Origin of the sequence: Thermaurantimonas aggregans, assembly GCF_003851885.1 — a bacterium.
In the GTDB taxonomy this organism is placed as follows: domain Bacteria; phylum Bacteroidota; class Bacteroidia; order Flavobacteriales; family Schleiferiaceae; genus Thermaurantimonas; species Thermaurantimonas aggregans.
Genome location: NZ_BHZE01000015.1, coordinates 1 through 57,671, shown reverse-complemented (window position 1 = coordinate 57,671; position 57,671 = coordinate 1). Strand labels below are relative to the sequence as shown.

Here is a 57,671-nt window from a genome sequence, read left to right as displayed (position 1 = left end):
GATACCGTTCTGGATGTGAAGAAACACTTTTAGCCACTTATTAACATTCAGCTAATATAGCAACTAATTCAAATAAATGGAATGATATGTATTTTTTTCTTGGATTTCAATGAGTTTCAGGTATTTTATGAAACTCCTCAAATAAGAAACGCGAGACTCAAAGGTTGAGCACTTTACATATTCAATTTTTTCAGCTTCGCTCATTGGAAGTTTTAGAGCCAACTGGTGCAAAGTGATGGTATCGACAAAGAAATATTGCTCATCGCGAATTTCTTTGTATTGCTCAAATTCAAAGAGAAGAGCCTTCGGACACAAGTAATCGTCAAAGAGCAGTTCCTCTACCAGCCCTCCTGGATACAGGCTGTCTGCATCGTACGAAGAAATAAACTTCTTTAAGTAAAACAGCTCTTTGCACTTCACGATGATGTCAGCTTCACCTCCAGGGTAGCGCTTGGTAACGTCGATAATTTCGACCAGACTTCCTAAGTTTCTGGTATTGAGCGGACTTGCTAGTACGATGCCAAATTGCCGATCTCCCTTTAATATGTCTTTTAGCAATTGTTTATAGCGCTCCTCATAAATGTGTAAATCAGCTGACTCTCCTGGCAGCAAAAACAACCGCAGTGGAAAAAGCCTTATCTTTTGAAAATTAGACATGTACTCTCGTAGTTATTCAAATACTTAAACCGCGTAAACGTCTGACTGTTCGGCATCAAGTTTCTATTTTTTTCTTTCTTAATGCATAAGCCAAGGTATACAATACCAAAAAACCCGACAGAAACCAGGATACCCGCGAAATCACATCGCCAGTAGCCGTAAAGAAGGTCTGCTCCGTGAGCAAAGGAATGTCAGCTGCCAGCGCACCAGCAGATTTATAAGGAAGCGCTTGCACAATATCTCCTCTCGAATTGATCACGGCTGAAATTCCCGTATTAGCGCTGCGGGCTATCCATCGGCGATTTTCTACTGCTCTAAGACGAGCATACTGCAAGTGCTGCCTATGGCCCGCCGTGTTTCCCCACCAATCGTCGTTAGTAATAATGGAAATAAAATTCGCGCCATTTCTTACAAAAAGGCTAACAAACTCTGGAAAAACAGATTCAAAACAAATGACCGAAGATGTGCCTGAACCATTGACCGAATGCAGAAATACCGTGCGCTCCTTTTGAATGCCATGTGTACCTGTGGTGCCACCAAACGATCCCACGGCTTGCTCAAGCAAAGGCTTGAGCAGCGTAGAAAAGGGAAAGTGCTCAACCCCTACCACAAGTTTCGACTTGTGGTAAAATTTCGGTTGATATACCTCGCCAAAAAAAGCAGCCGCATTGAACACATCATACCACGCTTCGGCATTGGCATATTTGCGAGCAGTTGGGGTAACCTTAGCCGGATCTGTGTAACTCGTATAGGTAGAAGCACCTAACAACAGATTTACTCTAGGATATTGGTCCTTAAAAGCATTGAGCAACTGGTAATCGGGATGATACCTTGCAGCACTCTCTTCGATAGGCTCAGGCAGCATGGTCTCAGGGCCGATGACCCATTCGGTCGTGCTGTCCATTTTAGACTGCGCTAATTCAATAAATCGTTGAATTTGAAATGTTTGTGGCAAATCAAATTTCTCTGTGTAGGCATCAAAATTTGGCTGAACGATCACTACTCGCGTGCTACCGACCGGGTTGTCAACATAAGTATTGTATTTGTAAAGGCTATAAACAACCGGAAGACCTATCCAGAGCACAATGCTAATGTAACTAAAGGCCAAACGCCGGAAAGGTGTTGATTTTTTTAAATACTGTTTAAACACATGATAAATCAAGATATTTACAATCCAAATCCAAAGAGTACCTCCAGAAACACTTGTAATGTCGTACCACTGAACCCACTCCGGATAATGGGCAAAGGCATTTCCTAACGTAAGCCATGGCCAGCTCATCTCCCAGTCTTGGTGAAAATTTTCAAAGGCCAGCCAAAACGCCACCAAAGCAATCCAGCCCCTTTTTGGCCCAAGCACATGTCTTACTTTGTGCGCTGCCAAAAACACTAGCGCCATTAGTGCGGCATTGAAGGTGCATACTGCCACTACCCCACTCCAGTGGGCATTCCATATCCAGCTGGTGACGAATAAATTAAATAAAGCGAAAGCGACATACATCGTAAACCAAACCCTGAAGGCCCGATAGCGCTTGGGTTCTGAATTAGAAACAACTTCATACAACCAAAGCAAAGGCACAAAGGCAATAAAAATGAACAGTGGAAAGCCCCTATCGGGCCAAGATGCCCATAAAAGCAAAGGCGTAGCAAGCACCGGCCAGTATTTTCTAATGAAATTCATTATCAACCGTCTATCGGGCTCAAAAGTAAGTCGATGCTTCTTTATTGGTTTGTTAAGGATTGTCAATAGCTGTATGGAAGTAATACTGCATTTGCAGTATCGAATTAAATGGTATGCAATGGGAAGTTTGTAAAAAATGAACTAAAAAATGTATCGGGCATTACTATTGGTATGGATGCTTGTTGCCGGCAGTATAGCCTCAGGTCAGAAATTATTTGACTTTTACATTGGATATAACATGCCGGTACTAACAAAAATCCCTGAATATTTTAAAAACGTAAACGCCGATTATCAGCAGACTTACCCTGACCAGGGAGAATTTGCCTTATCACCGGTAGGCACAGGTTACTTTTGGGGATTGCGCATGAATTTCGGCGATGATTTTGGCAATGGAATACCCGTATCGTTGGAATATAATTATTATCGTAAGCGCAACTACAGCAACGAAGCCTACTTTCCCGATCGAAATTTGATAGGACAATACCGAATGCGGTACGGTTGCCACTCGGTGGGCTTCGTGTTTGGTGGGGAGGGTTCTTTCCTGCGCTTTGGCATCCATTACAACTTTGGGAATGTACACTTGCAGAAAAAGTTTTACCCCAGAGATGAATTTGAAAATGGTAAATGGGTCGATTACGTTGAAACCATACAACTTTTGTATTGGAAAGGACCCATACACGATGGCTTGAATCTCAGCCTCATTCTGCGCTGGCGGTTTCTTGAGATTCGACCGTACTACATGTTTACGTTCGAAGAGTTTAACTACCCTGACTATACAAACAGGCGCGATTATGCGCTTTCTATGAGCAACTATGGTTTCACGGCCAGCATCGTCTTTACGAGGTTTAAAAAGTCCTGATTCGAACACTTTCTGATGACCTTGTAACAGCAATTTCTTTGAAATCTCGGCCATCCATTTATTGTAAATGCAAATCTCTGCACTAAGCCCTTGCTGATCGAAAGTTTACAAATTAACACAATACAACCGGACGTCAACTTTCTTCCATCTATAAGTGCTCCATGCGTAAAAAATTAAAAGTTTTGCGATTGTCTTTTAAAGTTCTAAAACCCGATTTGAAATATTTATTTTTATCTCACCCCCTATTTTCGTAGGGGTATGTCTGATTTTAAATGTATTTTTTTGGCTTTTTAATGAATTTTTTAAGGGGGTACTTGCATATTTAATGCATTATTCTCCAGATTCCATTAATATTGCTTTCGCAATCAAAACCCCTTGACCATGTCAGAAAAAAGAAAACTATTAGTTGTACGTAGCATCGTGTTTCTCCTTTTTGCCATTGCTGCATTAGCTGCCATACTCCCAACCCCGCATCCAGAGGGCGAATATTCAGCAACTACCGGCGATGTAGCATGGATGATCACTTCAGCTGGATTAGTCTTACTGATGACGCCTGGACTATCCTTTTTTTACGGTGGAATGGTGCGGCCAAAAAACATTATTTCCACCTTACTTCAAAGTTTTGTGGCGCTTGGCATCATCACCTTTTTGTGGTATGCAGTGGGCTTTAGTTTGGCATTTGGCGATTCCTTAGGCGGATTCATCGGAAATCCTTTGACCTATGCCTTTTTTAAAGACGTCGGCACAGCCCAGCATCCGGTATTGGGCAGCGGATTGCCATTTGTGCTTTTTGCAGCCTTTCAGATGAAGTTTGCCATTATTACGCCAGCGCTCATCACAGGCAGCTTTGCAGAGCGAATTCGGTTCTGGGCATATTTGGTGTTTATGATGTTGTTTTCCCTGCTGGTGTATTGCCCTCTGGCGCACTGGACCTGGCATCCTGATGGTTTCTTGGCTAAATGGGGTGTGCTCGATTTTGCTGGAGGCACGGTGGTACATATATCAGCGGGCGTAGCTGCATTAGCAGGTGCCATTCACATGGGCCCAAGACGCGACACTACACCGGCACCCATCAACATTCCATATGTAATTCTCGGCACGGGCTTGCTTTGGTTCGGCTGGTTTGGCTTTAATTCAGGATCAGCCCTGGGAGCAAACGCTCTGGCAGTCGATGCATTTATCAATACACATCTAGCAAGTGCATCGGCACTGATAGGCTGGGTGCTCACCGATGTGTACCGTGGCAGAAAAATCAGCGCTCTGGGCGCTTGCATTGGAGCGGTGGTTGGACTGGTAGCCATTACACCGGCAGCAGGTTTTGTGGGCTATGGAGCTTCACTTTTTATTGGTTTTACCTCTGCCATCATTAGCAACTATGCCGTTCGGAGGCGAGAGCGCTCATCGCTCGACGATACGCTCGATGTGTTTCCTTGTCATGGTGTTGGCGGCATTTCGGGAATGATATTTACCGCTGTTTTTGCTCGTGTAGGTGGACTGATTACCGGTTCTACTGAGCTGTTTCTTGCTCATTTAGCCGCTCTGGTCGTCGTAGTTGCTTTTGTCTTTGGAGTTTCGTGGCTTCTGTATAAACTCACCGAACGCATTATTCCCATGCGTGTGTCAGAAGCACAAGAAATTGACGGACTCGACCTTACCCAACACAGAGAATCTGTACTAGTTTAGTAAGCGCACAGTATTATACTCTTTAATGCGCTGAAAGCTTGGAGTTTTCAGCGCATTTTTTATGAAAAATCGAGCAGAAAGTATAAGATTTTTTCTCCTTACAGATAGTGATCTATTCTTACGAAGCTCTTAGTATTCTGTGTTAACTACCTTTTATCAGGGTATTTTCATAGTGTAAAGACTACCTTTGCAAAAAACTGAAGCCAAACAAAATCATGGATTTTAGCCCCGAACTGGTCGAACGCATCGAAAAGCTCTCAGCCAAATACAAGGCCAGCGGACAAGACCTCATCGCTTTTCTCGACGGTCTGCTCTATGCCGACTATCTCACTTACTGGAATTACATCCACCTCGATACGCTGCTGAGCCTCCAAAATCCCAGGACTCCATTACACGATGAGCCCATCTTCATCATGTATCACCAGATCACGGAACTCTATTTCAAGCTTACTCTTCACGAAATCAATAAGTTAGCTGATACTCCAGACGCTTCCTTAGAAGAAGTGAAAATGCGCCTACAGCGTATGAATCGCTATTTCGATGCGCTTACGCACTCCTTTGAAATCATGAACGAAGGGATGGAGCGCGAGCAATTTTTAAAATTCCGCCTTTCACTGATTCCGGCCAGCGGCTTCCAGAGCGCTCAGTATCGTATGATTGAAATCGGGGCTACGCACTTCATTCGACTTGTGGATAAAGAATACCGCGAGCAACTGGCTTCAAAAAACGCCTCCATCGAAGAGATGTACGAATATATTTACTGGAAAAAAGGTGCTATCGTAGAAGCTACAGGCGAGAAAACCCTCACCCTGCGCCAATTTGAAGAAAAGTACAGCCAAGAGCTCATCCATATGGCCAAGACTTTTGTGGGGCGCACTCTTTGGGATCATTACCTCCGCCTCGAAAATCTCGGTCGCGCCGACGAGGAGCTGAAAATGCTCTACCGCGCATTTGATCTGAATGTGAATGTGAATTGGCCCTTGCAGCACTACAAGTCTGCCGTGACCTATCTGGCCCGAAGACCCAACGACATAGCTGCAACTGGTGGCACCAACTGGCAGAAGTACTTACCACCTCGCTTTCAAAAACGCATCTTTTATCCCGATCTTTGGTCGCAAACCGAGATTGAAGAATGGGGCAAGTCGTGGGTAAAAAAACATCTAGCCCAGCATCAAATTGATTAATCACCAAAAAAAAACAACCACCGTTGAATAAAAAAGTCCTGAAACGAACCGCTCTTTTACTACTTTTCTTATTCGCACTGATCTCTTTTAAACTCATCATTACAAAAATCTCCAATTCCGAGGATACCGAACTAGAAGAAGAAATCGCTGAAGAAGCAGAAATCTTTTTCCACGGCCTCTCACTTTCCGATTACGATACTGCCACTGTCACTGTACGTACAGGCGACATATTGCCAAAAGCTCTGGCCCGAGCTAACATCGCTGCAGCCACAGCGCAGCGTGTATCCTTGCTCGCCATGGACTACCTCCGACCGGTTGAGATCGTTCCGGGTCAAGCGATTCGCATTTTCGTCAGTAGGGCTGATAGCCTGCCTACTTATGCGGTATATGAAGTGAATCCGGCCAAAAAGGTAGTGATGCGACTTACCGACAGCCTCTACGCCTACCAAGAGCTAAAACAAGTTGTAACCTCACAACGCACCATAGGCGCCATTATTCAAAGCTCTTTGTATCAAGACCTTGTCGATCAAGGCGTGCCTGCTACAGTGGTTGTGCGTCTCGCTGACCTCTATTCCTGGTCCATCGACTTCTTCAAAATACAACCCAACGACTCCATTAAGCTCATTTACGAGCAGCAGATGGTGGACGACAGCATCCCCATGGGTACCGGCAAAATTTTAGCTGCTGTGCTTTTTCACAAAAACAAGCCTCACTACGGCTTTTACTACCGCTCTGCCGACGGAGCCATCGACGGCTACTACAACGAACAAGCCGAAGCCCTCAAGAGCTTTTTCTTAAAGGCACCTCTTAATTTCTTCCGCATCACCTCGCGCTACAATCTTCGCAGATTCCACCCTGTACTAAAAACTACTCGCCCTCACTTAGGTACAGATTATGCGGCTCCACATGGCACACCCATCATGACTACTGCCGACGGCATAATTGAAGCCATGGGATACACTGCAGGCAACGGCAATTACGTAAAAGTAAAGCACAACAAAACCTACTCAACGCAATACCTCCACATGAGTCGCTTCAAGGCTGGCCTGCGCGTAGGCTCGCGCGTCAAGCAAGGCGACATCATCGGCTACGTCGGCAGCACAGGTCTTGCCACCGGCCCGCACGTATGTTATCGATTCTGGAAAAACGGCAAGCAAGTAGATCCCCTATCCATCGACTTGCCCGTAGCCAAGCCTATGGACGACAAGTACAAGGCTGCCTATCTTCAGTCTATCGCCCGTACCCGCCAGCAGCTCGACTCCTACCACATTGCACCACCAGCTGCCCAAGATGAATCTAAACCCCTGGCCAGCAATCGATAAAAACCAAAACTTAAACCCAACTGCACTACGTCTTATCTGTTTAATTGTCATAAAACATTACCCTTTTGAGCCTATATTTTTGCGACCACTCTGCTGATAGCCATAAGAATATGGATCCTAACGCACACAAGAAAGCACGACTGGTAAATCGACTAAGCCGCGAAGAGCTCCTGAAAAAACTCGAAAGCGAAACCTTTCGTCGCATCACGCTCTCCTTTTATCGCTACGTGATTATCGACAATCCCGACCAGATGCGTGACCGACTCTTCGAAATGTGGAGCCGGCTCAACTGCCTCGGACGCATCTACGTAGCCCACGAAGGCATTAACGCACAGATGAATGTACCCGAGCATTACTTCGACCAATTTAAACAAGAACTCTACGCCATACCCGAGTTCGAAAACATCCCCTTTAAAATAGCTGTAGAACACGACAACAAATCCTTTATAAAGCTCACCGTGAAGGTGCGCAAGAAAATCGTAGCCGATGGCCTGAACGACGACGAATACGACGTGACCAACGTAGGCCGCCACCTCACCGCAAGAGAATGGAATGAAATGATGAAGCTGCCCAACGTAAAAATTGTAGACATGCGCAACTTCTACGAAAGCGAAGTGGGCCATTTCGAAGGGGCACTCCTGCCACAGGCTGAAACCTTCCGCGAGGAGCTGCCTGAAGTACTCAACATGCTGCGCGGCTGCGAAGACGACCCCATCCTACTCTACTGCACCGGCGGCATTCGCTGCGAAAAGGCCTCAGCCTACCTGCGCCACCACGGCTTTAAAAACGTAAACCAGCTGCACGGCGGCATCATCGACTACTATCGCCAAGTAAAAGAAGAAGGCCTCGAAAACCGCTTCCGCGGCAAAAACTTCGTCTTCGACAATCGCTTGGGCGAACACATCAGCTCAGAGGTCATCGCCACATGCCACCAGTGCGGCAAGCCTTGCGATACCCATCGCAACTGTGCCAACAAGGCCTGCAACATCCTCTTCCTTCAGTGCGACGATTGTGCCCGCGAGTACGAAGGCACCTGCTCCCCCGCTTGCCAAGAGGTAATACACCTACCCCTCGAAGAGCAGAAAAAACTCCTCCGCCAGGTGAAGCAGCGCAAGACCTTCATGCGCTACCGCCGTTGGAAACCCGAGTGTTCTTAGTTTTTCATTTTTCTTATTTGGGCGTGTCCCTCGCAGGTTGCCCTATCGGGCAGCTGCTCGGGCCGGGCTATCCGCTCATATTCGCCTTGCGGGTGGGGGTGGCACATCCTACTTGCCCAATCAAGAGGCTGTAAATCCACCACACCAGGGCTGCGTTGTCTGCCCTTCGGGCCAGCCAGCCTCGCCCTGGTGCCACTGTGCCCCACCCGCTGCGGCTCATATCCGCTTCTATCCCTCACGCGGTAGCGGCCTCAGGCCGCTTTTAAAAACTTTGTACTTTAACTTTAACTAAAACTGGGGACACAGATTTTTACAGATCCAATTACAGATTTGAGCAGATCCATTTTACTCACCCTAAATCTCTCTCATTGCGTCCGCAGGTCATAGAGAGCCACAGATGCCGACAAAGCTCTTAAGAGCTTTCGTCGGTAGGGGGGATGGGGTGGTGAGTAAAAAAAAAGCATTCATCGATATGGCCAGAGATGTGAGTTTCATTTTTTATCACCCTTCCTCGCGTGAGGCATGCGAAGGGCGCGCGCCAGCGCGGGGCGAAGGCGTAGCAGAGCGGAGCCGTAGCACGGAAGCGAAGCGTACCCCGGAGCACGCCGACCCGAACGACTGAGCGAAGCGAAGGAGGTGAGGGGCACGCCCAAAAAAAAATAAAAAAAACTCATCCCTTTAAAGGGAGCTGTTTAGCAATGGTGACGTGACCAAGTTGTAATTAGGGATGTACGCTCAATTTCTCAAGTAATTTGCTCACAATGGACTCCACATCTCCATTGGCATCAATGGTAATGTGCGCCTTCTGATAATAGGGCATGCGTTCAAAGAGATGCTTCGCAATGTATTCGGAGAGGAAATCGTCTTCTATATCAGCGATTAATGGGCGATTTTGCTTTTCTGGTAAAAGACGTTGACTAAGCGTAGTGGGCGAACACTGAAAGTAGATGCTGGTAGAATGCGCGTTTATGACGTCAATATTGTCGTAATAACAAGGCGTACCGCCACCAGAGGCTAAGATGTAAGAGGGATTTTGCAGAACGACGTTGAGCGCCTTTTGCTCGCATTCGCGGAAAAAGATCTCTCCTTTTTTCTGAATCATGTAAGGTACTGTCATACCAAACATCTGGCCGATTACCTCGTCCAGATCCCAAAAGGGAAGTTTCATCTCGTTAGCAAGGATTCGACCTATGGTTGTCTTACCAGAACCCATGTAACCGAGCAGAACAATTTTTTTCTGCATCCCCCGAAAATTTTTGCAAATTTCTTACATACTAAACTTTTAAACCAAATAGAAGCCATTGATTTAAGCTTCCATTGCTTTTTTTCAAAAAATACGGCATTTGTATGAAGTAAGTCTTCGCTCAGATATAAAAGTTTTGTGAGCAAACTCACTGTAATGACAGCTGTGCCTGAGAAAGTGATTTTTTACGAAGGTGACCTCATCGACCGCTATCAGGTCGATAAGTTTCTGGGTGAAGGCACGTTTGGCATTGTGGTAAAAGCAAAGAACAGAACTACAGACAGCACTGTAGCGCTCAAAATTATGAAGTTTTGGGAGCTGATGCCGGAGGAGAGAAAGACCTTCGGCCAGCGCTTTGAGCGCGAATACACTTGTGGCCAGATCGACAGCCCATTTTTGGTAAGATCTATAGACAAAGGAGAGCATAAAGGCAATCCTTTCATGGTAATGGAGTATTGTGCCGGTGGTTCTCTGGAAAAGCTCGTGATCAACTACAGCTCCTACGACGAAGTGGATCGCCTGGCCGTTCAATGCCTACTGGGCTTAAAAGCGTTACATGAAAATGGCGTGATACACCGCGATCTAAAGCCCGTAAACATTTTAATGGACGCCGAGGGCAATGCAAAGCTCACTGACTTTGGGATCGCTGGTTTTCAGAATGCGCGCATGACGCGCCGAAACTTTCTCGGGCATGCTGAGGCTGTATTTGGCACCTACGCCTACATGCCGCCAGAGCAGCTTAATCAGAAAATTTCCTTCAAAGCCATGAGTCCGGCTACCGACTTGTTTTCGTTTGGAGCTACATTCTACGAAATTCTAACCGGCAAGCTGCCTTTCGGCCCTCTTGAAAGCGAAGAACACATCGGCCCATATGTGCTTCGCGCCAACAAAGGCCAGTGGGATGATGCCCGCATGCACTTACCTGGCATCCCTGATCATTGGACAGGAATTTTTGAAAAATCACTACATCATGACTATAAAAAGCGCGCCCAAAGCGCCAACGAACTACTAGATATGCTCAATGCCTCTGACCACAAGAGCAATCAGCACATACACTTCGACCAGCACATTGTAGGTCTGGAAGTGATGCATGGCGACGAACCGGGACGCATTTACAATCTCTCGCGCCAGGCTGAGCTCACCGGTGATATCATCTACATAGGCTGGTACAATCCGGAGTGGCCACAGGCCAACCACATCGGCATCGTAGAGCACCACACCAGCTACATCAGCCGGTTTCATGCCACGATTATTCGAGATCGAGTGCACAAAAAATGGCTGATCAGCGACGGACAAACACGCATAGATGTGACCAATGGCCAATACAGACCCAGTACCAACGGAACCTTGGTAAATGGTGTAGAAGCCGGACAGCAGGGCATAGAGCTCCACATTGGCGACATCATCACCTTTGGCGACACCACCTTAAAAGTGATAGTAAAACACCGGTGATATGGCCAAAAAGGAACTTCAGGTATTTTCCATCTCCTTCCTCGACCTGCTATCCGGTGCTCTGGCCGCAGTGATCATCCTCTTTGTGATCGTTCCAAAAATGGACATCAAAAGCAAAGATGCTGCCGATGCCTTAAAAGATTTGGGTATAGAGGTGCAAGACTTAAAGCAAAAGATGCAACAGCTGGAGAATTCGGTTGATAAAAAAGTGCTGCAGCAAATCATGCAGCAAATGGAAAAGGTGGAAAAAGAACTCCAACAAGCCGTTCAAAATACGCAACAGCTAAAAGAACAAGTCGAAAAACTTCAAGCTCAAGTAGAAGACTTGAAAAAGTACAAACAATGGATGGACAACTGTGGGCTGACATTACAAAGCAACTGCCCGCCGAAAAAAACACCTACTCGAGGTTTCAGCTTCCGCGGCAAGTCCATCGTCTTTGTGGTAGATGTATCGGGCAGCATGATTAGCAACAACTTCAACGAAGATCGACTCAGCCCCGTAAAAGCCGGTCTGCGCATGCTCATTTCGACGATGGACGAATCCTACAATGTGGATGTCATGCGTTTTCCTTATCAGAGCGACTGTGATAATAAGGCCAATTTTGGCGCGCTACAGCCCATGACCGAAGCAAATAAAGAGTCGCTGAGCCAGTTTATTCGCACTTTCAAGGCCAAAGGCGGTACTCCCATCCGCGAAGCATTGGAATATGTGATGAACACCTACACCGGCCTAACCGACATTGTGCTGATGACCGACGGTGAGCCCGGTTGCCGCCAAGGTGACGACTCCAACAAACTTTCGGAAGAAATCCTCGCCTTCATGCGCCAGCGCAATCCCGGCAATATTCAGGTCAACGCCATCGGAGTTGGTCGCGACTTTTTCGACGATCCCAATGCTATTAAGGTCAAATTTCTCGAACGCCTGACGCAAGAAAATGGCAATGGTTTTCTCATAAAATTCGATTGAGTATGAACAACCGATTTACGCGCATCCTCATCTCAGCCGCAGCAGCGGTAGTACTGATGGTCATATTGGCGCTGTTTTACACCACCACTGAAGAAGGCACCGGAGCACGGCGTATAGCCATTTTGCTAGGTGGCGAATTGCCGGCTGGCATTGTGCAGGGAGTTACCTACTTTATTTTCTTTTTTGGAGTAATGGAACTATGGGCCATTAGCCGGGAAATCACGGAAGAGGAAAAAGCCTACACCTTCCGCCTTCTTCCCGAAAAAGAGCAATACGTGCTCTCTCCGGCTGACGTGGCACAAATAAAACTCGAAGCCATCAGCAGGGAAAAGTACCGCAAGTACTTCCTCACCGATATGATCAAAAAGGCGTGTACAAAGTTTCGCGCCAACAAATCCACTTCCGAAGCCCTCGAAATCGTAACCAGCCAAAGCAAAATCAACATGGCCGATGCCGAATCGCGCCAGAGCTACATCCGCTACGCTGCTTGGGCCATTCCTTCGGTAGGCTTTATTGGCACCATTATCGGCATCGCTCAATCGCTCGGCTTTGCCAACGAAGCCATGACGCCTGAAGGCATCGCCAAAGTGACCTCAGCGCTTAACATAGCCTTTGACACCACATTGGTGGCGCTCTTTCTCAGCCTGATTCTGATGCTGTACATCCACAGCGTGCAGGAACGGCTCGAGCGCTTTCACATACGACTGGAAGAATACGTAATCGAAAACCTCATTAACCGCATTTATAAAGAATAAACAACATGGAACGAGCTACACAAAACATGACCGGCGCAGCCAAATTTCGCCAATCCATCGGAGCAGGCTTTAGCGCTCTGAGCGGTAGTACCAACTACTTTAGCCTCGAATTTTTGACCTCTGACGATTTTCATAAGGCCGGCAGCCGCGAAGATGTGATAGTAAACTACATCGAAATCGGTCGCGACGCCTCCTGCGGCATCCGCATCAGCGACAAGTACCCCACCGTGAGCCGAAAACATGCCGCCATTCAGAAGGAAGGTAGCCAATATGTACTCATTCATCTCTCTAAGAGCAACCCTACCCTACTTAACGGCCGGCCGGTGCAAAACCGCTGGTATCTGCAAAACGGCGACACCATTCAGCTCAGCCTCGAAGGGCCCAAAATGACCTTCCTGATACCGAAAAACAACAAGGCCAACTCCATCAGCCTCACCCGTCGCCTATCGCTCTTTGGCAAGCAAGCCCTGCGACCCTACAAAACAGCTCTGGCTGTGATGTCTGTATTGCTGCTGCTTACATTGAGCGGTGGAGGCTATTACATCTGGCAGGATAGTCTTAAGGACAAGCAATTTCAACAAGAATTGGCCGATGCTGTGAAGCGCGCTACCGAACTGGAACAAAAAAGCAAGCAACAAAGCGATTCTCTAATGGCTGCACTGGGGTATTCACAGCAGGAAATTAAAGATTTGAGAAATAAAGTAGCCAGGATACCTAAAACACCTTCTACAGTTACACCACCTCCTGCTCAACCTTCAAAAACAAACACTGAGGAGGCTCAAGAATTAATAAAAAATGTTATCAACGATGTATTATTTATGAAAACGACAATGTCATTAAAAACCGGCACAAACACAATCGAATTAATGAGTGGCTCCTGTACTTGTTTTTTGACAAATGAAAATAAAATAGTCACAGCAAAACATTGTGTTACTCCCACGTATTTGCTAGTCGATTTCGATGATATTGAGCATATTTTTCTTAATAAAGAAGAAATATTAGCAAATATTTTACTTTATGAAAAAAAGGCACTAGATATCAGGTATGAAATATTCTCTCCCGATGGCAAAAGGTTTACATTCACGTATAACGATGTAAAAGGGACCGGTAACAAACAAGAAAAAATCATCGTAGATATTAGTAAACCATCAGATAGTCGACAGCAACAAATCTATGAATTCCTTGCAAAAATTTTTGGTGCAAACCCTAATGATCCTTCCTTTAAACTTCCACTTTTAGTAGATGATATGAATGATGGAGATTGGGCATATTTCGAAGTAAATCAGTCGGGGAATATTGAAATTGATCGAGAATTGTCAAAGAGTTTAAAATACATGACACCTCTATATGTATTCGGTTATCCAGCTGGATATGGAGCAAATATATCGAAAAGCTCTTTTAAACCCATTTATGGAGAAGCTGTATCTACCATTGATGGCTTAGACGACAATACTGGATACATTTTTGCTGCATCAATGGGTACCACGCAAGGTAACTCTGGAGGGCCAATATTTACGATGAAAGATGGAAAAATAAAGGCGGTTGGTATAGTTTCCGGAAAATTTAGAAATACCATTTCTGTTTACACTCCTGTCTCCCAAATTCCCAAATAAATACCCTAATTGCCATGAAATACCGCATCACGGCGCGCACACATCAAGGGCTGGTTCGCGATCACAACGAAGACAACTTCATCCTAAACCCCGACAAGCGTTTTGACAACTGGTACTTCGATGCCAGCCGCCTTTACGACATAAAAGAAAGCGTTGCCCTGTGGGTAGTGGCTGACGGCATGGGCGGGGCTAATGCCGGTGAAGTAGCTTCTGAACTGGCCGTGATGCATATGAAAAAAGCCTTTTCTGGCTTCGATTCAAAAAAGACTGACCCTTCAGATTTTCTCAAAAATGCTGTCGTAGAAGCCAATAAAAAAATTTATGAAGCCGCTCAATCTGATACAGGAAAAAGCGGAATGGGCACTACGCTTGTAGCTGCCCTCGCCTTGGGCGATCAGCTTCACATTGCCTGGGTGGGCGACAGCCGTGCGTACCTTTTTAGAAACGGAACTCTTCGACCCATTACAAAAGACCACTCCTTTGTACAGCAATTGGTAGATGCCGGCAAGATTACCCCTGAAGAAGCCTTTTACCACCCTCAGGGCAATATCATCCTCCAATCCCTCGGCGGTGAACCTGGCAAAGTAAAACCAGACCTCACCTCTCTACAGATGAAAGCCGGCGACCGCGTGCTCCTCTGCACCGACGGACTCCACGGCATGCTGCAAGATGCAGTGATTCAAGACATACTCACTCACTATTCCGACTTTGAAGACGCAGCCAATCAACTCATCGAGGCCACACTAACCGAAGGTGCTCATGATAATGTCACCCTCATACTGGCCGAAATCGTACAAGTACCGGTAGGCACTTCATTTGACAAGCCTGCTGACATCCGTCGAAACTCCCTTCGCACCATTAAGAGCGAACAGGAAACTGATCATGCCCAGCCAACTGAAACAAAAGAAAACAATCGACTTCCCATCTTAATGCTGTTTGGCATATTAGTCCTGGTATTTGCTGCCGGAATTTTAGTGCCGTGGAAAACGATTTTCTCAACTACTACAGATTCAGATTCTACCAGAACAGATTCCGCGCAGGTCGTTAATCCTACTGATACCACTCATGCAAATTCACCTATAGAACCGATTAAGCCAAAGCCATCTGATCCAAATACTCAAAGTCCCCCCACATCAAATAATCAGAAAAAACCACCACAGTCTTCATCCGAACCGATTCCGGTCGTTCGCCAAACACCCCTGCCGACTACCATCCCGGTGCAGGATACTCCTGTGAATGTAAAACCCATCTCCCCACCAAGCGAAAAAGATACTTTAAGCAAAAAACCTATTGATTTACAAAAAAAACCACCTCAGGAGGACAGTACTGCTACATTTGAAAAGAAAACCAAACTCTGAAAATCGTGGCAATAGAAGAAGGACCTGACAAAAAACCCAAAACTAAAAGATGCCCAAACTGCGGCACGGCTAATGACATAAAAGCCAAGCGTTGCAAACGTTGTAACTATCCATTTGAGGAAGAAGACAGTCCACCACCTACCCCCTCCACCTGATCAAATAATACTCAACGCCCTATGACCGATAAACCTGTACGCTGCCCTAACTGCGGATACGCCAATGAGCCTCGCAATCATCGCTGCAAGCGCTGTAACTATCCGCTTCGTGAGGAAGATTCATCCATGCCCTCACCATCTCCCTCTTCAGCTCCTGTGAATGCCACCGTAGTGGGCAAATCAGCCAATATTGACCCCTGGGATATGGACAATAGTCGTCCCGTGAGTCAGCAGCTTCCGCCACAAGACCCACCGCATAAAGCACCTGCAAATGCAGCAGTGCCGGCTGAATTTTCAGCCCCATCGCCCAAAGCCCGTAAGCTCGAAGTAAATAAAACCATCGACCCGTCGCGCATGGCCCTATTTGAGAAAAACGTGCTTAAACTCGTTCGCATACCAAAGGAGGGTGAAAAAGAAGCTACTCTGGAATTTGAAGGCGAAAAAATCATTTTAACCCGAGATAATACCGACCCGGGCAATATGACCATAACCTCACGCGAGCAGGCTGCATTGGAATATAAAGACGGCAAATGGATGCTCTCTGATCGCAGCGCGTTGCAAACCACCTACATACGCGTTAATCAGCCTACTGAACTCAAAAATGGCGATGTGATCTTACTTGGAAACAGAGCTTTTCGAGTTGAATTTTAACTCTAGCATACTACCATCGATCTGAAGGAAATCACCATAATTAGGTATTAAATACAATGAAGTATTACAAATAAAAAAGCCGGCAATGAAGCCGGCCTTTTTCTTTTAAAGAAATCTTACTCATCCCACCAGTGACGCTTCAGGAAAGCATCGTTTCCGGTAAGATTGATAAAGTTGTCGTTGTACAATCTTTCAGACTCTGGATAGGGCAAACGACGTGGAATGGCTGGAAGGTTAGCGCCTGACACAGGAGTGAGTGTTGGAAGATCCGTTCTTCTCCAGTCAGTCCAAGCCTCAACGTGTGAAAACATCGCTACATACTTTTCATACATAATGTCAGCCAAAGTCGGATTAGCAGGCAGGTTATTTGTGTATGTAGTTATGTCAGCAGCAGCTACACCGAGGTAGGTCATGTTTGCTTCCACGGCATCTACCAAATCCTGGCGAGTAAATGTGCCAGCACGAAACTTGGCCTCAGCAATGATGAATTTGGTTTCGTGGTTGGTGATGAAGGGAAGTGGAGAAGTTTGACTGCCATAGAAGGGCATTGTAGAAGAGTCCGCAGAACGATAGAGCGGAATACGCGGATCGTTCTTTGCCCTCATCATGTCATACATTGTACCTGTTTGAGTAATATATCCAAGGCGCTGAGTATTAAACTGAAACCAAGGATTTGTGTTGGGTGGACCGGCGAATACCATTTGAGCATTTTCAGCATTGGCTGAAATTCCCTGGTTTGCAAAAGAGATGACATTTGTTGGATTAAACCCTGACTTTTTACTCAAGTGAAGGGCATAGCGTGCTTTCAATGAATAGGCAGTCTTAATCCAGCGGTTAAGATTACCTCCGAAAACTAGATCTTCGCTACCAGGCTTCAAGGGACTTACGGGATTTTGAAGCTCAGAAATTGCTTCATCCAATAAATCCTGAATAGTGCTGTAAATCTGCTCTTGAGAATCGTATCTTGGGTTGAGGTTGTCAGCACCCTTAAATGCTTCAGAATAGGGAATGTCGCCCCAAACATCGGTAAATAATCCAAGATACATGGCCATCATTACTTTAGCCACACCGGAGTAGTTAGGCGAAGAGCCTGCCGTTTTTTCAATGATAATAGAAAGGTCTTTCATGCCTCCGGAATATCCGTTTGGACCCCACGGCTGATCGAATTCACTTTCGCCTATCTGAGCATAACGCTGGTGTGCAAGTGATTGACGGTCAGTTCCGGTCATTTGCTGAATAAACAAAGAAGTCAAACGCGGCAGAACATCACCCTGTGCCAAAGCATATGACACCTGAGCACTGGGTAACAGCACACGAACAGATACATCCGAAGGACGAGCCGGATCTTCGGTGTAGTCTTCTAACCACTTCTTAGAACAGCTTACTGTAAGGCCTACTGCAAGGAGTGATGTTAGAAAAAGATTTAATTTTTTCATATCACAAAAATTTTAAATTAGAAATTAGCTTTTATACCCAGGATGTAACCTCTTGTATTGGGCATGTTAAAGTAGTCAGCACCCTGGCTGTTGGTAGCACCTGAAAGGTTGGTTTCTGGATCAATACCAGTGTACTTGGTGAAAAGAAGTAGGTTTCTTCCTGTAAAATTAACGCTAAGACCCTTGATGAATTTAGAACCTTCAAACGCTTTGCTTGGGAAGGTGTAAGCAAGAGTCAATTGACGAAGACGAACCCATGATCCATCTTCAATATAAGGACGGCTGGCACCAGTGAAACCAGACAAGGGTCCGAGTGCATAAGACAGGTGATTGTTTGGAATCGGGGTGGTGTTTGGTTTACCTGATACATCTTCTCCATTGATAATTGTACCAGGAGCATACACCCCACTATTTCCTTTTACAACATCGTTGAAAACAAAGGTTCCGTTTCTGTCGCCTCCTACATCAGCATGGGTACCAAAGTAGTAGAGTGCTCCTCTTGTACCATTCCAGATGTCACCACCCTGGCGGATATCCCATACCATGTTGAGCGACCAGTTTTTGTAATTTAAACCACCAGTGATACCCATGAGCCAATCGGGGTTGGGATCACCTACTTTTACTTCTGTTGGAGAATAAATAGGATAACCGTTTTCATCGATTAATACATTGCCGTTTTCATCTCTTTGCCAGTCATCGCCGAAGAGCGTACCGTAAGCTTCTCCAACCATTAAGCGCTGGTTAGCACCGAAGAAACCCCATGGAAGGTTGATAACGTCAACACCCGGAGCGAGTTCCAGTACTCTGTTGCGATACCATGTGTACACTACTCCAAGGTCAGCTGACCAATCTTTGCTTTCAAACAAGCGATAGTTGGCTGATATCTCCCAACCTCTGTTTCTCATTCTACCGATGTTTTGGAACATCTGATCAAAACCTGAAGTAGAAGCAACAGGAACTGCCACAATCAGATCTGTAGAAAGTTTATCGTACCAGGTGATGTCCAAGTTTAGTCTGTTATCCAACAAGCCAAGGTCAACTCCAACTTCGGTGGTAGTTGTGAATTCTGGTCCAAGAGCAGGATTTCCTAAAGTATTTCCCAAGGTAAATCCAGTAGCTCCACGGAAGGGGAATTGAATTCCATCAATCCAGCCAGAAAGTGAAGATGCGCGGTTGTAATAAGTTCTGTTTGATCCAAAAGATGGCTCCAGACCTACTCTTGCCCATGATGCTCTGAACTTACCTCTGGAGATAAGACCTTCGTTCAATCCGAAAGTCTCGCTAAACAACCATGAGTAACTGGCTGATGGATAGAAGATCACTTTACTTACATCACCAAAGGTAGATGCCTGATCACCACGTGCTGTTAGAGTCACGAAGTGCGCATCGTCCCAAGACAACTGCACCTCTCCGAAGAGACCCGCGAGTCTTCTTCTATCGACGCCTTGAGAAGCAATAACAGTAGAAGCGTTGCTAAGGTTGTAGAAGTTTTCTATTGAGAGGTTATCGCCCTGAACATATACGTTGTCGAGCAGACGCTGATTCACGTTCCAGCCCACGAGGTACTGAGTCTTAAGTCTCTCATAGCTTTTTCTTGCAGTAATGATCAGGTCGCTGTTCCATTCGTGGTATTTGTAATTGTCTTCGATCAAACGTCCGTTTACGGCTGTTCTAGATTGCAGGGCCAAAATCTGCGTGCGTCGATCGTGATAGAAGTCGGTACCTAATCTCCACATTACACTAAGCCACTCAACTGGAACATAATCAATCTGGAAGTTACCCTGCAGACGGTTTACGTTGTCGAAGAAGGGGTTTTTGTTGATAGTCCAGTAGGGGTTGTCGTATCCAGTAAAATATCTGCGCTGGGTTCCATCTGGATTTATATAGGCTCTTTCATCTGTAGGATCAGTTACCCCATTTGAATTGTCAAAAGAAGGGGGTGTTCTTAAAAGACCGAGCATTAGACCAGAAGTATTGGAACCTTGCTGAATTCTACGGCCACCTGAATTTACATAATTAGCTGAAGCAGACACCTTTAAAGTGTTTGTAACACGAGCACCTCCTGAGAGTCGAATGGATGTACGCTGGAAATTATTTAAAGGAATAATACCATTTTCAGTCAGGTTAGCAACTGAAAGTGCGTATGAAGTTCGATCGTTTCCTCCTGACAGACTTACGCTGTTATTAACTCTGCTACCTCTCTGGAAGAAAGTATATGGATCATATGACCGAGCAGTTCCCTTAGAACCTGGAACCATCAAAGAATCAATATCAGTCAGTTGGCCATTAGGCAAAAATCCCAGTTCGCTAATTTTTGGACCCCAAGAAAACTGAGAGAGTGACTGACCAAACAAGCGTAACTGTCCGGCAAAACCTTGAGCATATTCATTTTGAAGTTTAGGAAGTTTGTTTACCTCCATTAGTTCGAATGAACCTGAATACTCAATTTGGAAAGGTCTGTTGAAGGCTCCTTTTTTGGTAGTAATCAGGATTACCCCATTGGCCCCTCGAGTACCGTAAAGTGCAGCTGCAGCACCTCCTTTTAGTACGGTTACTGATTCGATATCATCTGGGTTAATGTCTATTGCTCGGTTTGAAAGTGCAACACCAGCTCTGAGGTCAGAAGTCAAGAGCTGTGAGTTGTTAATGGGAACACCATCCACTACAAAAAGGGGCTGGTTATCGTTTTGGGTGAAGGTAGATTGACCTCTCACACGGATGTAACTCGAAGCACCAGCAGCACCACTCGAGTTAATCACCTGAATACCAGAGGCCTTAGCTGAGAGACCTGTTACCATGTTGGCTTCACCCGAAGCAGCTACTGCATTACCTTTTACCTCTTCTACTGAGTAACCTACAGCCTTGCGTTCACGCTCAATACCGAGGGCTGATACAACTACCTCTTTGAGTTGCTGGGTTTGTGGCTGCAGATCGATCACCATGTTAGGCTGTGCAGCTACTTCCCGAGTTTGCATGCCTAGTGAGCTTACTACTAAGATGGCTCCTTGCTTCACACGGATCTCAAAGCGCCCATCAAAGTTTGTGGCTGTGGCATTTTTGGTGCCTTTTTCTACTACGGTAGCACCTGGCAGCGTCTCACCGGTATTAGCTGCCCGCACTACACCACTTACTCTTATCTCCTGGGCATAAGCAGTCGCCATTCCCAGAAATAAGAGAAGGGTAACGAGTAAACTTCTCTTTTTTCTCATTTGTGTAAATTTTGTGTTATACGCAAGGGCGAAGATGAGGGAATTTCTCAAAAATTACAATGCTTGCATAAATTTTTTTTTAACTGAAATTTAATTTAAATCCATATTTGTTACCAAATCTTTAATAAACTTTATGTAAGCTTTTGTGCAAAAAATGGATTTTTGGGTGTTATTAAGCTTTAGTGTAAAGAGTAATAATTTGAAAATTAACTATTTTTCTTTTTTTCACCCATGTAATAAACATCGGCGCACACAAGCAGCGAAATGAAAGAAAATACTGATACTGCTGACTTATCGATATCTAAAAAATTGTTCAGCAAACCATGTGAAAAGTACGTGATGAGGCCTAAAAATGCTGCGAGCACCAGAACTTTTGTTTCGTGATTTAGTTCAGAATTGTACATTTTATGACCCAAAATGAATATCTGAAGCACAATAGCGAGCACCAGTATCAGCCCCGGTAACCCCATTTCAGCCAACGGACCTAAATATTCGCTATGTGCGTTGCCCAAATCAGCGTTGTTAGTAGAAATGATAGTTTTTTCGTGTGGTTTTTGGAAAGGTGCGTATTGAAACATATAGGTGCCTGGCCCCCACCCGACGACAGGTCGCTCCTTAAACATTCGTATTGCCGATTTCCAGCGATTGATGCGCTCCAGATTCGATACATCTGTGCTAATATTTGTGGCTGATGTTACGTGCTCACCTAAGTCGTCGCTTGATACTTTTTGATTTTTAGAGAGTACCATATATATATCTGTCCAGTTATAGAGTATTACCCCGAGTAAAAGAGCAAATGCCGCAACTACCGTGTACCACTTAATTCTCAGTACTAAAATCAATAAAACACCTGTAGCTGCTAATACACTCAACCATGCTGCGCGGGTAAAAGAAAGAATGAGACCTACCAGCAAGATGCCCAATACTATAAAATAAAGAATGCGAATCCAGAGCTTGTCCTTAATAAAAAAAGCAAATGCAAAACTCACGGGTACATACATGGCCAAAGCTGCACCATAATTAGTATGCTCTCTAAAAAAAGGAGTCATTACCCATGTACTTGCTTGCTTGGTAAGGCCAAACTCAATGTGCCTGACCAAAGTGTAAATGACAACTACCGTAAGTGGAGCCATATAAAACCAAAAGAAGGTTTTTAAATTTTCCTTCTTTCTTAAAAGTAATGAAAAAAGAAAATAAAAAACGACAACAAACCAAAGTCTGGCCAAAAAATATTTGAACGACACAAAGGGCATGCTGCTGGTAAGCGAAGTGAAAAACATCCAAAAGAGATAAATTACCAGCGTGAGCGACATAGGGTGGGCTGAAAACTTTGGTTGAAACTTTCCTTCAACGAAAATTTTAAGAATGAATAGAATCAGTAGTCCGGCCATAAAGGGTTCACCTGGCACGCCGACTGCAGATTTTAGATCTTCAAAATAAATTTCCACTGAAAAAGGTGTGCTGAGGAGCAAAAACCACAGCACCTTGTCCATGGCTAAAAAGGTGAGAGCTGCTAAAGCCAATCCAAAGGGAATGACCATCAATAAAAAATTCTCAGTGGCTGTAAAAATGGCTACACAAATCAGGTACAGAATTCCTGCACCGTAAATTATGGAATTGTTGGACAGATTTTTCAATCCTCCCGCTTTGTTTGGCGAATATTTTCTACCACAGCTAAAACAATCATGGTAAATACCAACGAGCTCAAAAAGCTCAATAAAACAATCAGGCTACGAACGGGATAGGTCTTGCGCTCAGCCGGATAGGCCATATTTACTTTGAAAGTAGCAGGTAAAAATTCGTTAACATCCACTTTGGCCTGGTCGTATTTTGTTTTGAGTTTTACTAACTCCTCCTTCAGCAACGACAATTCGTCGCGCAGCGAAACATAAAGGCCGCCATATTTAGCCAAAGTATCCAGCATATTTTGTATTTCGCGAGCCTTTCTACTGCCAGGGCCCTCCTTCACAATGGCACTTCCGAGCTGCTCAGTAAGTGCGGCTACTTGTCGCTCATAATCGTGCACTCCTTTGAATCTAAGTTCTGTAAGCTGATTTTCCTTGTCTTCGATTTCTTTTTTAAGCGCTAAATATTCATTTTCGACGATTGCAAGTGCTTTTACTGCTCGTTCTTTTTGAATTTTATTTTTCACCTCATCCAGCAATGCAGCAATTCGATTAGCTATCATAGCAGCAGTATCAGGCGACTCATCCAATACCTTGATTTCAACCGACATAAATTCTGTACGTCGAAAGGAAATGTTTTTGTTGTACTTCTTCTGTAGTTTTGTGTACTTATACTTGGCTTTCGGATTAATGCGATAATGTCGCATTAAATCAAATTCTTCAATAATACGGTTTTTAATTTCATCAGAATTTAGTATTTGAAGCAACTGCTCAGCTTGCTGCTCTTCACCAAACTGAAGCACATCCTGATTTACCCCAAATTGCTGTGGAAGCAATGCCTTTGATACAGAATACGTGGTGGAAGGAAAGAGTATTACCGTGCTCTTATACCGAGGGTAAATAAATGGAGGAGATGAAAATATGAAAGATAGAACAGCTGCTGATATTGATATGATAATCAAAGGCTTACGCCATCTCCATGCAAACAAGACGATTCCTGTAGAGTCGAAAATGTTTCGATGCTTTTTTGAATGCTTCATCAGCAATGCAAATTTTTGCCAAACCTACAAACGTCATGAAATACTTTTTGCTTTTTTATTGCCTTAGTTTAAAAAATGGCTTGTCCAAAACTGCTTGTGACAGTTCATTGCGCATCTTGTAAATCCAAACAGCTCCCCCTGTTGCAAAGACGATCGTTAAAACTTTAAAACCTACTTCCAAATAAAAGAAAGACAATGAAACAACTAATCCTGTAACGACTAAAATTTGAATTCTTTTAGTAAATGAATTTTCGAGATTATACACTTCAATGATATAGTATAATTGAGCGAAAAAGATAAATACGTTTGTGAGAATCATACCAACAGATGCACCATTAATATTGTATAACTTTATGAGAAAATAATTTCCAAGTATTTGGAAAAAAGCAGCAATTATTGAAATGCGAATTAAATATGGGATTTGTCGGTAAGCAGTCAGAAAAGATCCCAAAACAAAATTTGAAATTATAAATGGATATGCGATTAAGTGCAATTGGAAAATTTCGGTGATTTTGCTTGTGTCTTCTTTGTATAAAATGTAGATGACTTTATTGGATATGAACATAAAGAAAAAAGTTATTGCATACCCAGTAAAAATCATGATTAAAACAATGGATTGTAGCAATTTTTTTGATTCGTTTTGCTCAGCTTTTAAACTGGAAAAAAGAGGCAGCAATATTACTGACGACAAATATCCATATTGCGATAGAAAATCAATAATTCTAAAGCTGGCAGCGTAAATGCCTGTAAATCTGCCTTCTGTCATGAGTTGAATCAACGTACTGTCTACTCTTGTGTAAATTCCCATCACAAAAATGAGTAGCGTATAGGGAAGTGCCTCTCTAAACCAGTAAGTGTTTAAAGAAAAATTCCGAAAGGTAAAATTCAAATGTTTTTTCAATAGTGTAATCAAAAGTATGGCACTAAAAAGTAGTGATAGTATTTGCACATATAAAAACGTTTCAATTGAAATGGTATTTGAGTGGAAAAAATACAAAATAAAACCTAGTATTATTGTCGAAATAATTTTATCCAATATAGAATAAAAAGAATCGTTTTTAAACTGCATGTGAGATGATAAATATGTACGCAAAAAGAGAATGAAATTCGTAAGTGAATGAAAAATCGAAGAAATGAAAACTATAAAGATAATTTTTTGATCATTGAAAACAATTGCTGAAGAAATTACTGCTATCAAAACATACAAGAGAGAAAAAAGTAGCTTTAATGGCAAAACAGAAGCATATGAAAACTCTTTTTGAAGCGAATTATCAGCCAAATGAATATTGTTAAAATGGTTTAAACCCATATCTGAAATTATAGAAAAGATAAAAGCGAAGTTGAAGGCTGTGAAATACATGCCATACATGTCATGTCCTACAGCATTTTGCACGGGTATGTCGATAAAAAATACCCAGATCGGCTTTATCAATACATTGAGCAACAGTAGAAATGCAAAATTTTTTAAGAAGTATAGAATCATTAAGGTAGTCTTTGGGAATCTGTTGTACGAGCCCCGGGGTCAAAAGTACGCTCCCTTAAGAACGTAGAAACACAAAGAAATACGTTTGATGTTATTCAGATGAGGCAATCCATCGCCTGCAATTCAATATTTTTGCTCCGTATGCACAGCAAGGACGTTAAAAAAGAACAATTCGAAACGGTAAAAAAAGTCTTTACCGAATATCTGGAGAAGAAAGGGCAGCGCAAGACTCCAGAGCGCTATGCGATTTTAGAAGAAATCTATGTCAATACCGAACACTTTGACATAGAAACACTCTACGTGCGCATGAAAAACAAAAACTATCGAGTAAGCCGTGCCACACTCTATAACACCATCGAACTGCTGCTCGAATGCAATTTGGTACGCAAGCATCAATTCGGTCAAAATCAAAGTTTTTACGAAAAATCGTATTTCAACAAACAACACGACCATATCATCATTCAAGATACTGGTGAAATCATCGAATTTTGCGACCCGCGTATCCAATTGATTCGCAACACGGTAGAAGAAATTTTTGGCGTGAAGGTGATGAGCCACACACTTTACTTCTACGCTCAAAGAACATCACCCGAAAAACCTGAACAATAATCCATCAACACATCATCAATCAGACCAAACATGGCAATAGACGTATTACTCGGCCTTCAGTGGGGCGATGAAGGCAAAGGAAAAATCGTGGATGTACTGACCAAAGGGTACGACATCATCGCGCGCTTTCAGGGAGGTCCGAATGCAGGCCATACCCTTGAATTCGAAGGCGTTAAACACGTACTACACACCATCCCATCGGGCGTCTTTCACACCAATGCCATCAATCTCGTAGGCAATGGCGTGGTCATCGATCCGGTAATCTTTTTAAAAGAGCTCGAAACCCTTGAAAAAATTGACCCTACTGCCCGTCAAAGAATCTTAATATCGCGCAGAGCACACCTCATACTGCCAACACATCGCTTACTCGATGCTGCCTCTGAAGCTTCGAAGGGCAAAAACAAAATCGGCTCTACCCTTAAGGGAATAGGTCCGACTTATATGGACAAGACCGGTCGAAACGGCATACGCGTTGGCGATATTGAACTTCCTTATTTTATGGACAAGTACAATCAGTTGGTAGCCAAACACAAGCAATTGCTCAACAACTATACTTTCGATTACACACATCTGCCACAGCTCGAAGAAGAATGGATGAATGCCATCGAGCGATTCAAAAGATTACAACTCATTGACAGTGAGCACTATCTGCATCGCGAACTGAAGGCTGGTAAATGCATACTTGCGGAAGGTGCACAAGGCTCGATGCTAGATATCGATTTTGGCACCTATCCGTATGTAACTTCTTCAAATACCACAGCCTCAGGAGCTTGCAATGGATTGGGCATTCCGCCCACTAAAATTCGAAAGGTGATCGGTATTTTCAAAGCTTATGCTACACGTGTGGGCAGCGGACCCTTTCCCACCGAGCTCCACGATGAGACGGGTGAGCTCATTCGCCAGCAAGGTAGAGAGTTTGGCTCTACCACAGGTCGCCCTCGCCGTTGCGGCTGGCTTGACCTCCCTGCCCTAAAATATGCCATTGAAATCAATGGCGTTACGGAAATGATGATGATGAAAGCCGATGTGCTCAGCATTTTCGACACCATCAAAGTGGCCACCCACTACGAGTACAAGGGCGAAAAAATCGATTACTTACCCTACCAACCCGACGAGCAATTTCTTAAACCCGTGTATGTGGAGCTACCGGGCTGGAAAATGGATATCACGAAGCTTACTGACTACAAGGATGCACCATACGAATTAAGACAATATGTTGATTTTATTGAACAGCAGACAGGTGTGAAAATCACCCTTGTTTCCGTTGGACCCGACCGAGCCCAGACGCTTAGGCTCTAATCATCGACCGGAAGTAAGCTTTAAGTAATCATAAATCATCTGTGCCAGGTATTTCCTGGCTTTTTTATTGGCATAGATTGAGTTAGTGTACACCTGTCCATTTAAAAACAGTTGAAGAGACTCTCCCCCTTCAACAGCTGGCAGTAGCCTAATGAAATTCTCTTTCATCTCAAAAGCATCCGCAGGAAACAGTTGTATTGTATCTCGTGATGTAAGGATTTGAGCGCTCTCGAGTTTCTGGTTGATTTGAGGGAATTCGGGATACAAAAAAGCCATTTGTTCACGAAGAGACACAATCAATCGGATATTTAAGTCTTTCTCCCCAAGCGATGCGGTGAATTTTCGGTGTTTGTATATTTCAAAACCAGAGGCTGAATCCACTGATTTTAGATAATAGTACGAACGAATGTTGTTAAAATAAATCCAAGCCGATTGGGTAAAATGGACTGCGTCAGGAGAAGTACTAATGTGTTTTTTGTTATAAAAAATCAAATTGATAATCACTAAAAACAAAAGCCCAAACACCCCTACCTTTGCAAGAGATTTTTTATCAACGTATTCATCTTTATCACTTGTCGACATTTCAATGATGAATTCAATACCGCAATTAAACAGACGAGCCATGTTCGATTGTTTTTATTAAATGAAATTTTTTAAGATGAGAAAATTCATTACATCCACAGTTATCGCGCTGTCCTTGCTTTCGTTTAAAAGCGATAACAGCCTATTGCTCAGGCTAAACGAGGGCCAAACCATCAAATATTCGAATCAACTTCTCACAAATGGGTACTCGGATGAAGCCCTGACAAGTGGTATTTTTAGAGGTGAGTTGCTTTTCAACCAAAGCGTAACCGTCACAAAATCAACAAATGAAGGCTATGAAGCAGACATAAAATTGCTTCGCATGAAGTTTAAACAAGAAAATCCGCGCTGGAGCATTGATTACGACAGCGATCGCAAGGATGCCATATCCGAAGGCAGAGGCGGGATGATGGCCATGTTTATGAGCTCGCTACTGCAGGAAACATACAAATTTGAACTGACCAAGACAGGTAAAGTGACTAAAAGACCCAAAATTCAAACCCCAGACGGAAACGATTTTGCTGCTGGATTCAGCAACATCTTCATCGAATTACCCGGCAGACCTGTGCGCATAGGCGACAGCTGGATGAACGAAATCACTTTTAGAAACTCGAAGTTTCAAATTATGTACACAGTAGCCGGTGTAGTAAACGGCTTATTGGAACTCGACACGGAAGTAGTAGGCGACGAAACTTCTCCTCCAGGTAAGACATACCTCGACCCTGCCTCAGGACTGCTGGTAAAGTCAGAATTTGAAACCATTAGCAAGCAATACAATCAAATGACCGGCACAGATGCCTTTGTAAAAACTAAAGTGGTCATTCAGTTGCTCCCATGAGCCAATCGAATTGGCAAGAATCTTTTCTTGAATTTCTAAAGGCAAGACCCACATTACCCGGCGAAGCGGCTCATGAGCTTGTCGCTCTCAAGGGTAGGGTAAAGGCTTCTGAAATCAATCAGCTTCAAATACGGCCAAAAATTTCAGCGGTAGCTGTGGTATTTGAAAGAGTTTATTCGGATGAATACCGAATAGTACTCATCAAAAGAAAGGAATATGCAGGAGTTCATTCGGCTCAAATCAGTTTTCCCGGGGGCAGAAGAGACGGCGACGAATCACTCATTCAGACCAGCCTTCGCGAGCTGTATGAAGAGGTAGGTATAGCAGTTGATGAAAAACAGCTGCTCACACCACTTACCGAGCTCTACATACCTCCGAGCAATTTTTTAATGTATCCTTTTGCCTACAAATGTGATACTGCTGTGAAGTGCTATCCAGATCCAAACGAAGTGGCCGACGTAGTGTATTTGCCACTGGAACGTTTAGCACAAGAGCCATGTTTTGAATTGCATTCAGTTGATGTCAGGGGGTTTAATCTTAGAGTGCCGGCAATAGAGCTATCTGGTCACATTATTTGGGGAGCTACTGCTATGGTATTGGCTGAAATTCACATGCTCATCAAAAGTTTTATTCGAAATTTTGAAAAAATGTAGCTTTGTCCTCTGTATTAAATCTCATAAAACTTGAAATTCCGAGACCCTTTTGGATATTCATACCTCATTAAGCGACTGGTGATTTTTGTCTTTGGCATTATCACCCAATTTCGCTTCAATGTGTTGTTTAAAAACAAAATTCAAGGCTCTCGTATATTAAAGGATTTGCCCGAAACAGGCGTGCTTTTTGTGAGCAACCATCAAACATATTTTGCAGATGTAGCCTTTTTGTACAATGTATTTAATTGTGCCAAATACAACGTTTTTGATCGCATAAATTTTCCATGGTTTATTTTCAATCCTAAACTCAACATTTACTTCATAGCGGCTAAAGAAACTATGAAGGCTGGGCTGCTGCCCAAAATCTTTGAGTATGCCGGGTCAGTGTCCATTAAGCGCACCTGGCGCGAGGCAGGTAAGGAAATAAGCCGTGGAGTAGACCCTCGCGACATAGACAAAATCATAAAAGCGCTTCAATCCGGCTGGGTGATCACCTTCCCACAAGGCACAACTAAGCCCTATGCCATTGGTCGTAGGGGAACAGCCCAAATCATTAAAATCGCAAAGCCAATAGTAATACCTATAGTAATCGACGGATTTAGAAGAGCATTTGACAAAAAAGGACTCTTAATCAAAAAGAAAGGTGTAACGCTCAAGGTTACCATCAAACCTCCTTTAAACATCGATTACAACGATACTCCTGAAAATATTATGAAGCTTATCATGGATGCCATTGAGCAGAGCGAACCCTTTCAACAGCCAAAAATCATAAAACCGGGAATACATTCCTCAGAGTAGATGAATTTTACATACATTATCTGTTGATAAATGTGCTGTTTTTTTAATCTGATGCATTTTGACCTTTTCCGAAGCAATACACCTTTCTTTTCGTTTGTTGAGATAGTACATTTGTCTTTCAACAAAATAAATCCATGACCAGGAAAATTTTAGTTGCTCTGCTGGGTATACTTTTTTTTGGATGTAACAAAGACATCAAGGAAACACTGAACTTCCAATACGAGCGCAGAAACATCTATGTAGGTCCAGTATTTTTCTACAGGGGAACAATTGTTTCGCCCGACACAGTATTCATGACAGATTACAATACCTATGTGCGCATTCAATCAATTCACGTTTTGTTTTCAAATTTTTACGTAACCACTGGTACGGATACTTTTTATACCGATACTTTGCTGAGAAATAAGCATTTCTTTACGGCAACTTACTCTGGCATCACACCGGCAGGCTATATGCGCGCTGGCATTTATACCAATGGTGGATACGGTTATTTTTTGGGTCTTGATAGTGCTGTAAATTATGGTTCACGCCCTGAAAACTATCCTGAAAACCACCCACTGGCTAATCCTTCAATCTGGGAAAAAGATGCCGGCTATGACTTTTTTCAAATGACAGGAACTGTAACGGATAGCTCAGTAACCGACTCTACCTTACGCACCAAACCATTCCGTATTAGAGTGCGTAACCTACAGAACTTCAAGCCGGTTAATCTTTTTCAGCTCAAGAATTTCAACATCGACAATCAAAATCGAATAGTATTTGAGTGCTATATTGGTATCGATAGTGTGATCAATCTTTACAATCTCTATCAAAACCCATCAGTTGGTGGAACCTCCTTCACACTCTCGTCACAAGATAGTATGCGAAACATCTTTAACAAACTCTACATCGATCCACAATGAAAAAGATTCTCACTTTTTCAATCTTATTAGTTGTCGGGATATGGTCTTGTAAAAAAGACAATCCAGATCAAAAACCACCTTTAGCTGAAGTAACAATTGAATTTAAACTCTTCAACGGCACTTCTGAAGTAGCCATGAATGCGGATTTCAAATTAGCTGATAATAGAACTATCAACGTTCAAGAGCTGAAGTTTTACGTAAGTCATGTAAAGTTTCTTCAAGAAAACGGTTCACACGGGCATACTGATTCTGTAATTGCACTCGTGCGAATGCTTGAACCTGAACACCAAAGTGTAACACTGCAGATTCAGCCTGGCACCTACAGCAGGCTTGAGTTTTTTCCGGGCCTGGACAGCATAGCTAATTCAAAAAATCCAGTCGATTTTCCAAGAGAGCACCCATTGAGCGCCTTTTTTAATATGCACTGGAACTGGAACATGCAATACCGCTTTGTACTCATGGAGCTTAGAGCTAAAGATTACAATCCAGCGGTCCCATGTTCGTACCATCCCGGTACTAATGCTCTGTTGAGAACAAGCACCGTAAATTTTGATAGGAGTTATCTTTTTGAGGCAGGAAAAAAATATAAAATCACACTTTTGATGAATGCAAGCACTATGTTTGATGGGCCCAGCGGATACATCGACTTCCTTACCGAAAATCAAGCGCACGCCGAACCAACAGACTTTGAGCTCACTAAAAAATTTATGGAAAACTTTGCCGCCTGTTTTCAATTTTTATCGTTGCAAAATCAATAAACTTAAGGATAAAAAAACCGGGAGTTTCCCGGTTTTTTTTTATCAACAAACATTTAATTTTTTAAAAACTTTTGTCGAAATAATCGATTTTAAGTATCAATTATCTCAATAAAATATGATCTACTTTTAACTGATTCCGTCACATTAGAAAGTTCATCGCTATTGACATTATCACTGTGTGATATAAATCTTCCGGTTAAAACGTAAATTTTACACGATGTTACTAAACCATCGTAAAAAATATTTATTTTGGATGTAACCGGATCAGGATATATGCGAGCAGTAGCAAAAGCTCTCTCTTGAACCTGCAGAAAATTACTGTTGTATAAGTTCAGAATCTCCTGAATGGATAGTTTCCTGTTGCAATAAAAGATATTGTCAACTTTGCTATTCTAAAGTGTCATTATATTGTTTAGTAGGCGTGATCCTATAGCGAGTGAAGAATATTCACTTTCATGATTTAAGATGGCTGATGCTCCATCTATTACTTTTTAGTCTATTATTTGTCCATTGAGAAAAAGCATTAAAATACGTCGAATTGCCCCCGTAGATTGTACAGTATCGAGAAACGTTGTAACTGCTAAATCCATTCCATTTTTTTACAAAAATTGAATCGTAACTACCGGGAGAAACATTCGTCACATGATATTTTAGGCACATGCTGATTTTTATATCCATATTGAATTTTTCCATCGATTCTAAATCGCAAGAAAAACGATAGACGAAGTTCCATAAGAGTGAAAAAGGTTTGGTTTGTTTTATCGAATCTGACATAAACCACAGAGCCATTGTTAGCTCCTGCTCTTGGAGGTTTGATTCATCACCTGAGTAATATACGTGAAAACAGAACCTGTACTTGAAAACCGTAAAGCATCATTGGCTATACCCGTGTGATTGGTATTAAACAGTGTCTTGGAAATTAATGGAGTAATATTATTCACAAGGTTTTGAGCCGTAGCATAAGTTATTGGAATGTGGACAAGCAATCCATTGGTCGGATAACTAATTTGCCCGTAATACAAAAAAGAAAGCATTAATAAAGCAATGCACAACTTTCTCATTTCAATTAATTTTTTGGTAAATCACTGAATTCCAAAAAATGAGAAAGCTGAGAAGTAATAAGTGCCCTGTACTGCAATATATCAGTTGCTTTCGCTTTAATTACTGATAGATTCAATGTTTTTTAGTTATGGTTTTGGCAATATGCACGGATTACATCTTACTTCGAAATACACAGGGACAATATGCTTTCCTTTTTGTAAGGTGACAGAGGCATCGGGTGTTTTTCTCCACCGGTCACACGTTTCACTTGCCAGTTCCACATCCGTAAGAATCTTTTCTGCTATGTAGATTTTTACTTCCCCTTTAGCACCATTTATTACCAAAGTATTGTCTTTGGATACTTTAATGGGCTTTGGCGATGCGTTGTTTTTTGAAACATAAAAAACTTCACCTTTCTGAGCGATGGCTTCAGTAGCCAAAGCCTGCCCAAAGGCACCTCCGCACTCGTGTTTTACCATAGTAATTTGAAGTGCTGTTTTGGAAGAAGTGCAAGAAAATAAGAGAATTAGCGGTGTTAAAAAACTCAATAACTTTTTCATACTGCGAAAATCTGTTTTTTAATTTACATATGGTTAATTTTTTCTCTATTACGCGGCATGTAGTGAAAAATAGACAAATATGTAGGAAATATAAAAAAATATAAAACCGAGTAGATATGCTGCAAATGCTTTGAAATAAGAAGATATCCGAAGGGGTCGATATACTGAGGCTACTGCTGTCGAAACATACACTAACATAAAAAAAGAAATATAGGAAAACAAATCCATTTTTCCGAAGACTTTTATCAGTGCCGAAATAGTGAAAAACAACATACCCACTCCTTAAAAATAGCATAAAACAGATAAAATTTCGAAGTAATTTAAATTGCCTTTTCTAAAAATTATCCATGTAAAAAAGGCCACAAAAAAACTCATGATCAAATTGGCATATCCATAATTATCTTGTATCCATTTCATACTTTGGTTTGTAAATTTAATGGCACGATCATCAAAACCATCTATTTGCACATCGACCATTATAGATTCTTCTACATGAAAATACTTATTGACAATCGAGTAAATGAGCGATGTGACCAACAAAAAGATGATTGGGGAGACATATTTTTTTCGGTTCCGATATAAATAAATATGCGCAGATTTGCCCGGCGCCATCAAAAAGTCGCGAATCGTGAGGAAGATTCCTTTTTCGAGCATAAAAACTTTTAATACTTCTGTAATCAAATATCGAAAGGTGATTTTTGGTACATTATTTTGTGTGCCACATATTGGACAATAATTCCCCTCAAAAGTGTATTGACATTGCATGCAAGTATTCATATCGAAATAGTTCCAGAATGTTCAAAAATAATGAGAAGTTTCTTTGGGAGAAGTTTTTAGTTTTTAAATATTTACAAAGAGTGAAGAATATTTATTTACTTAATATAAAAGTCAATTGGAAAAGGAATAAAATAGTTTCAACTTGATAATCTATTAAAGCAAAGAATGCCATGCTATATGTTTTTTCGAGATTAATCCAAATCATGGGTAGAGAAAACTTCTAAGCAATATTTGATATCATCGTCAGTGATGTCGAGATGTGTAACCAGGCGTAGCCATCCCTGACCCATGTAGATGAGTCGAATTCCATGCTTTTCAAGTTTTTCAGCCATCTCAAACGGATTTTTCTTAGATTTAAAAAGGACGATGTTTGTCTGAGGAGGAACGACCTCAGAAACCCAACTCGAGGCTTTAAGTCCATCAGCCAATTTACGCGCTCTTTCATGGTCTTCAGCAAGGCGATGAATGTGGTTTTCAAGAGCAAAAATCCCGGCAGCAGCCAAAAAACCGCTCTGTCGCATCCCTCCGCCCAATCGCTTGCGAATGCGCTTAGCTCTTGTGATAAAATCGACTGAACCAAGGAGCAAGCTCCCCACTGGACAGCCCAGACCTTTAGACAAACAAATACTCATGGAGTCGACCGAGCGATGGTAGTCTGCCGGCTGTTCGTTGTTGTGTATCAATGCATTGTAAATTCGAGCACCATCGAGATGCACTTTTAGTCCCAAGCGGTGACCTTCATCGGCTAAGGCGCGTATTTGTGCTGCTGTGTAACAAGTGCCCCCAGCTTTATTCACCGTATTTTCGAGCGATAGCAAGGCTGAACGCGCGTGATGGTCATCTATAGAATTGATATTGTGAGCAAGCGATTCAGGAGAGATGATGCCATGCTCACCATCGAGTAGCCGAATGCTACAGTGTGCATTAGCGGCTATACCTCCGCCTTCGTACCAATAAATGTGTGAGAGTCGATGACAGATCACCTCATCCCCAGGCTGTGTATGTGCCATGATGGCAATTTGATTGCACATAGTGCCTGATGGACAAAATATTGCGGCTTCAAATCCCCATATAGAGGCAGCCATTTCTTCGAGTTTTTGGGTGGTAGGGTCTTTATCTATCACATCATCACCCACTTCGGCTTTCATCATGGCCTGTAGCATGGCAGGGGTCGGACGTGTAACGGTGTCACTTCGCAGGTCAACTTTTCTGATCATTGGCTAATAAATTGTCAGTACAAAGAAATTTTGTAATTAGTTTGTGACAAGTTTTTAATCCGTCACTTTATTAAAGTGTAAACACTGATTCTCGAAAACCGCAGAGCTATGGATTTTAAAAAGTCTGTTTTTTACCTATCGTTTTTAAGCTTCCTTACATTATCTACTTTTTCGTGCAAAAACAAAAATGTTCAGGAAAAAACTGATGATAGCTGTAAAAATCAAGGATTAGAACTGCCAGAATGGGCAAGGAGCGCCCCTATTTATCAGGTCAATATCAGACAATACACTCCTGAAGGTACAATCAACGCCTTTAAGGCTCACCTACCTCGATTGGCCGAGATGAATGTGAAAATTCTGTGGATTATGCCCGTACAGCCCATTGGAAAATTGCACCGAAAAGGCAAGTTGGGCAGTTATTACAGCATTGCCAACTACCGTGAAGTAAGCGAAGAATACGGCACACTCGACGACTTCAGAGCCATGGTCAATGAGGCGCACCGACTCGGGATGCGCGTGATACTCGACTGGGTAGCCAATCACACCGCCTGGGACCACCCTTGGATCACTGAACATTCGGACTGGTACAAGCAGAATGAAAAAGGAGAAATCCTCTCACCTATACCCGACTGGAGCGATGTAGCTCAATTGAACTACAGCAACCCGGCATTGAGAGAGGCTATGAAGAATGAAATGAAATTCTGGATTTTCGAAACTGACATTGATGGATTCCGTTGCGATGTGGCTGAAATGGTACCAGCTACGTTCTGGGCTTCAACTTTTAAGGAACTTCAGCAGATTAAACCTCTATACCTACTAGCCGAGGCAGAAGGCATTGAATTGTATGAAAATTTTCACGCAACCTACGGATGGACACTGCACCACATTATGAATCGAATAGCAGCAGGAGATTCAACGGCTGAATCGATCGACAACTACCTTGAAACACAACAGCGCGAAAGCTACCGAAAAAACATGCAGCGGATGTATTTTACCAGCAATCACGACGAAAACAGTTGGAACGGTACTGAATTCGAAAGGCTTGGCAATCTCCATAAAGCGATGTTTGTAACCATGGCTTTTCTACCCAATGCAGTACCTATGATTTATACAGGCCAAGAAGCAGCCTTAAACAAGCGGTTGAACTTTTTCGATCGCGATCCGGTAAACTGGAGCAATTACGAACTTACGGATTTTTATAAAAAAGTATTCGGACTCTTTGTCAAGCATCCGGCAGTGGCAGCCACTTGTCCCACAGGCGACTTTCTGCGGCTCGACAACGGTGAGTTTAAAGACCTCTACATTTACATGCGCACAATAGACGATAAAAAAGTCCTTGTAATCAGCAACTTGGGAAGAGAGCCCGCAACAGTTCCTGACCTTGAAATTATATACGGCGACTGGACCGACCTGATGACCGACCAAAAGCGCACAATCAAATCCGGTCAATCCATCGAACTGCAATCTGGTGATTTTCTGGTGTTGTTTACTTAAGTATCGGTAGCTGGAGTTTCCTTGGACGATGGTTTCTGTTTCTCAGCTTTTTTCTTTTTGTTAAAGAGAGGTACAAATTGATTTCTTTCGAGTATAGCCACCATATTGCCAAGTCTTATGTGGTACTTGTCTTTTTTCACATCTACGAGTTGACCGATCAGGTTATTTTCGAGCAATTTTACCTGATCTCCTACATTTACAGGTATATTGAGCAGCCTTTTAAGAGTTTTTGACCTCGTTTCAGCTTTTTCTGTAGCCTCTGCCTCGCGTTTTTTGCTGTTTTCAGCAGCCTTTTCCTGCAGAAGCCGCCAGAATTTCTGACTTATAATTTTTTTATTGGCCGGTGTAGGATTCTGCTCCCACATGTTAACCAGCTGACTAAAGCGGCTGCCCCACATCAATTTTTCGCTTTGCTGGCGGTTGATTTCGCTTTGCTTTTCAAGCTTTTCTTCCAGGCGATGGATCTTCTTTTCTTGTGTTTCTTTTAGATGTGAAAGTTCCTCAAGTCGTTTTTCCAATTGTTTTGTCTGTAACTCGAGGTTTTGCTTCTCTTGCTGAATACTTACCAATAAACGGTCTACTTCGACGGTCGAATTTTCGAGTTTCTCTTTGGCTCGATCGATGATTTCTCGAGGGATGCCCACATTTTGAGCTACTTCGAAGGTGTAAGAACTACCTGGTGCACCTATGTGAAGCTGATAAAGCGGTTGAAGCGTTTCTCTGTCAAATCGCATGGAAGCATTTTGCACATTCGAAAGCTGGGCAGCTAAAGCTTTGATTTTATTAAAATGTGTAGTAATAACCGCTAACGCTCCAGATTTTTGAATTTCTTCCAAAAAAACCATAGCAATAGCCGATCCCAACTCAGGATCGCTACCACTTCCAAACTCATCAATTAAGATAAGAGACTTTTTGCCCATCCTTCGGAGGATGTGCTTCATTTTGTTTAAGCGCGAACTGTAGGTAGAGAGTTCATTTTCAATGCTCTGCGCATCGCCTATATCGCCAAAAATGCTGTGTATCAAACCAAAACTGCTCTCTGGAGCCACAGGTATCGGAATGCCGCTTTGGAGCATTAGTACCAGCAGCCCAACGGTTTTCATGGCTACCGATTTTCCACCCGCATTCGGACCTGAAATTACCATGACCCGTTGGTGGCGGTTGAGCTCAATGGTGAGTGGTACAGTAGGTTTATTTCGCTGCCGATTGTGCAGCAAGAGTGCCGGATTATACCCATTTACAATTTTTATTACAGCAGGTGACTCCGTCACTTGAGGCATACAGCCCCCGATTTCGATGCCAAAAGCAGCGCGGGCTTTCAACGTATCCAGGTGCACGAGGATTTCCTCCATTTCCGAAAGCACGGGATAGTAAACCGAGAGTTGATACGTGAGCTCCGTTAGAATTCGGAGGATTTCGCGCCTTTCATCGTCAGCCAATCGGGCTATTTCATTGTTGATTTCAATCGTTTCAGGTGGCTCAACGAAGACGACCATATTTTTACCACTGCTGCCGTGAAAGATGCCGTTTACTTTATTTTTATGGCTGGCGAGAACAGCAAGTACGCGCCTATTCTCGTGCACCGATTCTTTGAAGTCAGCAAGTATGCCGCTTGACTCTAAGCGATGGACGATTTTATAAAACAATTTATCGCTTTGCTGTCTTTTGCGTTGGAGCTCTTCTCTTATGGAGGCCAGCAGAGGTGAAGCAGAAGATTTTATATTTCCTCGAGTGTCAAAGACCTTGTCAATCAATGCTATAATTTGTGGCTCAAGCGGGCGTTTCTCGATCAGCCTCCAGAGCATTGGGGCTAATTCTTTGTTTTGAAATAGAAATTTAAAAACATTTTCAAAAGCTTCGCACAGCTGGCGAATTGCCAAGAAGCCTTTTTCATCCACCGTACCGCTACCGGTTTTCAAAATTTTAAAAGCCCTAGTGCAATCTTCGTGGCCGAGTGCAGGAATGCCGGAAGTGCGACTTGTCAGAAGCATTACTTCTTGAACGGCATTGATTTCAGCTTGCAACTGTTGGTAATCGGTGTGGGGCGCAATCTGTCGCAAGGCTTCAGCAGCTTTACTCAGTACACACTTTTGGCTGATGTGTTCAGCTATTGCCTGAAACTCGAGGATATCGGTTAAAGTCTTCGGATAGATGTACAATGATTTTCCTGTAAAATTTTACTCCTGCAAAGGTGTATCAGGATAGAGAAACATTCAATTTTTTCCAATTTTTGGAATTTAGTACATATTTTAGAATTTACTTGTATCAAAAATATTGTAATTTATTGTTTTTCAATGTTTATAATTTTGGCATATATTTTAAAATAACAAACAAAAATCCAAATCATGAAAAAGTTTTTTCTGTTAATAGCAATGGCCTTACTCATTTTTTTGGGATGTAAAAAAGAGAATGATTCATTGCTTCCTCCTACACCCAATGAATTTAAGGAGTTGACTGTATCTCCTAATTTTAAATGGAACACCTCGAAAGTGTTTACGCTTAAATTCGTTGGTGTCACTACCAGCGCACCAACATCCTCTGGAGTTTTAGTAATAACGAGTCTACCCGATAACAATGAACTATTGAGAATAAGACACGTGATGAAAGACAACAAAGACTTTCAACTAAACCTCCCTGGGCATGTAAAACAGATCAGAGTGCGCTATGGAATAGTAGAGAAAGATCTACCCGTACAAGGAGTCTCCGCTAGTTTTATACCGGTACCTGAATTAAAAGATGAATAAATCTATCAAAAACTTTAAAAAATGAAAAGAATATTATTGGTCGCTTTCTTAGCGTCCTTATTCCAAAAGGCACATACACAGGTAGTGCTAAATGCCGAGTCAGGAAATCGCAATATAGACGCTGCCAACTGCTGGGTATTTGGAGGTGTTACTTACACAAATGCCTCCACACGCATCTCCGGAAACTGGAGCATGCAAACAGGCCAAGCTAGTACTATGAGCCCAACAGCCTTCTGGATCAAATCTCCTTGGGTGAGAAACCTTGGTTCACAATTGTCCATTAAATTAAGACTCAGTGCAGCTAATGGAACCACACGTGGCATATATGTGTCATATATACCAGTAAATAAACAAAACACTAGCAATTACGAGGGAAGTATTAATCCATTTTACACTTATGCCTGGCCTTCTATAAACACCAACATCGTTGAATTGACCATTTCTATTCCAACGGAAATTCAGAATTCACAAGAGCCAGTTAAATTCTTGATCAGCTTTATTGGGACAGGCGGTAATTCTCGAATCATTGCTGATGATTTTATTATCCCTGGTACTTACGCAGCCGATCCGGCTAATGGCTGTATTCCAAACAATGTCATTACCGATACCGATGGAGATGGCGTAGCCGATAACGACGATGACTTCCCAAATGATCCCACGCGTGCATTCAGAAATTTTAGCCCAGCAGCTAATACTTTCGGCACATTTGCTTATGAAGACTTATGGCCAGCTCTTGGCGATTATGATTTCAATGACCTTGTGGTAGACTACCAAATGGAATATGCCACCAATGCCGATAATCTAATGGTCGATTTGAAGATCAAGTTGTACATCCGCGCCATTGGAGCATCTATCCCATCAGGTTTTGGCATTTCATTCGACAATATTTCAGCCAGCAGCGTGGCATCTGTCACTGGCATGAGGCTATTTGATGGGTATATAAATATAGCAGCTAACGGATTGGAAGCAGGGCATGACAATGTAGTCATCATACCTTTCGACAATGCCATTAAATGCGTAAACTGGGGAAGTCAGCCGACTTTTAACACAACACCAGGTTATCAACCCGGAACATCAGACACAATCACTATTACCATACTTTTCAATCAGCCCGTTCCAGTGGCTCGTATCCAAATTGGCGGACAAGAACCCGCAGTAACAACTAAATCTGTCGTAGGTCCACCAACAGTCACAGTGAATCCTTTCATGATCAAAGGAAAAATTCGCGGTCAAGAAATACACTTACCTGGTATGCCCCCCACAGCACTTGCTAATACTCAACTTTTTGGAACCATCGACGACGATACAAATCCTGGTCAAGGGCGTTATTACGTTACTAAAAACAATTTGCCTTGGGCCATTCATCTACCGGTTAAGTTTGACTATCCCACTGAAAAAACCGATATTTTAAAAGCCTACAAAAAACTAGCTGATTGGGCCCAGAGCAATGGAGAGTTATTCACCGATTGGTATCTGAACCTCCCTGGATATAGAGACGATAAACACCTCTTCTAAAAACATTCCTTTTATAGAATTGACGAAACCGCCCCTCTCTGGGCGGTTTTTTCTTTTTCTTGTAGGTTTAGTAATATTTTTTTAACGATTGGTTTTTCTGCTATATTTGAAAAAACTATTTTGCATGAAAATGTCTATTCGGTTTTTAAGTCTAATTGTTACAAGTTGTTTTGGACTGATAATCAATGCTCAAAACAATATTCCAAATGCGAGCACGGTAAGAGATTTTCTGATAAATCAGAAAATTCACACAGAAAGAGATCTGGAAGAACTTCGAATTTCTTCTTATCACAGCGATGCAAAATCAGGTCTTACTTATGTGTACTGGGAACAAATGTATCAGGGTATTCCTGTTTTTAATGCTTTAATATCATCAGCATATACTAAAGACGGGAAAATAAAAGTAGCCAACTCAAATGCTGTAACTAACCTTAGCCAAAAGGTTAAACGCATTCAATCGCATCGAATTGCACCCGAAGCTGCTCTACGTGCTGCCTTAGAGCATTTGGGAATCGATAAACCAGCTCCATCTATCCTTTCAAAACAAGAAAAAGATTTAGTTGTAGAATTTGAAAATCAAAACATTAGCCAAGAGAAACTCCTTGCCGAAAAATATTGGTTCGACGCAGGCGACCGACTTATCCCAGTATGGAATATTGTAATACAACCCAATGGATCATCTGACTGGTGGAACATCCGCATAGATGCTACTAATGGAAAATTTATTGAAAAAAACAACTGGACTGCCGAATGCCAACCCGCTGAAACCTCCGATCGCATTCTTTCCTTTGGTTTTCAAAACATAAAACCTGTACTAAAAAGCTCACCTAAAAAAGGAGCCCTCACAGGAGCCACGTACAACGTGTTTGGATTGCCCTACGAAAGCCCCAATCACGGACCACGCACTCTAATCACTGATCCGCATGACAGCATGGCTTCACCCTATGGCTGGCATACGCGCAATACCACAAATCTGAAGGAGTTTACCATCACACGAGGCAATAACGTACACGCTTACGAAGACCAAGCTAATGCTAATACACCCGGCTTTAGCCCTAATGGGGGTGATAGCCTCTATTTTGACTTTCCCGTGAATTTTTCAGCTCCTGCTATTCAAAGTATGCCTGCTGCGGTAACTAACCTGTTTTACATGAACAACATTGCCCACGATGTCTTTTATCAATACGGATTTACTGAGGCTGCAGGCAATTTTCAGGTAAATAATTACGGACGCGGTGGCATAGGCAACGACGATGTGCGCGCAGAAGCCATGGACGGTGGTGGCACAAATAATGCTAACTTCTCTACTCCACCTGATGGTCAACGCCCACGTATGCAAATGTACCTGTGGCCACAATCCTCCCAGTCGTCTAATGGCTTGAGAGTAGATTCACCTATTGTAGCCAGTTATCCACTCGTACCAGCAGCAATCGGTCCGCAACTAAGTACCAATCCCGTTTCAGGACAACTAGTGTTGATGAACGACGGCAGTACGGATCCCACACTTGGTTGCCAAAGTACTCAACAAAACCTACAAGGTAAAATAGTTTTGATCGATCGTGGCACATGTGCATTTGCGAATAAAATTTTGAATGCACAGCAGGCAGGAGCTATTGGAGTAATCGTAGCAAACAATGTGTCAGGAAACCCGATCGCAATGGGCGGTACAGGAACGGGGATCAACATACCCGCAGGAATGACAACACAAGGGGCTGGCAACATTCTCAAACAGCTGCTTTCACAATACCCGGCGGTGTATGTTTCGCTGCGCGACAGCTCCATTTCCTTTGACTCTTCTTTTGACAATGGCGTAGTGCTACATGAGTACGGACATGGAATTTCTATTCGCCTCACCGGGGGAGCGTCTAACAGCAATTGCCTTAACAATCAGGAGCAAGCCGGCGAAGGATGGAGCGACCTTTTCGGTCTGTTTTTTACAACCACTAGCACTAATACCGCAGCTCAACGCAGAGGCATTGGTACCTTCCTAATCGGCCAGAACACCAATGGTCAAGGTATTCGTCAAGCCCCCTACTCTACCTCTACTACACAAAACAACTTGACCTACGACAACATAAAAACCGCCTCTGTTCCACATGGTGTAGGTACTGTCTGGGCTACCATGGTATGGGAAATGTTCTGGAACCTGGTTGATATCCACGGCTTCGACAACGACCTCTATTACGGAAATGGCGGAAACAACATCGCCTTCCGTCTTGTAATGGAAGGATTAAAACTACAGAAATGCAATCCAGGCTTTGTCGATTCTCGAGATGCCATACTACAAGCAGACACTCTGCTCTACAATGGCCAGAACTCATGCGCAATATGGGCTGCTTTTGCCAAAAGAGGCCTTGGTTTCAGCGCCAATCAAGGTCTTGCCACAAGCCGTAGCGACGGAACTCAAGCTTTTGATACGCATCCCAACTGTTTAGTAAGTGTGAGCGAAAACACGCCTTCAAAACCCCAACCTACCCTTTATCCAAATCCGGCTAAAGATTTCATCTTCATCGACTTGCCAGAGTTTGAAGGCAGAATAAAAGTGCGCATGATAGATCTTACCGGAAAAGTGGTATTAAATGACCAAATAGATCTACAGGCAGGCAATCGCATCTTTGTTCCATTGCAGCAATATCCTGTGGGCGTTTATGTATTAGAGGTTGCTGACGCTTTCGGTCATCAGTGGCATAGTAAAGTCACCATACGTCGCTAACTCTTACTATCAGAAAAAACTAAAATCCGGATAGAGCTAACTGCTGCTTTGTCCGGATTTTTTTTTGTAAACTAATTATCTGAATCAAAAAAAAATCCTTTGTATTAGCTGAAAAAGGAAAGAATTTAAATAGCCATCTAAGCATCAGAGAAGCTTTTTCCCCACATCACTTATTACATTGAAAATGATTAATATCGATTCATCTGGGCTACCTGTGCTTTATAATACAATGAATTACAGTACAAACAGGTGTTTTTTTATTCTTTGAAAATCAATTAGAATTGCACCTTGAAAAGGATATTTTTTGACATGAGTACCATCGACTTTTTGTTTAATAAAATTTATACAGCAGAGGGATTGATCCGCACGGTTAACATCCAAACTTTCTTAGGCAACAAAGTAGCGTTGGTGAATGGTTTTCCGCATTCACCTACTTTCGAAAACATCATTCGCCTAGTAACACTCTCTGAAGACTGCGCCACGCGTGTGCTCGTATATCCTTTTGACTATTCAGAAGGCGAACCGGTACCCGGATTTGCCCTTACGCTGGCAGCACTGTATCCGGTCGATGGTATAGCACTGATCAATGAATCTGATTGGGATGAGGTGATCAACCAACTATCGCCCAAGTGTAAGATGATTGACTTCGAGTCAGATGGCCAAGACTAAAACGGCATATGTATGCCAAAGCTGCGGCAGTGTGCATTCTAAATGGATGGGCAAATGCACAGCCTGCGGTGAATGGAATACACTGGTTGAAGAAGTTATACAACCAGAAAAAAAAATACCCGCGTGGGGTGGAAACCGCCATACATCCACTACGCCCAATACTGCAGTAGAACTCAAAAACATCGAACAAAGAACTGAAATTCGCTTGCCTTCGGGCGATGTAGAGCTCGATCGCGTTTTGGGTGGCGGTATTGTTCCCGGCTCTCTAGTACTGGTTGGCGGAGAACCTGGTATTGGCAAATCTACCCTAATGCTGCAAGTGGCTCTACGACAACAAGGCATCAAAGTGCTCTATGTGAGTGGAGAAGAAAGTCCACACCAAATAAGGATGCGCGCCGAACGCATAGCTGGCAGCAGTGGTGAGTGTCTCATTTTGTCAGAAACGGCCGTAGGCAGAATATTCGATGAAATACGCAGAATTCAACCTGATATTGTGATCGTTGATTCTATTCAAACCCTTTACACCGAGGCTCTGGATTCAGCCCCTGGCAGTGTGAGTCAAATCAGAGAATCAGCCACCGAGTTTATGCGCTATGCCAAAAGCGATGATGTACCAGTATTTCTAATAGGACACATAACAAAAGATGGGCAAATCGCTGGGCCTAAAGTGCTCGAACACATGGTAGATGTTGTGCTTCAGTTCGAAGGCGATAGGAATCACTTTTTTAGAATTCTTAGAGCCCAAAAAAATCGCTTTGGTTCTACTTCTGAAATTGGTATTTATGAAATGAAATCAGGCGGTCTTGAAGCGGTAAGCAATCCTTCTGATGTACTGCTCTCGGCCGATCGAGAATCACTGAGTGGAAACTCAGTATGCATGACTCTCGAAGGTGTAAGACCCCTGCCCGTAGAAGTTCAAGCCTTGGTGAGCACAGCTGTGTATGGTACCCCACAGCGCAGTGCCACAGGTTTTGATGTACGCCGATTGAATATGCTGCTCGCTGTACTTGAAAAGCGCTGTGGCTTCAGACTCGGACAAAAAGACGTATTTCTCAACATTGCTGGAGGTATAAGGGTTGACGACCCTGCCCTCGATGCCAGTGTAGTGGCCAGTATTCTCAGCTCAAACGAAGATGTAGCCCTATCGCCTACCTTAAGCTTTGCGGCTGAAGTAGGCCTTTCGGGCGAAGTGCGTCCTGTGAGTCGCATAGAAACGCGTATTGCTGAGGCCGAAAGGTTGGGCTTTACAGAAATGGTGGTTTCTAAATACAATAAAATAAGTACCTATCCCGAAAACATCAAACTAATATTTGTAAGCCGCGTGGATGAATTGTATAGAAAACTCTTTTAACATCTATCAAAGCGGTATCTACTATAAAAGGTTAGTACAGAAGAATAAAAGATAACTTGTTAATAAAAACAAAGAAGGCCGCTCCGACCGATGTCTGAGCAGCCATTCTCTGCCATGAAAACAACTCTACTCTTTATATTTTACCTTTCAGATATTCGTTTACAAGATCCTTTTCTATAATTTTTTCCTCAAAGGTGTATGCGCCTGTCTTTTCGCTTTTGATCATGCGAATTACTTTGGTGTATGCCTTTGTAGCACCTTCTTTCTTAAGGGTAGCAACTACTTTTTTAGCCATATTGCTTCAGTATTATTTGATTTCTTTGTGTACGGTTACTCTTTTCAGAATGGGATTATACTTCTTCAGCTCCAGTCTGTCAGGAGTGTTTTTCTTATTCTTAGTGGTGATGTAGCGAGATGTACCGGGCAATCCTGAGTTTTTATGTTCGGTACACTCCAATATTACTTGTACTCTGTTACCTTTTTTAGCCATGACAAATTAGATTTTTAAATAACCTTTAGCTGCTGCTTCTTTTAAAACGGCAGATATACCCTTTTTATTAATGGTCTTTAGTCCCTTAGCACTCACTTTAAGAGTAATCCAGCGGTTTTCTTCAGGGATAAAAAAGCGCTTGGTGGTGAGATTTACTTCAAACAATCTCTTGTTTTTCTTATTTGAAAACGACACGTGATTACCCACACGTGCTTTTTTTCCTGTAACCTGACAAACGCGAGCCATTACAATATGGTTTATAAAATTATATACTATTCAAAAATCGGGCTGCAAAGAAACAAAATTTTGCTGAACTACAGAAAGAATATTTTACCTCCTGATACTTAAAAAACTGTTATAATCTCCCCTCTGCTATTCGTCGTAGCTAACCACCACTCGTTCGGTAATCGGGTGGCTTTGGCAAGTGAGCACATATCCTTGCTCCACTTCATCGTCGTCGAGGGCATAGTTCATTTCCATTACCACTTTACCCTCTAACACTTTAGCTCTACATGTACAGCACACGGCACCCTTGCAAGCAAATGGCACATCAGCCCCGGCATCAAGGGCAGCATCGAGGATGGATATGCCTTTAGACGATACGTCGAAGTGGGTCTCTTCTCCATCGAGGATCACTGTTACGTGGCTTAGGATTTCTCCCTTGACTGAAGAAGTTTCAACTGCTTTCTTCTCTAACGGAGAAGTGGTAGAAGTAAAGAGCTCGAAGTGTACTTTTTTATCGGATACACCCAGTTCTGTGAGTGTGTTTTTTACCTGATGAATCATTTCCTCAGGCCCGCAGATAAAATAATGAGCTACGGCAGATGGGCTGAAAAATTTTTGAGCATATAACCTCACTTTTTGAGCATCGATTCGTCCCTTAAGCCAGTCAGTGCCTTGGTCTTCACGACTGAGAATATGGTGAATTTCCAACCGGTTCAGGTAGGTATTTTTTAAATCATCGAGTTCATCTTTAAAAATGATGGTCGAAACAGCTTTATTGCCGTAAAACAAAATGACAGTGCTCTGTGGTTCAAATTGAAGAATGGTCTTTATTAAGCTCATAATGGGAGTGATCCCCGAGCCGGCGGCAAACATTACGTACTGTGCAGCATTATCTTTTTTAAAAGGAATAGTAAAATTTCCCTGAGGGGTCATTACATCTAGAGTTTGGCCTACTGCCAACTTCTCATTAGCATAGGTCGAAAACTTCCCTCCGGTAACTTTTTTTACGGCCACTCTGAGCTCGCCATCGAGCGGGCTTGAGCAAATGGAATACGACCGGCGCACTTCTTCACCGTCGATTGTAGTCTTTAACGTCAGATATTGGCCAGCCGCAAAGCGATACTCATCGCGCAGCGATTCGGGAATATCAAATGCTATAGAAACGCATTCGTCTGTTTCGCGACGAATATCGCTTATAGTGAGCGGATGAAATTTCGGCCTGGGTTGTTTTTTTATATCGTCTAACCAAAAATTGTCTTTATTGGCAGTCTTTTTTTTCTGCAGAAAGAAGGACAGCATAGATATTTTTTGATTTAAATAATTGATTGCTAAAAAATTTGTTTTGCTTTTAAAAAGTTTTTAAATGCTGTGCAAAAGTACAGTTTGAAGGGATGAGCACACTTGCCCTTTTTAAGGTAAACTTTTTCTTCAGAGAAGTCAATTAATTATCCCTATGCTCAAAATCTTCGTGGCGCTTTTCACGTATTCTGCTAATTATCAAATAAATAATTATAAGCACAACAATTACACTAGACACCGCGTAGAAAAAGAATGCTGCTAAAAAAGCTAAAATCTCCATGATACCCTTTTAAAGTTTACGCAAGCGCACGGCAGTGCCATACGCAAGTATTTCGGCTGCGCCCTGCATGATGGCTGATGTGGTAAAACGCACGTTTACCACAGCATCAGCGCCTAATCGAGCAGCGTCATCGGTCATGCGCTTCAAAGCCTGTTCGCGGGCATCGGCCATCAGTTTTGTGTATTCTGATATTTCACCACCTACTATGTTCTTCAATCCGGCAAAAATGTCGGAGGCTACGTTTCGTGCTCTTACCGTTGAGCCACGAGCGATGCCTAAAATTTCTATAACTTCGTAACCCGGAAGAGTTTCAGTATTGGTAATCAGAATATTGTTGTACATAAAATTTCAGTTGTATTCAAAAGGTCTGGGATTGCTTATGAAAACCAAATTGCCATCTGCTACACTACGAGCATATACGCGATAAAAATAGCGCACTTTGCCATTGCAAGGCATTGAACGATGTTTAAAAACGAGAGTATCAGCACGAGCGATGTCATTGAATCGATAATAGAGCCCACCAGCTCTGTCTTCCTGAAAATCGAGATCAAAAAAGTACAACTGGAGCTTTTGAAGTTCTGCTTGGTGTTGGGGGTCTATTTTAATTTTGAATTGATAGGTGCAATTGAGCGTTCCCTCTGGCTCGAGATTTTCTATTTTGACCAAATTCAGTTTTAAACTGTCAAAAATTCCACTTGTGTAAACAAAACTGTCGAGAAAGTGCACCGAAAGATTGAAATCGTTTCGGTACTTTACACAAGCCACCGCTGTAAGGGTCAAAAGAAATGCATATACTTTCTTCATTGCTTAAAAAGGAACAATAATTCGAATGCCTGGATACAACAAATCGTAGGTAAGAGGTTCGAATCGCAAGTAATACTCAGAAAAGGGCACAGGAGGAATGCGAAAAGTGGGAACTTTTCGCTTGCGGTATCGAAGGTAGCCGCGCACTGTAAAAGCCGTCGAAACACCAGCAACAGCAAGCGTAATGTAGTTCATAGCACGATATCTTTTGTAATCTGCCTCATGACGCAGAAATTCATCTAGATAGGTCTGTCGCTCATTTAAATTGGCTCCAAGCCATTTTCTATAATACCAGGCAGCATTGTCGTAACTCAGATTGGCTCGGTTGAAATAATAAAGGGCGTAACCAACAGCAAAAGTGGATGTAATCAGCGGGATACCGAGTTCAATGAAGTTTCGATCGCGATACTCTTTGAGCTGGCGTTGGTAGCGATCAAATTCCTCATTTATGCGAAAAGAGGGCATTACCATTTGGCCATCGGGGGCATCTTCTACTATCAATAAGGTATCAATCAATTCAAACTCAGGAGTATAAATCTGTATGCGTTGTAGACCTTGTGGCAGCTTTACTATCTTTCTCGATTCATACAGCCTGTCATTTGTCCTTATAATAAAATAATAACTCGGTATATAAAATCGCACAACGGTACTATCGACCTGAGCTTTTGCAGGAGTATAGATAATTAATGGAAAAATCAACAGATTAAAAACAGTATTTAATACCCGACGAAACAATGCCACTCATTTAATTTCTGTAAATGTATTTAAAAGGATTAGTAAAATCAAATTGTTTTTGGATGCATAAAAAAATCAAGAAGTTATCTCAGATGTTAAAATATCTAATCGTTTAAGGCTGCTGCTTCGTCAAGAATTCTCTTTCGGCGCAGTGGATCCTTAACAAAGTTGAACAATATTTCTGATGATCTTACTAAATCTCTTGTCGTATAAATAGCATTTTCAAACAAAACCTCGAGCTCTGATCGATGCAGCCATCGCAAAACTGATATAGGATACACCTTGAAGTGATCCAGCAAATAATTCAAACTGTTGTGTGCCGGATGTTTCCAACTAATCATTTGAATTCCTGCACATTGGCCATACATGAGAGCATCGTCAGAAAATCGGGTGTTACATGCGACAGAATAAATCAACTTCTTATCTGGATAAAGATGGCGCAAATCGTCAAACCGAGCTTTAACGTACAAGGGTACTTTTACGTCGCTTTTTACATGGGGCTGATTGTGGTATTTGCATTCCATCAGCAACACGGTGTCGTTAGCCACAGCAATTACATCCACTTCGTGTTGAACACATTTGCCCTTTAACTGCTGACCAACCTGTGTTTTAAATCCTTGTTTAGCAAGAACTTGCGCCATGAGATGCTCAAAGGGGTATCCGGTCGGGCCAAGTTTCATCAGGGCATCTTTCAGTCGGTAACGACACGCTGCGTCTGGATGCTTGCGGTATAGTAGCGAGTGGGTGCGTCGCTTCAGGTCACGTGTGCTTTCATAGGGTTTTGTACGTTGAAGTACGTCTTCAGCCAGCTCTTGGGCCGCCTCGTTACTGAGCCCCGATTTTACAAGAGAATATATGAACTTCTCTGTGTCAAAAGGCTGGGTGGAGCCATCTTGCTTGCGAATATATTGGCCTTTGTGCTTCATGAAAACTTGCGAGAAAGACGTTCGATCACTTTAGCTGCCGGCTTGCCTTCGTAGAGAATTTTGTACACAGCATTAGCAATTGGCATTTTTACATCGTAGGCTTTTTTTATATTTCTGATGAGACCGGTAGCGTAATAACCCTCAGCTACCATTCGCATCTCGAGCATTGCCGCTTGTACTGAATAGCCCTTGCCTACCATAGTGCCCAGTGTGCGATTTCGGCTAAACTGTGAATAGGCTGTTACCAGCAAATCGCCCATATAGGCTGACCCAGCAATATCTCGTTTGATGGGATGAACCGCCTTGATGAATCGCTTCATCTCGCGCAAGGCATTACTCACCAATACTGCCTGAAAGTTATCGCCATAGCCAAGCCCATGACAAATACCCGCTGCTATTGCATAGATGTTTTTAAGCACAGCTGCATACTCTGTTCCATAAATGTCGTCGCTGATCTGGATGCGCATGTATCTGCAACTGAGGTGAGCACCGAGTACATATGCATGTTCCATATCGATGCTGGCAAGTGTCAAGTAGCTAAGGCGCTCGAGGGCAACCTCCTCTGCATGACACGGGCCTGCAATTACGCCAATGTTATCGAGCGGAATGCCTAGCACTGAGTTTAGGTATTCACCCACGATCATGTTTACACCAGGCACTATTCCTTTGATGGAAGAAAATATGATCTTCTCACTGAGATCAACAGTCGTTTTTTCAATTGCATCGCGTAAAAAGGCCGATGGAATTACTAATATAATGATGTCAGCAGCTGCACAAATTTCATCGATGTCGTCGCTTAGGGTAATGTTTTCAGTATTGAGCTCAGCATTGCTCAAATAGCGGGGGTTATGGCCAAATTTTCGGATGTGTTCGATGGCCTCTTTATTGCGCATCCACCAGTAAATCTGGTCGTTGTTTTCGCTCAGCACCTTCACTAAAGCTGTGGCCATACTGCCGCCCCCTAAAACGGCAATGCGCTTATTTTCAACGTTATAGAAATCTGATAAGACCAAGGCGGCAATTCTATGCGGAGCAAAAGTAGGGTTTCAAGCACTATTCGGTATAATGAGGTACGCATTCGATGTGCGATTTGTACAACTCAGTACTCGACAACTCAGAAATTCAGAAGATTATACGATAGCACACAAATTTTTTTTGCGGTTTTAAAAAAAGTTCATTCAAATTGAAGTATTTCCTCCTTTCAAAACATGACGTTTGATACATACATTTGCTTCGCTTATCAAGAAAGACGGAGGGACCGGCCCTGTGATGTCTTAGCAACCCTGAACCCCTGTGGCAGCAGGGTGCTAATTCCGGTTCCGAATGGCACATAAGCCTTCGGAAGCAGATGAGCGCCAGACCGATTCACCGAGGTCAAATGCAAATCTGAAACATATAAGGCGGCAAGCCCCGGCTCTTGGTAGGCAGATAATCAATGAAGACTGAAAGAGCCAATGACTACACAAACCCTTTCTACTCAAAGCCGCATAAAGCGCCTTTACGAAGCTATTTCCCAACGCATTCTGGTACTCGACGGTGCTATGGGCACCATGATTCAACGATATGGCCTCGATGAAGCAGCCTACCGCGGAACGCGCTTTGCCGACTGGCCTCACCCGCTCAAAGGCAACAACGACCTGCTGGTACTCACCCAGCCGCACATCATCGAAGAGATACATCGCCAATATCTTGAGGCAGGAGCTGACATATTGGAGACCAACACTTTCAACAGTCAGCGCATCTCAATGGCCGATTACCACATGGAAGACTTCAGCTACGAACTCAACGTAGAAGCTGCACGCCTTGCCCGCCGAGTAGCTGATGAGTTTACAGCACTTACACCCAAAAAGCCGCGCTTCGTAGCTGGCTCTATTGGTCCAACCAACAAAACAGCTTCCCTATCGCCCGATGTAAATCAACCCGGCTATCGAGCCATCACATTCGATGAGCTGGTAGAAGCCTACCATGAGCAAGTAGCCGGATTGGTTGAAGGCGGTGTGGATATACTGCTCGTTGAAACCATTTTCGATACCCTAAATGCCAAGGCAGCCCTTTACGCTATTCGAAAATATTTTAAAACCACAGGCAAGCCACAGCTGCCCATCATGGTAAGTGGCACCATCACCGACAACAGTGGCCGCACCCTATCCGGTCAAACGGTTGAAGCATTTCTTTACTCACTTTCTCACATCCCTCTGCTGAGCATTGGGCTCAATTGCGCCCTCGGAGCGCATCAAATGAAGCCTTACCTGGCAGACCTTGCACGTCATGCCGAATTTCACATCTCAGCACATCCCAATGCTGGACTGCCCAACGCCTTCGGCCATTACGACGAAACACCGGAAATGATGCGCGAGCAGATTCGCGAATTCCTGGAAGAAAACCTTGTAAACATCATCGGTGGCTGCTGCGGTACTACACCCGACCACATCAAGCTCATAGCTGAAGAAGCTGCCAAATACAAGCCCCGTCCGTTGCCCAATCTGCCGCATTACATGAAGCTCAGCGGCCTGGAGCCCGTGGTCGTGCGCCCAGGTTTAAACTTCATCAACATTGGTGAACGCACCAATGTAACCGGCTCGCGTCAATTTGCACGCCTCATTAGAGAGGGCAATTATCAAAAGGCCTTGGAAATTGCCCGTCAGCAGGTAGAAAACGGCGCTCAGATCATCGACGTAAATATGGATGAGGGCATGCTCGACAGCGAAAAGGCCATGACCACCTTTTTAAATCTCATCGCGTCAGAGCCCGACATTTCGCGTGTTCCCATTATGATCGACTCCTCAAAGTGGTCGGTTATCGAAGCCGGGCTAAAGTGCGTTCAAGGCAAAGCCATTGTCAACTCTATTTCGCTAAAAGAAGGCGAAGAAAAATTCATCGAATACGCCGAGAAAATACGCGATTACGGAGCTGCCGTGGTAGTGATGGCATTCGACGAACAAGGCCAAGCCGATACCTATGAGCGACGAATTGAAATTTGCAAACGCGCATACGATATTCTTGTCAACAAAGTAGGCTTCCCGCCTGAAGACATCATCTTCGATCCAAACATTCTAACTGTAGCCACCGGCATACCCGAGCACAACAACTATGCAATCGACTTTATCAGAGCTACTAAGTGGATTAAAGAAAACCTGCCAGGGGCTAAAGTCAGCGGTGGTATTTCAAATATATCATTTTCCTTCCGCGGCAATGAACCTGTGCGCGAGGCAATGCACACGGCCTTTTTATACCACGCCATTAAAGCAGGTCTCGATATGGGTATCGTCAATGCTGGTCAGATAGGCGTGTATGAAGAGATAGAACCCGAATTGCGCGAACGCGTCGAAGACGTGCTCTTTAACCGCCGGCCCGACGCTACTGAACGCCTTATTGAGCTCGCTGAGCGCTACAAAGGCACCGAAAAGGTAAAAACCCGAGACGACGAATGGCGCTCTTGGTCGGTCGAAGAACGACTCAAACACGCCCTCATCAAGGGAATAGACGAATTCATCGAACAAGACACCGAAGAAGCTCGCCAGAAATACGGCCGGCCACTCGATGTGATCGAAGGCCCGCTAATGGCGGGTATGAACGTGGTAGGAGACCTCTTTGGTGAAGGTAAAATGTTTCTGCCTCAGGTAGTAAAAAGTGCTCGGGTAATGAAAAAATCCGTTGCTTATCTCGAGCCTTTCCTCCAAGCCGAAAAGCTTCAGAACCAATCAGAAGGTCAACGCACCGGCGCCGGCAAAATTCTTCTGGCTACCGTAAAAGGCGATGTACACGATATCGGCAAAAACATCGTTGGCGTCGTACTGGCGTGCAACAATTTTGAAGTGATCGACCTGGGGGTGATGGTACCCCTTGAAAAAATACTTGAAACCGCCCAGCGCGAAGCAGTGGACATCATAGGTCTGTCAGGCCTGATCACCCCATCGCTCGACGAAATGGTGTACGTGGCTCGCGAAATGGAAAAGCGCAAAATGACCATCCCCTTGCTAATTGGTGGGGCCACCACATCTCGCGCGCATACAGCTGTAAAAATCGCCCCTGAATATTCAGGCCCTGTAGTACACGTACTCGACGCTTCTCGTTCGGTACCAGTGGCTGCAGCCCTGATCAGCCCCGATCAGCGCGATGAATTTGTACGCCAAACCCGCGAAGAATACGATCGCCTGCGTGAAGGCTACCTCCGCAAACAAAGCGAAAAAGAACTCTTATCTATCGACGAAGCTCGAAAACGTCGCCTGCAGCTCAACTGGCACTCGTATTCCCCGCCCCGGCCACGCGTCGAAGACATCCAGGTACTCGAAAACTTCCCCCTCGATACACTGCGTCGCTACTTCGACTGGACGCCCTTTTTCCAGGCCTGGGAGCTGGCAGGTCGCTTCCCAAAAATTCTGCAAGACCCCGTCGTAGGTGCCGAAGCCACTAAACTCTACGAAGATGCCAATCGCATGCTCGACGAAATCATTGCCAACCAAAAACTCACAGCTCGCGCCGTCTTCGGCATCTTCCCGGCCAATACGGTAGATATCGACGATATGATCGTGTATCACAAGCCCGATCAGGTCCTTCGCTTTCATAGCTTGCGACAGCAAACGCCCAAACCTACCGGTCAGCCCAACCTGGCCCTTGCCGACTACCTCGCACCTCTTGAGAGCGGCCTAACCGACTACCTCGGTGCCTTTGTAGTCTCCATATTCGGAGCCGACGATTTGGCGCACCACTACGAACAGCAGCACGACGACTACCGAGCTATCCTCGTCAAGGCGTTGGCTGATCGCTTCGCCGAAGCCTTTGCTGAATGCCTGCACGAGCAAGTGCGCAAACACTACTGGGGCTATGCCGCCGACGAACAGCTCGACAACGAAGCCCTTATCCGCGAGCTTTACCGCGGCATACGTCCGGCTCCCGGCTATCCTGCCTGCCCCGACCACACCGAGAAGCCAACCATCTGGAAACTGCTCGAAGTCGAAAAGAACATCGGTACTACCCTTACCGAAAGCCTCGCCATGTGGCCAGCGTCCTCAGTGAGCGGCTGGTACTTCGCACACCCTGAAGCGCGCTATTTCGGCATCGGCAAAATCGACCAATCGCAGCTGCTCGACTACGCCCGACGCAAAGGCTGGGACATCGAAACCGCCACTCGTTGGCTTCAACCCATTCTCAACTTTTAACCATTATCCCTTACCGTACATATGAAAGTCATCGATATCATCCGAAACGCCAAAGAAACCCTTTTTTCCTTTGAAATACTCCCACCCCTGAAAGGCGACAATATTTACGATGTCTATACCAACATAGACCCCCTCATGGAGTTTAAACCGCCATTTATCAACGTAACCTATCATCGTGAAGAAACAGTCTTACGTCCGCTGCCCAACGGACTATACGAACAAAAAGTTGTGCGCAAACGCCCCGGTACCGTAGGCCTTTGTGCCGCTATCATGCACCGCTACAAGGTAGAAGCTGTTCCCCATCTGCTCTGCGGAGGATTTTCAAAAGAAGAAACAGAAAATGTACTGATCGAACTCGACTTCCTCGGCATACAGAACGTGTTGGCTCTTCGGGGCGATTCCCAAAAAGGACAGCGTTACTTCATCCCCGAGCCAGATGGCCACCATTACGCCTATCAGCTCGTCGAACAAATCCAAAACCTCAATCGCGGCATCTACCTCGATGAAGAGATAGAAAACAACACGCCCACCAACTTTTGCATAGGCGTAGCCGGATATCCGGAAAAGCACTTCGAAGCACCAAACCTATCTATTGACATCCAAAACCTCAAGCGCAAGGTCGATGCCGGTGCCGACTATGTCGTAACCCAGCTTTTCTTCGACAACCGCGTGTATTTCGACTTCGTCGATAAGTGCCGTCAAGCCGGCATCACAGTGCCGATCATTCCCGGCATTAAGCCCCTGGCCACCAAAAAGCAGCTCTCCCTTATACCCCACATGTTTCATGTGGACATTCCTGATGATCTTTCAATCGAAATCCTCAAGGCCAAAGACAATACGGCCGTCCGCCAGATAGGCATCGAATGGGCCATACAGCAGAGCCTGGAGCTCAAAAAAGCCGGCGTACCAGTTATCCATTATTACTCCATGGGCAAGAGCGACAACATCTATAAGGTAGCAGCAGCGGTGTTTTGATTTTTTTATTTTGTATTTGGGCGTGCCCCTCACTTCCTTCGCTGCGCTCAGTCGTTCGGGTCGGCGTGCTCCGGGGTACGCTTCGCTTCCGTGCTACGGCTCCGCTGCGCGTCGCCTTCGCACCGCGCTTTCGCGCGCCCTACGCATGCCTCACGCGAGAGAATCGATCATGGGACAAATGTGCTTCGTGCTTCTTTGCCTTCATTTTGCACATCGCCCATTGAATCCCAAATCACTCCCCCTGACTTCTATCTACTTTCTTATCCCACGTAATTCTCGTACTCCTTGAGGCAATTTCAAAAGTAAATTCTTGACGAATTGCCGTACCTACATCAATAGAAATCTTTTTCACCAGCAGGTCTTTAATAATCTGCCCAGCTGCATCTGACCACAGGAAATTGCACCACCTTAAAAATTGCCAGGATCGATCTAAAATTCATATACCGCATAGAACATTAGCACTTCAGATTTATACAAACCCACCTTTTATACTCCTTCAAACAAATAAAAAAAGGCGTCCGAGAATTTTAGGACGCCTTTTTTTATGCATTTAAATCTTCACGATTTATTTAAAAACCGATATCGTTCCGTTTCGTGTTTCTACCTCCTGACTTCCGCAGATTTTTTATTTTTTGCTTAGTTGTAATTATAAATATTTGTTATACAATGATTTATAAAATCCATTTTCGTCATTTTGGGTGTTAATTTTATTTAGAGGCAAAAATTTGAAG

Annotated in this window: 53 protein-coding genes and 1 riboswitch (1 of these 54 running past the window's edge); of the genes, 27 read left to right on the top strand and 26 right to left on the bottom strand. The window is 43.6% G+C overall.

What is annotated here, in order from left to right; genetic code table 11:
- The 3 genes in view from EIP89_RS07935 to lnt are tightly spaced (at most 55 nt apart) and all read right to left on the bottom strand, a layout consistent with a single transcriptional unit that may run on beyond the window.
- Positions 1–27, bottom strand: the 5' end (the start) of a protein-coding gene (locus EIP89_RS07935) for an ApaG domain-containing protein (RefSeq protein ID WP_160160564.1). The gene continues 360 nt to the left of window position 1, outside the view; only the first 27 of its 387 coding nucleotides appear in the window; it begins with the start codon at positions 25–27; the stop codon falls past the left edge of the window.
- A 36-nt stretch (positions 28–63) separates the two neighbouring features.
- Entirely contained in the window at positions 64–657 is a 594-nt protein-coding gene (locus EIP89_RS07930) for an LON peptidase substrate-binding domain-containing protein (protein WP_124398139.1), read from the bottom strand.
- A gap of 55 nt (positions 658–712) precedes the next feature.
- On the bottom strand, positions 713–2,335 hold the full coding sequence (gene lnt / locus EIP89_RS07925; RefSeq protein WP_124398138.1) for an apolipoprotein N-acyltransferase: 1,623 nt from the start codon (positions 2,333–2,335) through the stop codon (positions 713–715).
- A gap of 148 nt (positions 2,336–2,483) precedes the next feature.
- On the opposite strand from lnt, the gene EIP89_RS07920 reads away from it, so the two are divergent.
- The 5 genes from EIP89_RS07920 to trhO all read left to right on the top strand — a co-directional run bounded on the left by EIP89_RS07920 (position 2,484) and on the right by trhO (position 8,540).
- A complete protein-coding gene (locus tag EIP89_RS07920; RefSeq protein WP_124398137.1) occupies positions 2,484–3,194 on the top strand; it encodes a hypothetical protein in 711 nt (236 codons plus the stop codon).
- Between the two features lie 381 nt (positions 3,195–3,575).
- The gene (locus tag EIP89_RS07915; protein ID WP_124398136.1) at positions 3,576–4,877 is read left to right on the top strand and encodes an ammonium transporter; all 1,302 of its coding nucleotides are present in this window, start codon (positions 3,576–3,578) and stop codon (positions 4,875–4,877) included.
- Positions 4,878–5,092: 215 nt separating this feature from the next.
- Positions 5,093–6,061 (top strand): tryptophan 2,3-dioxygenase family protein, encoded by a 969-nt coding sequence (locus EIP89_RS07910; protein WP_124398135.1) that lies wholly within the window; start codon positions 5,093–5,095, stop codon positions 6,059–6,061.
- 23 nt (positions 6,062–6,084) lie between these two features.
- A complete protein-coding gene (locus tag EIP89_RS07905; RefSeq protein WP_245966126.1) occupies positions 6,085–7,383 on the top strand; it encodes a M23 family metallopeptidase in 1,299 nt (432 codons plus the stop codon).
- 65 nt (positions 7,384–7,448) lie between these two features.
- Positions 7,449–8,540, top strand: coding sequence for an oxygen-dependent tRNA uridine(34) hydroxylase TrhO (gene trhO / locus EIP89_RS07900; RefSeq protein WP_245966125.1), 1,092 nt, complete (start codon positions 7,449–7,451; stop codon positions 8,538–8,540).
- A gap of 67 nt (positions 8,541–8,607) precedes the next feature.
- Here trhO and EIP89_RS11490 read toward each other — a convergent pair whose 3' ends face one another.
- The gene (locus EIP89_RS11490) at positions 8,608–8,760 is read right to left on the bottom strand and encodes a hypothetical protein (protein WP_160160563.1); all 153 of its coding nucleotides are present in this window, start codon (positions 8,758–8,760) and stop codon (positions 8,608–8,610) included.
- Between the two features lie 501 nt (positions 8,761–9,261).
- Complete coding sequence (locus EIP89_RS07895) at positions 9,262–9,783, bottom strand: shikimate kinase (protein ID WP_124398134.1); 522 nt, start codon at positions 9,781–9,783, stop codon at positions 9,262–9,264.
- Between the two features lie 138 nt (positions 9,784–9,921).
- Between EIP89_RS07895 and EIP89_RS07890 the strand changes: the two genes are divergently transcribed.
- The 7 genes from EIP89_RS07890 to EIP89_RS07865 are packed head-to-tail and all read left to right on the top strand — an operon-like array spanning position 9,922 to position 16,734.
- Entirely contained in the window at positions 9,922–11,235 is a 1,314-nt protein-coding gene (locus EIP89_RS07890) for an FHA domain-containing serine/threonine-protein kinase (RefSeq protein ID WP_124398133.1), read from the top strand.
- 1 nt (position 11,236) lies between these two features.
- Positions 11,237–12,202 carry a vWA domain-containing protein gene (locus tag EIP89_RS07885; RefSeq protein ID WP_124398132.1) on the top strand — a complete coding sequence of 322 codons (966 nt, stop codon included), beginning with the start codon at positions 11,237–11,239 and terminating at the stop codon, positions 12,200–12,202.
- A gap of 2 nt (positions 12,203–12,204) precedes the next feature.
- The gene (locus EIP89_RS07880; RefSeq protein WP_124398131.1) at positions 12,205–12,957 is read left to right on the top strand and encodes a MotA/TolQ/ExbB proton channel family protein; all 753 of its coding nucleotides are present in this window, start codon (positions 12,205–12,207) and stop codon (positions 12,955–12,957) included.
- A gap of 5 nt (positions 12,958–12,962) precedes the next feature.
- Positions 12,963–14,570, top strand: coding sequence for an FHA domain-containing protein (locus tag EIP89_RS07875; protein WP_124398130.1), 1,608 nt, complete (start codon positions 12,963–12,965; stop codon positions 14,568–14,570).
- 14 nt (positions 14,571–14,584) lie between these two features.
- Positions 14,585–15,928: a Stp1/IreP family PP2C-type Ser/Thr phosphatase gene (locus tag EIP89_RS07870; protein WP_124398129.1), complete on the top strand. Its 1,344-nt coding sequence runs from the start codon at positions 14,585–14,587 to the stop codon at positions 15,926–15,928.
- Positions 15,929–15,933: 5 nt separating this feature from the next.
- The gene (locus EIP89_RS11485; protein ID WP_160160562.1) at positions 15,934–16,083 is read left to right on the top strand and encodes a hypothetical protein; all 150 of its coding nucleotides are present in this window, start codon (positions 15,934–15,936) and stop codon (positions 16,081–16,083) included.
- A gap of 21 nt (positions 16,084–16,104) precedes the next feature.
- Positions 16,105–16,734 (top strand): double zinc ribbon and FHA domain-containing protein, encoded by a 630-nt coding sequence (locus EIP89_RS07865; protein ID WP_124398128.1) that lies wholly within the window; start codon positions 16,105–16,107, stop codon positions 16,732–16,734.
- Between the two features lie 116 nt (positions 16,735–16,850).
- Here EIP89_RS07865 and EIP89_RS07860 read toward each other — a convergent pair whose 3' ends face one another.
- The 5 genes from EIP89_RS07860 to EIP89_RS07840 all read right to left on the bottom strand — a co-directional run bounded on the left by EIP89_RS07860 (position 16,851) and on the right by EIP89_RS07840 (position 25,527).
- Positions 16,851–18,170, bottom strand: coding sequence for a SusD/RagB family nutrient-binding outer membrane lipoprotein (locus EIP89_RS07860; RefSeq protein ID WP_124398127.1), 1,320 nt, complete (start codon positions 18,168–18,170; stop codon positions 16,851–16,853).
- Positions 18,171–18,187: 17 nt separating this feature from the next.
- Positions 18,188–21,379, bottom strand: coding sequence for a SusC/RagA family TonB-linked outer membrane protein (locus tag EIP89_RS07855; protein WP_124398126.1), 3,192 nt, complete (start codon positions 21,377–21,379; stop codon positions 18,188–18,190).
- 206 nt (positions 21,380–21,585) lie between these two features.
- On the bottom strand, positions 21,586–23,016 hold the full coding sequence (locus tag EIP89_RS07850; RefSeq protein ID WP_124398125.1) for an O-antigen ligase family protein: 1,431 nt from the start codon (positions 23,014–23,016) through the stop codon (positions 21,586–21,588).
- Positions 23,013–24,044 carry a GumC domain-containing protein gene (locus EIP89_RS07845; RefSeq protein WP_124398124.1) on the bottom strand — a complete coding sequence of 344 codons (1,032 nt, stop codon included), beginning with the start codon at positions 24,042–24,044 and terminating at the stop codon, positions 23,013–23,015. The genes EIP89_RS07850 and EIP89_RS07845 overlap by 4 nt, the downstream gene beginning before the upstream one ends.
- Before the next feature lie 55 nt (positions 24,045–24,099).
- Positions 24,100–25,527, bottom strand: a complete 1,428-nt coding sequence (locus EIP89_RS07840; protein ID WP_124398123.1) for an oligosaccharide flippase family protein — start codon at positions 25,525–25,527, stop codon at positions 24,100–24,102.
- A 141-nt stretch (positions 25,528–25,668) separates the two neighbouring features.
- On the opposite strand from EIP89_RS07840, the gene EIP89_RS07835 reads away from it, so the two are divergent.
- Both EIP89_RS07835 and EIP89_RS07830 read left to right on the top strand, forming a co-directional pair.
- Positions 25,669–26,136, top strand: a complete 468-nt coding sequence (locus EIP89_RS07835) for a Fur family transcriptional regulator (protein WP_124398122.1) — start codon at positions 25,669–25,671, stop codon at positions 26,134–26,136.
- A 30-nt stretch (positions 26,137–26,166) separates the two neighbouring features.
- Complete coding sequence (locus EIP89_RS07830) at positions 26,167–27,435, top strand: adenylosuccinate synthase (RefSeq protein WP_124398121.1); 1,269 nt, start codon at positions 26,167–26,169, stop codon at positions 27,433–27,435.
- On the opposite strand, the gene EIP89_RS07825 is transcribed toward EIP89_RS07830, so the two are convergent.
- Entirely contained in the window at positions 27,436–28,059 is a 624-nt protein-coding gene (locus EIP89_RS07825) for a hypothetical protein (protein ID WP_124398120.1), read from the bottom strand.
- Positions 28,060–28,093: 34 nt separating this feature from the next.
- Here EIP89_RS07825 and EIP89_RS07820 point away from each other — a divergent pair, with 34 nt between their 5' ends.
- The 5 genes from EIP89_RS07820 to EIP89_RS07800 all read left to right on the top strand — a co-directional run bounded on the left by EIP89_RS07820 (position 28,094) and on the right by EIP89_RS07800 (position 31,966).
- A complete protein-coding gene (locus EIP89_RS07820; protein ID WP_124398119.1) occupies positions 28,094–28,855 on the top strand; it encodes a hypothetical protein in 762 nt (253 codons plus the stop codon).
- A complete protein-coding gene (locus EIP89_RS07815; protein WP_124398118.1) occupies positions 28,852–29,508 on the top strand; it encodes an NUDIX hydrolase in 657 nt (218 codons plus the stop codon). The genes EIP89_RS07820 and EIP89_RS07815 overlap by 4 nt, the downstream gene beginning before the upstream one ends.
- Before the next feature lie 30 nt (positions 29,509–29,538).
- The gene (locus EIP89_RS07810; protein WP_124398117.1) at positions 29,539–30,306 is read left to right on the top strand and encodes a lysophospholipid acyltransferase family protein; all 768 of its coding nucleotides are present in this window, start codon (positions 29,539–29,541) and stop codon (positions 30,304–30,306) included.
- Between the two features lie 134 nt (positions 30,307–30,440).
- On the top strand, positions 30,441–31,208 hold the full coding sequence (locus EIP89_RS07805) for a hypothetical protein (protein ID WP_124398116.1): 768 nt from the start codon (positions 30,441–30,443) through the stop codon (positions 31,206–31,208).
- Positions 31,205–31,966, top strand: coding sequence for an MbnP family protein (locus EIP89_RS07800; RefSeq protein WP_124398115.1), 762 nt, complete (start codon positions 31,205–31,207; stop codon positions 31,964–31,966). Before EIP89_RS07805 ends, EIP89_RS07800 begins: the two co-directional genes overlap by 4 nt.
- Before the next feature lie 89 nt (positions 31,967–32,055).
- Here the strand turns inward: EIP89_RS07800 and EIP89_RS11760 are convergent, their stop codons facing one another.
- From EIP89_RS11760 to EIP89_RS07780, 5 genes are all read right to left on the bottom strand, one after another.
- On the bottom strand, positions 32,056–32,241 hold the full coding sequence (locus tag EIP89_RS11760; RefSeq protein WP_503827245.1) for a T9SS type A sorting domain-containing protein: 186 nt from the start codon (positions 32,239–32,241) through the stop codon (positions 32,056–32,058).
- A 516-nt stretch (positions 32,242–32,757) separates the two neighbouring features.
- Positions 32,758–33,027, bottom strand: coding sequence for a hypothetical protein (locus EIP89_RS07795; RefSeq protein ID WP_124398114.1), 270 nt, complete (start codon positions 33,025–33,027; stop codon positions 32,758–32,760).
- A gap of 126 nt (positions 33,028–33,153) precedes the next feature.
- Complete coding sequence (locus EIP89_RS07790; protein ID WP_124398113.1) at positions 33,154–33,567, bottom strand: hypothetical protein; 414 nt, start codon at positions 33,565–33,567, stop codon at positions 33,154–33,156.
- A 282-nt stretch (positions 33,568–33,849) separates the two neighbouring features.
- Positions 33,850–34,248, bottom strand: a complete 399-nt coding sequence (locus EIP89_RS07785; RefSeq protein ID WP_160160561.1) for a DUF3667 domain-containing protein — start codon at positions 34,246–34,248, stop codon at positions 33,850–33,852.
- A 287-nt stretch (positions 34,249–34,535) separates the two neighbouring features.
- Positions 34,536–35,561 (bottom strand): threonine aldolase family protein, encoded by a 1,026-nt coding sequence (locus EIP89_RS07780; RefSeq protein WP_124398111.1) that lies wholly within the window; start codon positions 35,559–35,561, stop codon positions 34,536–34,538.
- A 108-nt stretch (positions 35,562–35,669) separates the two neighbouring features.
- On the opposite strand from EIP89_RS07780, the gene EIP89_RS07775 reads away from it, so the two are divergent.
- Positions 35,670–37,055: an alpha-amylase family glycosyl hydrolase gene (locus EIP89_RS07775; RefSeq protein WP_124398110.1), complete on the top strand. Its 1,386-nt coding sequence runs from the start codon at positions 35,670–35,672 to the stop codon at positions 37,053–37,055.
- Here EIP89_RS07775 and EIP89_RS07770 read toward each other — a convergent pair.
- Entirely contained in the window at positions 37,052–39,214 is a 2,163-nt protein-coding gene (locus EIP89_RS07770; RefSeq protein WP_124398109.1) for an endonuclease MutS2, read from the bottom strand. The two genes, EIP89_RS07775 and EIP89_RS07770, sit on opposite strands and share 4 nt — an antisense overlap.
- A gap of 186 nt (positions 39,215–39,400) precedes the next feature.
- On the opposite strand from EIP89_RS07770, the gene EIP89_RS07765 reads away from it, so the two are divergent.
- The 5 genes from EIP89_RS07765 to radA all read left to right on the top strand — a co-directional run bounded on the left by EIP89_RS07765 (position 39,401) and on the right by radA (position 46,047).
- Positions 39,401–39,799 carry a hypothetical protein gene (locus EIP89_RS07765; RefSeq protein ID WP_124398108.1) on the top strand — a complete coding sequence of 133 codons (399 nt, stop codon included), beginning with the start codon at positions 39,401–39,403 and terminating at the stop codon, positions 39,797–39,799.
- A gap of 21 nt (positions 39,800–39,820) precedes the next feature.
- On the top strand, positions 39,821–41,314 hold the full coding sequence (locus tag EIP89_RS07760; RefSeq protein WP_124398107.1) for an LruC domain-containing protein: 1,494 nt from the start codon (positions 39,821–39,823) through the stop codon (positions 41,312–41,314).
- Between the two features lie 124 nt (positions 41,315–41,438).
- Entirely contained in the window at positions 41,439–44,027 is a 2,589-nt protein-coding gene (locus tag EIP89_RS07755; protein ID WP_124398106.1) for a T9SS-dependent M36 family metallopeptidase, read from the top strand.
- A gap of 309 nt (positions 44,028–44,336) precedes the next feature.
- Positions 44,337–44,696 (top strand): hypothetical protein, encoded by a 360-nt coding sequence (locus EIP89_RS07750; RefSeq protein ID WP_124398105.1) that lies wholly within the window; start codon positions 44,337–44,339, stop codon positions 44,694–44,696.
- Positions 44,683–46,047, top strand: a complete 1,365-nt coding sequence (gene radA / locus EIP89_RS07745; protein WP_124398104.1) for a DNA repair protein RadA — start codon at positions 44,683–44,685, stop codon at positions 46,045–46,047. Before EIP89_RS07750 ends, radA begins: the two co-directional genes overlap by 14 nt.
- A 133-nt stretch (positions 46,048–46,180) precedes the next feature.
- On the opposite strand, the gene EIP89_RS07740 is transcribed toward radA, so the two are convergent.
- From EIP89_RS07740 to EIP89_RS07700, 9 genes are all read right to left on the bottom strand, one after another.
- Positions 46,181–46,342 carry a DUF4295 domain-containing protein gene (locus EIP89_RS07740; RefSeq protein WP_124398103.1) on the bottom strand — a complete coding sequence of 54 codons (162 nt, stop codon included), beginning with the start codon at positions 46,340–46,342 and terminating at the stop codon, positions 46,181–46,183.
- A 12-nt stretch (positions 46,343–46,354) separates the two neighbouring features.
- Positions 46,355–46,537 (bottom strand): 50S ribosomal protein L33, encoded by a 183-nt coding sequence (rpmG, locus tag EIP89_RS07735; RefSeq protein WP_124398102.1) that lies wholly within the window; start codon positions 46,535–46,537, stop codon positions 46,355–46,357.
- A gap of 6 nt (positions 46,538–46,543) precedes the next feature.
- Positions 46,544–46,783: a 50S ribosomal protein L28 gene (gene rpmB, locus EIP89_RS07730; RefSeq protein ID WP_124398101.1), complete on the bottom strand. Its 240-nt coding sequence runs from the start codon at positions 46,781–46,783 to the stop codon at positions 46,544–46,546.
- Positions 46,784–46,909: 126 nt separating this feature from the next.
- Positions 46,910–48,061, bottom strand: a complete 1,152-nt coding sequence (gene paaE / locus EIP89_RS07725) for a 1,2-phenylacetyl-CoA epoxidase subunit PaaE (protein WP_124398100.1) — start codon at positions 48,059–48,061, stop codon at positions 46,910–46,912.
- Positions 48,062–48,350: 289 nt separating this feature from the next.
- On the bottom strand, positions 48,351–48,683 hold the full coding sequence (locus EIP89_RS07720; protein WP_245966124.1) for a YbjQ family protein: 333 nt from the start codon (positions 48,681–48,683) through the stop codon (positions 48,351–48,353).
- A 6-nt stretch (positions 48,684–48,689) separates the two neighbouring features.
- Positions 48,690–49,145: a hypothetical protein gene (locus EIP89_RS07715; protein WP_124398099.1), complete on the bottom strand. Its 456-nt coding sequence runs from the start codon at positions 49,143–49,145 to the stop codon at positions 48,690–48,692.
- Positions 49,146–49,148: 3 nt separating this feature from the next.
- A complete protein-coding gene (locus EIP89_RS07710) occupies positions 49,149–49,886 on the bottom strand; it encodes a hypothetical protein (protein WP_148086795.1) in 738 nt (245 codons plus the stop codon).
- A gap of 98 nt (positions 49,887–49,984) precedes the next feature.
- Positions 49,985–50,806 (bottom strand): PDDEXK family nuclease, encoded by an 822-nt coding sequence (locus EIP89_RS07705; protein ID WP_124398097.1) that lies wholly within the window; start codon positions 50,804–50,806, stop codon positions 49,985–49,987.
- Positions 50,803–51,819, bottom strand: coding sequence for an NAD(P)H-dependent glycerol-3-phosphate dehydrogenase (locus EIP89_RS07700; RefSeq protein WP_262607425.1), 1,017 nt, complete (start codon positions 51,817–51,819; stop codon positions 50,803–50,805). The genes EIP89_RS07705 and EIP89_RS07700 overlap by 4 nt, the downstream gene beginning before the upstream one ends.
- A gap of 221 nt (positions 51,820–52,040) precedes the next feature.
- A riboswitch (SAM riboswitch) is annotated at positions 52,041–52,161 on the top strand.
- Positions 52,162–52,260: 99 nt separating this feature from the next.
- Between EIP89_RS07700 and metH the strand changes: the two genes are divergently transcribed.
- Together metH and metF are read left to right on the top strand one after the other, a co-directional pair.
- On the top strand, positions 52,261–55,965 hold the full coding sequence (metH, locus tag EIP89_RS07695) for a methionine synthase (protein WP_124398096.1): 3,705 nt from the start codon (positions 52,261–52,263) through the stop codon (positions 55,963–55,965).
- Between the two features lie 21 nt (positions 55,966–55,986).
- Positions 55,987–56,940, top strand: a complete 954-nt coding sequence (gene metF, locus EIP89_RS07690; protein WP_124398095.1) for a methylenetetrahydrofolate reductase [NAD(P)H] — start codon at positions 55,987–55,989, stop codon at positions 56,938–56,940.
- Positions 56,941–57,671 lie beyond the last annotated feature (731 nt).

What these genes read in the sequence shown, in the direction of transcription:
- EIP89_RS07930 (WP_124398139.1), bottom strand. Translation starts at nt 657, where the DNA reads ATGTCTAATTTTCAAAAGATAAGGCTTTTTCCACTGCGGTTGTTTTTG.
- lnt (WP_124398138.1), bottom strand. Translation starts at nt 2,335, where the DNA reads ATGAATTTCATTAGAAAATACTGGCCGGTGCTTGCTACGCCTTTGCTT.
- EIP89_RS07920 (WP_124398137.1), top strand. Translation starts at nt 2,484, where the DNA reads ATGTATCGGGCATTACTATTGGTATGGATGCTTGTTGCCGGCAGTATA.
- EIP89_RS07915 (WP_124398136.1), top strand. Translation starts at nt 3,576, where the DNA reads ATGTCAGAAAAAAGAAAACTATTAGTTGTACGTAGCATCGTGTTTCTC.
- EIP89_RS07910 (WP_124398135.1), top strand. Translation starts at nt 5,093, where the DNA reads ATGGATTTTAGCCCCGAACTGGTCGAACGCATCGAAAAGCTCTCAGCC.
- EIP89_RS11490 (WP_160160563.1), bottom strand. Translation starts at nt 8,760, where the DNA reads ATGAGCCGCAGCGGGTGGGGCACAGTGGCACCAGGGCGAGGCTGGCTG.
- EIP89_RS07895 (WP_124398134.1), bottom strand. Translation starts at nt 9,783, where the DNA reads ATGCAGAAAAAAATTGTTCTGCTCGGTTACATGGGTTCTGGTAAGACA.
- EIP89_RS07885 (WP_124398132.1), top strand. Translation starts at nt 11,237, where the DNA reads ATGGCCAAAAAGGAACTTCAGGTATTTTCCATCTCCTTCCTCGACCTG.
- EIP89_RS07880 (WP_124398131.1), top strand. Translation starts at nt 12,205, where the DNA reads ATGAACAACCGATTTACGCGCATCCTCATCTCAGCCGCAGCAGCGGTA.
- EIP89_RS07875 (WP_124398130.1), top strand. Translation starts at nt 12,963, where the DNA reads ATGGAACGAGCTACACAAAACATGACCGGCGCAGCCAAATTTCGCCAA.
- EIP89_RS07870 (WP_124398129.1), top strand. Translation starts at nt 14,585, where the DNA reads ATGAAATACCGCATCACGGCGCGCACACATCAAGGGCTGGTTCGCGAT.
- EIP89_RS07865 (WP_124398128.1), top strand. Translation starts at nt 16,105, where the DNA reads ATGACCGATAAACCTGTACGCTGCCCTAACTGCGGATACGCCAATGAG.
- EIP89_RS07860 (WP_124398127.1), bottom strand. Translation starts at nt 18,170, where the DNA reads ATGAAAAAATTAAATCTTTTTCTAACATCACTCCTTGCAGTAGGCCTT.
- EIP89_RS07855 (WP_124398126.1), bottom strand. Translation starts at nt 21,379, where the DNA reads ATGAGAAAAAAGAGAAGTTTACTCGTTACCCTTCTCTTATTTCTGGGA.
- EIP89_RS07845 (WP_124398124.1), bottom strand. Translation starts at nt 24,044, where the DNA reads ATGAAGCATTCAAAAAAGCATCGAAACATTTTCGACTCTACAGGAATC.
- EIP89_RS07840 (WP_124398123.1), bottom strand. Translation starts at nt 25,527, where the DNA reads ATGATTCTATACTTCTTAAAAAATTTTGCATTTCTACTGTTGCTCAAT.
- EIP89_RS07835 (WP_124398122.1), top strand. Translation starts at nt 25,669, where the DNA reads ATGCACAGCAAGGACGTTAAAAAAGAACAATTCGAAACGGTAAAAAAA.
- EIP89_RS07830 (WP_124398121.1), top strand. Translation starts at nt 26,167, where the DNA reads ATGGCAATAGACGTATTACTCGGCCTTCAGTGGGGCGATGAAGGCAAA.
- EIP89_RS07825 (WP_124398120.1), bottom strand. Translation starts at nt 28,059, where the DNA reads ATGGCTCGTCTGTTTAATTGCGGTATTGAATTCATCATTGAAATGTCG.
- EIP89_RS07820 (WP_124398119.1), top strand. Translation starts at nt 28,094, where the DNA reads ATGAGAAAATTCATTACATCCACAGTTATCGCGCTGTCCTTGCTTTCG.
- EIP89_RS07815 (WP_124398118.1), top strand. Translation starts at nt 28,852, where the DNA reads ATGAGCCAATCGAATTGGCAAGAATCTTTTCTTGAATTTCTAAAGGCA.
- EIP89_RS07805 (WP_124398116.1), top strand. Translation starts at nt 30,441, where the DNA reads ATGACCAGGAAAATTTTAGTTGCTCTGCTGGGTATACTTTTTTTTGGA.
- EIP89_RS07800 (WP_124398115.1), top strand. Translation starts at nt 31,205, where the DNA reads ATGAAAAAGATTCTCACTTTTTCAATCTTATTAGTTGTCGGGATATGG.
- EIP89_RS07795 (WP_124398114.1), bottom strand. Translation starts at nt 33,027, where the DNA reads ATGAGAAAGTTGTGCATTGCTTTATTAATGCTTTCTTTTTTGTATTAC.
- EIP89_RS07790 (WP_124398113.1), bottom strand. Translation starts at nt 33,567, where the DNA reads ATGAAAAAGTTATTGAGTTTTTTAACACCGCTAATTCTCTTATTTTCT.
- EIP89_RS07780 (WP_124398111.1), bottom strand. Translation starts at nt 35,561, where the DNA reads ATGATCAGAAAAGTTGACCTGCGAAGTGACACCGTTACACGTCCGACC.
- EIP89_RS07775 (WP_124398110.1), top strand. Translation starts at nt 35,670, where the DNA reads ATGGATTTTAAAAAGTCTGTTTTTTACCTATCGTTTTTAAGCTTCCTT.
- EIP89_RS07765 (WP_124398108.1), top strand. Translation starts at nt 39,401, where the DNA reads ATGAAAAAGTTTTTTCTGTTAATAGCAATGGCCTTACTCATTTTTTTG.
- EIP89_RS07760 (WP_124398107.1), top strand. Translation starts at nt 39,821, where the DNA reads ATGAAAAGAATATTATTGGTCGCTTTCTTAGCGTCCTTATTCCAAAAG.
- EIP89_RS07755 (WP_124398106.1), top strand. Translation starts at nt 41,439, where the DNA reads ATGAAAATGTCTATTCGGTTTTTAAGTCTAATTGTTACAAGTTGTTTT.
- EIP89_RS07750 (WP_124398105.1), top strand. Translation starts at nt 44,337, where the DNA reads ATGAGTACCATCGACTTTTTGTTTAATAAAATTTATACAGCAGAGGGA.
- radA (WP_124398104.1), top strand. Translation starts at nt 44,683, where the DNA reads ATGGCCAAGACTAAAACGGCATATGTATGCCAAAGCTGCGGCAGTGTG.
- EIP89_RS07740 (WP_124398103.1), bottom strand. Translation starts at nt 46,342, where the DNA reads ATGGCTAAAAAAGTAGTTGCTACCCTTAAGAAAGAAGGTGCTACAAAG.
- rpmG (WP_124398102.1), bottom strand. Translation starts at nt 46,537, where the DNA reads ATGGCTAAAAAAGGTAACAGAGTACAAGTAATATTGGAGTGTACCGAA.
- rpmB (WP_124398101.1), bottom strand. Translation starts at nt 46,783, where the DNA reads ATGGCTCGCGTTTGTCAGGTTACAGGAAAAAAAGCACGTGTGGGTAAT.
- paaE (WP_124398100.1), bottom strand. Translation starts at nt 48,061, where the DNA reads ATGCTGTCCTTCTTTCTGCAGAAAAAAAAGACTGCCAATAAAGACAAT.
- EIP89_RS07720 (WP_245966124.1), bottom strand. Translation starts at nt 48,683, where the DNA reads ATGTACAACAATATTCTGATTACCAATACTGAAACTCTTCCGGGTTAC.
- EIP89_RS07715 (WP_124398099.1), bottom strand. Translation starts at nt 49,145, where the DNA reads ATGAAGAAAGTATATGCATTTCTTTTGACCCTTACAGCGGTGGCTTGT.
- EIP89_RS07705 (WP_124398097.1), bottom strand. Translation starts at nt 50,806, where the DNA reads ATGAAGCACAAAGGCCAATATATTCGCAAGCAAGATGGCTCCACCCAG.
- metH (WP_124398096.1), top strand. Translation starts at nt 52,261, where the DNA reads ATGACTACACAAACCCTTTCTACTCAAAGCCGCATAAAGCGCCTTTAC.
- metF (WP_124398095.1), top strand. Translation starts at nt 55,987, where the DNA reads ATGAAAGTCATCGATATCATCCGAAACGCCAAAGAAACCCTTTTTTCC.